The sequence below is a fragment of the Nonomuraea ceibae genome, assembly GCF_019396325.1.
GTDB classification, from domain to species: domain Bacteria; phylum Actinomycetota; class Actinomycetes; order Streptosporangiales; family Streptosporangiaceae; genus Nonomuraea; species Nonomuraea ceibae.
In genome coordinates, this window is the sequence record NZ_JAHKRO010000021.1 from 57,672 (window position 1) to 105,275 (window position 47,604).

Annotated in this window: 42 protein-coding genes and 4 pseudogenes (1 of these 46 cut by a window edge); 26 read left to right on the forward strand and 20 right to left on the reverse strand. The window is 69.3% G+C overall.

The window, feature by feature from the left end; all coding sequences use genetic code 11:
* The 3 genes in view from KME80_RS16550 to KME80_RS16560 are tightly spaced (at most 16 nt apart) and all read right to left on the reverse strand, a layout consistent with a single transcriptional unit that may run on beyond the window.
* On the reverse strand, positions 1–1,091 hold the 5' portion of the coding sequence (locus tag KME80_RS16550; RefSeq protein ID WP_219506090.1) for an acyl-CoA dehydrogenase family protein. Its footprint begins 145 nt before the window's first position; only the first 1,091 of its 1,236 coding nucleotides appear in the window; its start codon is at positions 1,089–1,091; the stop codon falls past the left edge of the window.
* The gene (locus KME80_RS16555; RefSeq protein WP_219506092.1) at positions 1,091–1,993 is read right to left on the reverse strand and encodes an enoyl-CoA hydratase; all 903 of its coding nucleotides are present in this window, start codon (positions 1,991–1,993) and stop codon (positions 1,091–1,093) included. Before KME80_RS16555 ends, KME80_RS16550 begins: the two co-directional genes overlap by 1 nt.
* Positions 1,994–2,009: 16 nt before the next feature.
* On the reverse strand, positions 2,010–3,344 hold the full coding sequence (locus KME80_RS16560) for a flavin monoamine oxidase family protein (protein ID WP_219506102.1): 1,335 nt from the start codon (positions 3,342–3,344) through the stop codon (positions 2,010–2,012).
* Between the two features lie 220 nt (positions 3,345–3,564).
* Here KME80_RS16560 and KME80_RS16565 point away from each other — a divergent pair, with 220 nt between their 5' ends.
* Positions 3,565–4,410, forward strand: a complete 846-nt coding sequence (locus KME80_RS16565; RefSeq protein ID WP_219506104.1) for a mycofactocin-coupled SDR family oxidoreductase — start codon at positions 3,565–3,567, stop codon at positions 4,408–4,410.
* A gap of 30 nt (positions 4,411–4,440) precedes the next feature.
* The gene (locus KME80_RS16570) at positions 4,441–5,883 is read left to right on the forward strand and encodes an amidase (RefSeq protein ID WP_219506106.1); all 1,443 of its coding nucleotides are present in this window, start codon (positions 4,441–4,443) and stop codon (positions 5,881–5,883) included.
* Between the two features lie 30 nt (positions 5,884–5,913).
* Here KME80_RS16570 and KME80_RS16575 read toward each other — a convergent pair whose 3' ends face one another.
* Positions 5,914–6,522 (reverse strand): TetR/AcrR family transcriptional regulator, encoded by a 609-nt coding sequence (locus KME80_RS16575; RefSeq protein WP_219506108.1) that lies wholly within the window; start codon positions 6,520–6,522, stop codon positions 5,914–5,916.
* Positions 6,523–6,662: 140 nt separating this feature from the next.
* Between KME80_RS16575 and KME80_RS16580 the strand changes: the two genes are divergently transcribed.
* Positions 6,663–8,135: an aldehyde dehydrogenase family protein gene (locus KME80_RS16580; RefSeq protein WP_308125792.1), complete on the forward strand. Its 1,473-nt coding sequence runs from the start codon at positions 6,663–6,665 to the stop codon at positions 8,133–8,135.
* Positions 8,136–8,149: 14 nt separating this feature from the next.
* On the opposite strand, the gene KME80_RS16585 is transcribed toward KME80_RS16580, so the two are convergent.
* From KME80_RS16585 to KME80_RS16600, 4 genes are read right to left on the reverse strand one after another with little or no spacing between them, the layout of a single operon-like run.
* Complete coding sequence (locus tag KME80_RS16585; RefSeq protein WP_219506112.1) at positions 8,150–8,593, reverse strand: VOC family protein; 444 nt, start codon at positions 8,591–8,593, stop codon at positions 8,150–8,152.
* Between the two features lie 14 nt (positions 8,594–8,607).
* Complete coding sequence (locus KME80_RS16590) at positions 8,608–9,663, reverse strand: Gfo/Idh/MocA family protein (protein ID WP_219506114.1); 1,056 nt, start codon at positions 9,661–9,663, stop codon at positions 8,608–8,610.
* On the reverse strand, positions 9,660–10,553 hold the full coding sequence (locus tag KME80_RS16595; RefSeq protein WP_219506116.1) for an amidohydrolase family protein: 894 nt from the start codon (positions 10,551–10,553) through the stop codon (positions 9,660–9,662). The genes KME80_RS16590 and KME80_RS16595 overlap by 4 nt, the downstream gene beginning before the upstream one ends.
* A complete protein-coding gene (locus KME80_RS16600; RefSeq protein ID WP_219506118.1) occupies positions 10,553–11,344 on the reverse strand; it encodes an SDR family NAD(P)-dependent oxidoreductase in 792 nt (263 codons plus the stop codon). The genes KME80_RS16595 and KME80_RS16600 overlap by 1 nt, the downstream gene beginning before the upstream one ends.
* Positions 11,345–11,453: 109 nt before the next feature.
* Between KME80_RS16600 and KME80_RS16605 the strand changes: the two genes are divergently transcribed.
* The 5 genes from KME80_RS16605 to KME80_RS16625 all read left to right on the forward strand — a co-directional run bounded on the left by KME80_RS16605 (position 11,454) and on the right by KME80_RS16625 (position 18,000).
* Entirely contained in the window at positions 11,454–12,125 is a 672-nt protein-coding gene (locus KME80_RS16605; RefSeq protein ID WP_219506121.1) for a GntR family transcriptional regulator, read from the forward strand.
* Complete coding sequence (locus KME80_RS16610; RefSeq protein WP_219506123.1) at positions 12,122–13,093, forward strand: C-terminal binding protein; 972 nt, start codon at positions 12,122–12,124, stop codon at positions 13,091–13,093. Before KME80_RS16605 ends, KME80_RS16610 begins: the two co-directional genes overlap by 4 nt.
* Complete coding sequence (locus tag KME80_RS16615) at positions 13,090–13,833, forward strand: SDR family NAD(P)-dependent oxidoreductase (RefSeq protein ID WP_219506125.1); 744 nt, start codon at positions 13,090–13,092, stop codon at positions 13,831–13,833. The genes KME80_RS16610 and KME80_RS16615 overlap by 4 nt, the downstream gene beginning before the upstream one ends.
* 46 nt (positions 13,834–13,879) lie before the next feature.
* Positions 13,880–16,708, forward strand: a complete 2,829-nt coding sequence (locus KME80_RS16620) for an alpha-L-rhamnosidase (protein WP_219506127.1) — start codon at positions 13,880–13,882, stop codon at positions 16,706–16,708.
* A gap of 254 nt (positions 16,709–16,962) precedes the next feature.
* A complete protein-coding gene (locus KME80_RS16625; RefSeq protein WP_219506129.1) occupies positions 16,963–18,000 on the forward strand; it encodes an FAD-dependent oxidoreductase in 1,038 nt (345 codons plus the stop codon).
* A gap of 107 nt (positions 18,001–18,107) precedes the next feature.
* Here the strand turns inward: KME80_RS16625 and KME80_RS16630 are convergent, their stop codons facing one another.
* Positions 18,108–18,791, reverse strand: a complete 684-nt coding sequence (locus KME80_RS16630) for a pentapeptide repeat-containing protein (RefSeq protein ID WP_219506131.1) — start codon at positions 18,789–18,791, stop codon at positions 18,108–18,110.
* A 60-nt stretch (positions 18,792–18,851) separates the two neighbouring features.
* On the reverse strand, positions 18,852–19,367 hold the full coding sequence (locus tag KME80_RS16635; RefSeq protein ID WP_219506132.1) for a TetR/AcrR family transcriptional regulator: 516 nt from the start codon (positions 19,365–19,367) through the stop codon (positions 18,852–18,854).
* Positions 19,368–19,728: 361 nt separating this feature from the next.
* On the opposite strand from KME80_RS16635, the gene KME80_RS16640 reads away from it, so the two are divergent.
* Positions 19,729–20,844, forward strand: a complete 1,116-nt coding sequence (locus KME80_RS16640; RefSeq protein ID WP_308125793.1) for a flavin-containing monooxygenase — start codon at positions 19,729–19,731, stop codon at positions 20,842–20,844.
* 93 nt (positions 20,845–20,937) lie between these two features.
* On the opposite strand, the gene KME80_RS16645 is transcribed toward KME80_RS16640, so the two are convergent.
* From KME80_RS16645 to KME80_RS16655, 3 genes are read right to left on the reverse strand one after another with little or no spacing between them, the layout of a single operon-like run.
* Positions 20,938–21,915 carry an acyl-CoA dehydrogenase family protein gene (locus KME80_RS16645; protein WP_219506134.1) on the reverse strand — a complete coding sequence of 326 codons (978 nt, stop codon included), beginning with the start codon at positions 21,913–21,915 and terminating at the stop codon, positions 20,938–20,940.
* A complete protein-coding gene (locus KME80_RS16650; protein WP_281427020.1) occupies positions 21,912–22,982 on the reverse strand; it encodes an acyl-CoA dehydrogenase family protein in 1,071 nt (356 codons plus the stop codon). Before KME80_RS16650 ends, KME80_RS16645 begins: the two co-directional genes overlap by 4 nt.
* Positions 22,979–23,764 (reverse strand): crotonase/enoyl-CoA hydratase family protein, encoded by a 786-nt coding sequence (locus KME80_RS16655; RefSeq protein ID WP_219506138.1) that lies wholly within the window; start codon positions 23,762–23,764, stop codon positions 22,979–22,981. Before KME80_RS16655 ends, KME80_RS16650 begins: the two co-directional genes overlap by 4 nt.
* 207 nt (positions 23,765–23,971) lie before the next feature.
* Between KME80_RS16655 and KME80_RS16660 the strand changes: the two genes are divergently transcribed.
* Genes KME80_RS16660 through KME80_RS16675 form a run of 4 tightly spaced genes read left to right on the forward strand, consistent with a single transcriptional unit; the run spans position 23,972 to position 27,932 of the window.
* A complete protein-coding gene (locus KME80_RS16660; protein ID WP_219506140.1) occupies positions 23,972–25,114 on the forward strand; it encodes a thiolase family protein in 1,143 nt (380 codons plus the stop codon).
* Entirely contained in the window at positions 25,111–26,256 is a 1,146-nt protein-coding gene (locus KME80_RS16665; RefSeq protein WP_219506142.1) for an acyl-CoA dehydrogenase family protein, read from the forward strand. Before KME80_RS16660 ends, KME80_RS16665 begins: the two co-directional genes overlap by 4 nt.
* A gap of 23 nt (positions 26,257–26,279) precedes the next feature.
* The gene (locus KME80_RS16670; protein WP_219506144.1) at positions 26,280–27,044 is read left to right on the forward strand and encodes an SDR family NAD(P)-dependent oxidoreductase; all 765 of its coding nucleotides are present in this window, start codon (positions 26,280–26,282) and stop codon (positions 27,042–27,044) included.
* Positions 27,045–27,053: 9 nt separating this feature from the next.
* Entirely contained in the window at positions 27,054–27,932 is an 879-nt protein-coding gene (locus tag KME80_RS16675) for a LysR family transcriptional regulator (RefSeq protein WP_219506146.1), read from the forward strand.
* Here the strand turns inward: KME80_RS16675 and KME80_RS16680 are convergent.
* Positions 27,866–28,753: a LysR family transcriptional regulator gene (locus KME80_RS16680; RefSeq protein WP_219506148.1), complete on the reverse strand. Its 888-nt coding sequence runs from the start codon at positions 28,751–28,753 to the stop codon at positions 27,866–27,868. The two genes, KME80_RS16675 and KME80_RS16680, sit on opposite strands and share 67 nt — an antisense overlap.
* A 104-nt stretch (positions 28,754–28,857) precedes the next feature.
* On the opposite strand from KME80_RS16680, the gene KME80_RS16685 reads away from it, so the two are divergent.
* The 6 genes from KME80_RS16685 (at position 28,858) to KME80_RS16710 (ending at position 35,434) form a co-directional block, all read left to right on the forward strand.
* Positions 28,858–29,631: a crotonase/enoyl-CoA hydratase family protein gene (locus KME80_RS16685; protein WP_219506158.1), complete on the forward strand. Its 774-nt coding sequence runs from the start codon at positions 28,858–28,860 to the stop codon at positions 29,629–29,631.
* A 97-nt stretch (positions 29,632–29,728) separates the two neighbouring features.
* Positions 29,729–30,331 carry a TetR/AcrR family transcriptional regulator gene (locus KME80_RS16690; protein WP_219506160.1) on the forward strand — a complete coding sequence of 201 codons (603 nt, stop codon included), beginning with the start codon at positions 29,729–29,731 and terminating at the stop codon, positions 30,329–30,331.
* A 101-nt stretch (positions 30,332–30,432) separates the two neighbouring features.
* Entirely contained in the window at positions 30,433–32,076 is a 1,644-nt protein-coding gene (locus tag KME80_RS16695) for an OmpA family protein (RefSeq protein ID WP_219506162.1), read from the forward strand.
* Positions 32,077–33,402: 1,326 nt separating this feature from the next.
* Positions 33,403–34,299: an alpha/beta fold hydrolase gene (locus KME80_RS16700; RefSeq protein WP_219506164.1), complete on the forward strand. Its 897-nt coding sequence runs from the start codon at positions 33,403–33,405 to the stop codon at positions 34,297–34,299.
* A 128-nt stretch (positions 34,300–34,427) separates the two neighbouring features.
* Complete coding sequence (locus tag KME80_RS16705) at positions 34,428–34,874, forward strand: hypothetical protein (RefSeq protein ID WP_219506167.1); 447 nt, start codon at positions 34,428–34,430, stop codon at positions 34,872–34,874.
* Entirely contained in the window at positions 34,871–35,434 is a 564-nt protein-coding gene (locus KME80_RS16710; RefSeq protein ID WP_219506168.1) for a CGNR zinc finger domain-containing protein, read from the forward strand. Before KME80_RS16705 ends, KME80_RS16710 begins: the two co-directional genes overlap by 4 nt.
* On the opposite strand, the gene KME80_RS53195 is transcribed toward KME80_RS16710, so the two are convergent.
* Entirely contained in the window at positions 35,337–35,918 is a 582-nt protein-coding gene (locus tag KME80_RS53195; protein WP_372455362.1) for a DUF885 family protein, read from the reverse strand. The two genes, KME80_RS16710 and KME80_RS53195, sit on opposite strands and share 98 nt — an antisense overlap.
* Positions 35,919–36,432: 514 nt before the next feature.
* Entirely contained in the window at positions 36,433–37,335 is a 903-nt protein-coding gene (locus KME80_RS16720) for an NAD(P)H-binding protein (protein WP_219506172.1), read from the reverse strand.
* An 86-nt stretch (positions 37,336–37,421) separates the two neighbouring features.
* Here KME80_RS16720 and KME80_RS16725 point away from each other — a divergent pair, with 86 nt between their 5' ends.
* Together KME80_RS16725 and KME80_RS53565 are read left to right on the forward strand one after the other, a co-directional pair.
* Positions 37,422–38,228 carry a TetR/AcrR family transcriptional regulator gene (locus tag KME80_RS16725; RefSeq protein WP_219506181.1) on the forward strand — a complete coding sequence of 269 codons (807 nt, stop codon included), beginning with the start codon at positions 37,422–37,424 and terminating at the stop codon, positions 38,226–38,228.
* A gap of 227 nt (positions 38,229–38,455) precedes the next feature.
* Positions 38,456–38,674 (forward strand): annotated as a pseudogene (locus KME80_RS53565) (IS982 family transposase); the annotation flags it as partial.
* A 103-nt stretch (positions 38,675–38,777) separates the two neighbouring features.
* On the opposite strand, the pseudogene KME80_RS16730 reads toward KME80_RS53565, so the two are convergent.
* Positions 38,778–39,960: pseudogene (locus KME80_RS16730) on the reverse strand (IS256 family transposase); the annotation flags it as partial.
* Positions 39,961–40,081: 121 nt separating this feature from the next.
* Here KME80_RS16730 and KME80_RS53570 point away from each other — a divergent pair.
* Positions 40,082–40,335, forward strand: a pseudogene (locus KME80_RS53570) (IS982 family transposase); the annotation flags it as partial.
* A gap of 67 nt (positions 40,336–40,402) precedes the next feature.
* Here the strand turns inward: KME80_RS53570 and KME80_RS51850 are convergent.
* The gene (locus KME80_RS51850; RefSeq protein ID WP_281427021.1) at positions 40,403–40,525 is read right to left on the reverse strand and encodes a hypothetical protein; all 123 of its coding nucleotides are present in this window, start codon (positions 40,523–40,525) and stop codon (positions 40,403–40,405) included.
* A 431-nt stretch (positions 40,526–40,956) separates the two neighbouring features.
* Here KME80_RS51850 and KME80_RS53200 point away from each other — a divergent pair, with 431 nt between their 5' ends.
* The 4 genes and pseudogenes from KME80_RS53200 to KME80_RS16750 all read left to right on the forward strand — a co-directional run bounded on the left by KME80_RS53200 (position 40,957) and on the right by KME80_RS16750 (position 43,823).
* Complete coding sequence (locus KME80_RS53200; RefSeq protein WP_372455363.1) at positions 40,957–41,412, forward strand: transposase; 456 nt, start codon at positions 40,957–40,959, stop codon at positions 41,410–41,412.
* Between the two features lie 113 nt (positions 41,413–41,525).
* A pseudogene (locus KME80_RS53205) lies at positions 41,526–41,762 on the forward strand (AfsR/SARP family transcriptional regulator); the annotation flags it as partial.
* Positions 41,763–41,825: 63 nt separating this feature from the next.
* Positions 41,826–43,382, forward strand: a complete 1,557-nt coding sequence (locus KME80_RS16745) for an AfsR/SARP family transcriptional regulator (protein WP_246645073.1) — start codon at positions 41,826–41,828, stop codon at positions 43,380–43,382.
* 219 nt (positions 43,383–43,601) lie between these two features.
* The gene (locus KME80_RS16750; protein ID WP_219506185.1) at positions 43,602–43,823 is read left to right on the forward strand and encodes a hypothetical protein; all 222 of its coding nucleotides are present in this window, start codon (positions 43,602–43,604) and stop codon (positions 43,821–43,823) included.
* 238 nt (positions 43,824–44,061) lie between these two features.
* Here the strand turns inward: KME80_RS16750 and KME80_RS16755 are convergent, their stop codons facing one another.
* Both KME80_RS16755 and KME80_RS16760 read right to left on the reverse strand, forming a co-directional pair.
* Positions 44,062–44,343, reverse strand: coding sequence for a hypothetical protein (locus tag KME80_RS16755; RefSeq protein ID WP_219506186.1), 282 nt, complete (start codon positions 44,341–44,343; stop codon positions 44,062–44,064).
* 262 nt (positions 44,344–44,605) lie between these two features.
* Positions 44,606–47,551: a DUF6351 family protein gene (locus KME80_RS16760; RefSeq protein ID WP_219506188.1), complete on the reverse strand. Its 2,946-nt coding sequence runs from the start codon at positions 47,549–47,551 to the stop codon at positions 44,606–44,608.
* Positions 47,552–47,604: the final 53 nt, after the last annotated feature.

Sequence of the window (47,604 nt, forward strand, 5' to 3'; positions counted from 1 at the left end):
TTGGGGGTGCCCAGCGGGTCCACGCCGATCTTGGCGGCCCCTGGGTCGCCCGACCGTACCATCGCGTCGGAACCCAGCAGGTCCAGCGCCAGTTCGGTGATCCGCGCATGGTATTCCGCGGCGTACAGCTTGAGGATCGACGACTCCGGTCCCGGGGTGGCCCCCGCCTGCACCGAGGCCAGGGTCTTGAGGCCGAGGACCCGCAGGATCTCGACCTTCGACCAGCACCAGGCCAGCCGTCGGCGGACGCCGGCATCTGCGTCCAGCCCGCGCGACCGGATCAGCTCGATCAGTCGCTCCAGTTCGACCCGGTATCCCGCGTACAGGGCGCCGGAGGCGGCACCCCGCTCGTAGCCGAGCAGGGTCAACGCCACCTTGGCGCCGTCGCCGCGTGCCCCGACGACATGGCCGGCGTCCGTCCGCGCGTCGGTGAAGAACACCTCACAGAACTCGGCCTCGCCGGTCAGCGTGCGGATGGGCCGGACCTCCACGCCGGGCTGTTCGATCGGGACCAGCAGCAAGGACAGCCCACGGGCCCTGGCGGCGGACGGCTCGGTCCGGGCCAGTACGAAGATCCAGTTGGCGGAGTCGCCGGCCGTCTGCCAGACCTTCTGACCGTTGACGACCCAGGCGTCGTCCACTAGGCGGGCGGACGTGCGCAACGCGAACAGGTCGCTGCCCGCGTCGGGCTCGGAATAGCCCTGGACCCAGCGGTGCTCGCCGGACAGGATGCGGGGAATGAAGTGGCGCTTTTGCTCCTCGGTGCCCCAGCGCAAGATCGTCGGCCCTATCAGCGAGAACCCGAACGGATCGGTCGGCAACGGCAGCAGTGGCACGCCCGCGCGGACGAACTCCTCTTGAAGCGCGCTCTGCTCCAGCGTCGAAAGGCCCGCGCCACCGTACTCTTCGGGCCACGCGACGCCCAGATAGCCGTGCTCGCGCAGCGTCTCCCGCCATCGTGGCGTGAAACGCGCGCGCTCGGCGACGCTGAGCGCGCCGAGGCCGCGCCAGCCCGGCGGCAGGTGCTCGGCGAGGAAGCGCCGCACGCCGCACCGGAACGCCTCGGTACGTGGTGTGCTCGCCAGGTCCATCAGCCTGCCGCCCTGGCCTCGTTCTTGCGGGCCGGCGGAATCGGTCCCGCCTCCCGCCGACCGGGCAGGCCCGCCTCCTCGGTGCCGAGCGGCAGCCCGTCGGGGTTCACCTCGGCCCAGTGGGCATGGTTGAGCGAGTGCAGGGTGAAGCAGGAGGCGAGGGCGTTGGTGAAACCCTGCTGATCGACGGTCTGGTTGACCGACTCCTTGATCAGCAGCGCGGTCACGGTGGGGACGGCAGCCAGCCGTCGCGCGAAGGCGAGCGTGTCGTCCGCCAGACGATCGGGATCGAAGACCTTGCTGACCATGCCGATGCGGTACGCCTCGTCGGCGTCGATGGAGTCGCCGGTCAGCAGCAGTTCCTTCGCCCGCCGGGCGCCTAGTTCCCAGGGGTGGGCGAAGTACTCCAGCCCGCACATGCCGAGCCGTGTGCCGACGACGTCGGCGAAGGTCGTGTCCCGCGCGGCGACGATCAGGTCGCACGCCCACATCAGCATGAGCCCGCCTGCGATCACCGGCCCGTGCACGGACGCGACGGTGATCTTGCGGAGGTTGCGCCAGCGCTTGGTGTTCTCGAAGTAGTAGTGCCATTCCTGGAGCATCCGGCGTTCCGCGCCGGCGCGCGTCCCGCCGTCGCGCGTGTAGGTGGGGTGCTGCCCGGGGCCCGGGGCGCGTTCGGCATGGTCCTCCGCCGAGCCGAGGTCGTGGCCGGCGGAGAACGCGGGCCCCGCACCGCGCAGCACGACGACGCGGACGGTGTCGTCGGCCTCCGCGCGCCTGAAGGCCTCGTCCAGTTCGACCAGCAGGCCTCGATTCTGGGCGTTGCGTTGGCGGGGGCGGTTCAGGGTGATGACGGCGATCCGGCCGTCGTTCTCGGTGGCGTAGGTCAGGAAACGGCTCATGAGGGGGGCCTTTCGCTTAGAGGGCGGCCTGGACCTCGGCGGCGGCCCGCTCACCGGAGCGGACAGCGCCGTCCATGTAGTTCATCCAGATCTCGGAAGTCTCGGCCCCGGCCCAATGGACGAGCCCGCACGGCTCGCGCAACGCGGCGCCGTATCGGGTCCAGGCGCCCGGGGGCAGGTTGGAGCCGTAACAGCCGCGGGTCCACTCCTCCTGTGACCAGTTCACCTCGGTGTAGTGGCGGGGGAGCGCGGCCTGCGGGCCGAACGACGCGGCGAGGCAGCCCAGGATGATCCGGCGGCGCGCGATGCTGTCCAGGGCGCCGAGTCGGCGGGCCTCGTCGCCCTCGACGAAGCCGACGAGGACGCCCATCGGTCGGTCCGGCGGCGAGTTGTCGAACGTGACCGACACGGGGCCGTCGTCGGTCAGTGAGCGCCCGTTCAACCCGCGCTCCCGCCAGAACGGCCGGTCGTAGACGGCATGCGCCTTGATCGTCACGCCCGGCGCGGCACGCTGGTGGAGCTGCGCGCGGGCCACGGGCAGCGCTGGCGTGAAGGCGATCCGGTCGGCGAGCGCGATCGGGACGGCGACGACGGCGCGCCGGGCTGTGACGTTCCGGACGGGCGCGTCACGCGCAGCGGGCCCGGCCACCCGGAGGGTGACGCCGCGGGTGTCCTGTTCGATAGCCCGGACCGGTTGCCCGAGGCGGATGGTGTCTGCTCCCAGCTCATCGGCGATCCGATCGGCCAGGGTCTGGGCGCCGCCGAGGAAGCGCCGTTCCTGGGCGTCGCGTACGAGCGCCGTCAGTGACCCCGCCGACCTGATGTAGATCAGCACGTGGAGCAGCGACAGTTCGTCCGGCTCCACTGTGAAGATTCCTGTGGTCAGCAGGCGGAGCAGCGCCAGGGACGCTTGGTCGCGGGTGCGGGACACCAGCCAGCTCCACAGGGTCTGCGCATCCCATCGTGCGGCGCCCTGGGCGGTCCACGGCTCGCCGGCCGGCAGCGATGAGGCCATCCGATCGAGCTCCAGGAGGGCCGCGTCGGCCTCCGGCAGCTCGGTGCGCCCGCGCTCGGCGATGCAGTAGAGGGTCTCGCCCTCGGCGTAGGTAGGGAACGTCTCGGCCCCGAGGTCCTTGGCGAGCGTGGCGACCCGATCCTGACCAGGACCGATCCACTGGCCTCCGTGATCGAGGGTGACGCCGTCCGGGGTCTGTTCGCTCCAGATGCGGCCGCCGACCCTGTCTCGGGCTTCGAGCACAATCACGCTCTGCCCGGCCGCCCGCAGCGCCCGAGCCGCGGTGAGCCCGGCCAGGCCGGCTCCGACGACGGCGACATCCACATCAGGGGGCATGGGCGCTCCAATGTTGGTCACGTGACTAGATTTAGTGCCCATTATTCTGCCGCCGATCGGCCTGTCAAGCTCTGACGGTAACTGCGAAAGGCGTCTGTTGATGCACGTCAAGCCCTTGACAGTGAGATATGGCCGCCCAGAGACTGTGAACACTTGATCGCATGACCAAGTCGAATGACCTGGCCTTTGAGGCCCCTGAGGCTCAGTGAGAGGACACGGCATGGGACGGCTGGACCACAAGGTCGCCTTCATCACCGGCGCGGCTCGAGGGCAGGGACGCGCCCATGCCGTGCGGCTCGCACAGGAAGGCGCCGACATCATCGCCACAGACGTCGGCGCGTCCGGCGCCATCGGCGATGAGGTCGGCAGCGTTCCCTATGCCCTCGGCACCACCGAGGACCTGGCCGAGACGGCTCGCCTGGTGGAGGCGCACGGGCGGAGGGCCGTCCACGCGGCCGCCGACGTGCGCGACCTGGCCGCCCTGAAGCGGGCGGTCGAGCAGGGGATGAAGGAGTTCGGCAGGCTCGACATCGTGGTTGCCAACGCCGGCATCTCCAGCCCCGCGTCCAGCCTGGAGATGAGCGAACAGGTCTGGCAAGAGATGATCGACATCAACCTGACCGGCGTCTGGAAGACGCTCAAGGTGTCGGTGCCGCACATCGTCGAAGGGGGACGTGGCGGCGCCGTGGTCATCACCAGCTCCGCCGCGACCGACGGCATCTATGAGAACCTCGCGCACTACAGCGCGGCCAAGGCGGGGCTCGTTCCCCTCATGCGCATTTTGGCCAGAGAACTGGCCCCCCACGGCATCCGAGTCAACACCGTCCACACCGGCACGGTGGTCACGCCCATGATCCTCAACGATGCCACGTACCGTGCATTCCGCCCTGACCTGGACAATCCAACCCGCGCGGACTTCGACGAGGCCGTCCGCGCCGTCAGCAAACTGCCGTTCGGGGCACTCGAGGCCGACGACATCGCGAACGCCGTCCTCTATCTGGTGTCCGACGACGGGCGCGGAGTGACCGGCGCCAGGCACTTCGTGGACGCCGGCGCCAACCTCTGACCCGATCAACCCCCTTGCAAGGAGGACCCCATGTCCGAGGCATATCTGGACGCGACCGCACAGGCCGAACTCGTCCGTACCGGCCAGGCCACCCCCGCCGAGCTGGTCGAACAGGCGATCGGCCGGATCGAGGCGGTGAACCCCGTGATCAATGCCGTGATCGTCCCGCTCTTCGAGAAGGCCAGGGACGAGGCGGCGCGGGTGCCCAGGGACGCCCCGTTCGCGGGCGTGCCTTACGTGCTCAAGGATCTCACCGTGCACTCGAAGGGCGATCCCTACTCAGCGGGCTGCGCCGGCGTGAAGGCCGCCGGATACCGCTCCGACCATGATTCCTATTTCGTGGAGAGGATGCGCGAGGCCGGATTCGTGCTGATCGGCAAGGCCAGCACCTCCGAGATGGGGATGTACGAGTCCACCGAACCTCTGGCCTGGGGCCCGTGCCGCAACCCGTGGAACATCGATCACTCGTGCGGGGGGTCGAGCGGCGGTTCCGCCGCGGCGGTCGCGGCCGGCATGGTGCCGGTGGCGCACGGCAATGACGGCGGCGGGTCGGTGCGCAGCCCGTCCAGTCAGTGCGGGGTGGTGGGGCTGAAGCCGACCCGCGGACGCGTGTCGTCGGGGCCGATGGTGGTCGAGTCCGACACCGTCTGCGGGATGGCCACAGAGGGTCTGATCACGCGCTCGATCCGTGACGCGGCGGGAATGCTCGACGCGGTGAGCGGGCACCGGCCCGGCGACGGCTACTGGGCGCCGCCGCCGCTGCGCCCGTTAGCCGCGGAGGTGGGCGCCGATCCCGGGCGGCTGCGCATCGGCGTGCTCGCCGTCGATCCGACCGGTCAGATCACGATCGACCCCGAGTCGGTGGCGGCGACCCGGGCGGTCGCCGACCGGCTCGCCGACCTCGGACACGACGTGTCCGACGGCTATCCGGAGGTGCTGCGCGAGGGCATGTGGCCGATGGAGTGGTTCAAGTGCGTCGGCGTCGTGATCGCCCGTGAGTTCGACTGGCTCGGCGAGCAGATCGGGCGGCCCATTGTCGAGGCCGACGTCGAACCGGCCACCTGGGCCTACATCGAGCAGGGCCGTAAGGTCAGCGCCATCACCTACGCTGCCGGGATCGATGCCCTGCGCACCCAGGCGCGAGAGATCGAGCGATGGTGGGAGGAGGACGGCTGGGACCTGCTAGTGACCCCGACGATCCCGGTCCCTACTCCCAAGATCGGGCAGCTCGGCGCCGACGCCGACGACCCCTCGGCGTCGGTCGCGATGTGGATCCTGCAGAACACCGTGCTGTTCAACGTGTCGGGTCAGCCCGCGATCTCGTTGCCGCTCCATCAGCGATCCGACGGCATGCCTCAAGGCGTGCAGCTCGCCGCCGCCTACGGGCGCGAGGACCTGCTGCTCCGGGTCGGCGCACAGCTCGAGACCGCGATGCCGTGGGCGGACCGCCGCCCTCCGCACGGCGCGCGATGACCTTGACCGGACGGCGCGCCGGCCGCCCGGTCAGCCCGCCCTCCTCTGCGGAAGGGCGAGCATGACCATGGCCTCGGCCAGCAGGTCCACCTGTCGCTGGCAGGCCGGCCGGTCGCGGGAAGCCGCATACTCCAGCGTCATCCCGTCGAACCGGTGCAGGATGAACCGGACGATCTCCTCCACCGTGATCGCGGGTTCCCTGCCTTCCGCCTTGACCGCCAGCCGCAGATTGTCGGTCAGCAGGACCCGGCCGAACGGATCCCAGATCGAGTAGACCTCCTCGGGGGCGCCGCCCCGGCGGATCCGGGTCATGCCGGCCTCGGTGAGTGCCATTTGGAGGCCGATGTTCTGCTGGTACCAGCCCCACATCGCGGCGATGCCCTCGCGGATCGTCGACTCGATGCCGAGGCTCGGATCCACCCGGGCGAACGAATCCACGAGCAGGCCTGCCCCCCGTTCCATCACCAGATGGATCAGTTCGTCCTTGTTGCGAAAGCAGTAGTGGATGGCGCCCAGAGGCGCGCCGGCGCGCTCGGCGACCTTGCGGGTGGTCGTCCCGGCCACCCCTTCGGTCGCCATGATCTCCACGGCTGCATCGATGATCTGCCGGCGGCGCTCCTCCGCTGCGACGTAGGCCACTGCACCCCCAGAGCCGGACAAATTCAGGTCAGTTGAACAGCTTCAGTGTAGGCGCTCGGGCGCGGCCGAGCCGGCCCGGTGCCTCCGAATTCTGCCAGATGTCCAGGTCACATGACCACACCGGGCCAGGGAGGCTCACCGTGTACACCTTCACCAGCCACTACATCGACGGTCGCTGGACGGCGGCGGGCAAGGAGCGGATCGCCGTGTTCGACCCGGCGACCGAGGAGAGGATCGGCGAGGTCCCGGCCGGAACGTCCGCCGACGCCGACGCGGCCGTGGCCGCGGCCACCCGAGCCTTTCCCGCATGGTCGGCACTGCCGCATGCCGAGCGGGCGGCACTGCTGGAACGGCTCACCGATCTGCTGATCAACCGGCGGGAGCGGCTGGCCGCGGCTCTCGTGGCGGAGGTGGGCTCACCGGCATCGTTCACCGCCGCCGTCCAGGTCGGTCTTCCGCTGGTCACCTTCGGCAGCCAGCCCGGACTGCTCGGTGCGGTCGCCTGGCGATCGGAAGTCGGGCACTCGGTCGTCGTGCGCGAGGCAGCAGGCGTGGTCGTGGCGATCACACCGTGGAACTACCCACTGCACCAGATCGCCGCGAAGGTGGCGCCCGCCCTCGCCGTCGGGTGCACCGTCGTGCTCAAGCCGAGCGAGGTCGCGCCGGTGAACGCGTTCCTGCTGGCCGAAGCCATCGAGGAGGCCGGGTTCCCGCCCGGGGTGTTCAATCTGGTGTGCGGCACGGGCACCCAGGTCGGCGAGCGGCTGGTTGCGCATCCCGGCGTGGATGTCGTCAGCTTCACCGGCTCGACCGCTGCAGGGAGGCGGATCGGCGCACTCGCCGCCGCCACCGTGAAACAGGTGCACCTGGAACTGGGCGGAAAATCGCCCAGCGTGCTCCTACACGACGCCGACCTGCCGACCGCTGTCGCCGATGGCCTGGCCAAGGCCTTCGTCAACAGCGGGCAGACCTGTACGGCCCTGTCGCGGATGATCGTGCCGCGCAGCAGGCTGGCCGAAGCCGAAGAGATCGCCGCCGCGGCCGTCGTCAACCACCGGCTGGTCGACCCGGCCGCGGAGACCGAGGGCCTGCGCCCGGTCGTGCTCGCCGACAGGCTCGGGCATATCGCGTTCACGTTCGCCCTCGGGCCGTTGGTCTCCGCCGCTCAGCGCGAGCGAGTTACCCGATATGTACGTGAGGGACTCCGGGAGGGAGCGCGGCTGGTGGCCGGCGGGCCGGAGAGACCGGAGGAGTTCGAACGGGGTCACTACGTGCGGCCCACGGTGTTCTCGGACACCGCGCCCGACATGACGATCGTGCGGGAGGAGATCTTCGGGCCGGTGCTCTGCCTCCAGGCCTACGAGGGTGAGGACGAGGCCGTCGCACTGGCGAACGGAACCCCGTACGGCCTGTGCGCCGCCGTGTGGTCGGCCGACACCGATCGCGCCACCGCCGTCGCCGGCCGCCTGCGCGCCGGTCAGGTGGAGATCAACGGCGCCCGGTTCAACCCGTTCGCGCCGTTCGGCGGCTACAAGCAATCAGGCCACGGCCGAGAGCTGGGGCTCTGGGGCCTGGAGACGTTCCTCCAGACCAAGAGCCTCCAACTGCCGTAGCTCTGTCCGCGGCGTCAGAGAATTTCCATCAGTTCGAGTGTGATTCCCTGCGGGTCGCGGAAGTAGGCAACCCGACGGCCGGTGTTGGGACCGGATGTGATCGGCACAGGCGCGTCGCTGCGCGGCGTGGCGCCCAGCTCGGCCAGCCGGGCGTAGTCGGCGTCCAGATCGTCGGTGGCCAGGCAGAGATGTGCCGTGCCGGGATTTTTGGTTTCGGTGTCCACGGGCTCGCCCACCGGGTTGACGTATTCGATCAGCTCCAGCAGCCCTTCGGAGCCGGGGATGCGGAAGATCGCGATGTCGAGCCGGGCGGCCGGATAGCCGACCTGGGCCGCGGTGTACGGCTGCTCGAACACGCGCCGCACCACCGGTTCCGTTTCGAAGAGCTGCTGGTAGAAGCCGGCCGCCGCGTTGACGTCGGCGACGGTGAATCCTGTGTGCAAGAAGCCTGTGAGCATGTCCTGTCCCTGTTTCAGAGCCGTTGCGGGTCGACGATGGTGTTTTCGCGGGCCGAGCGGTACATCGCCGCGACGAACTGCACGGCGCCCAGGCCGATGGCGGCCGGGGAGCCGTTGCTGCCCCGTCCGAGTGCGAGGTCCACGAGGTTGTGGACCGGCGCGTGTTCGGGATTGCGTTCGGACGCGGGGAGCTGGGGCAGTTCGGTGACGCCCGAGGCGTGGTGCACGCTCGCTGTTCCCTGGTTGACGTCGAGCAGGATGTGCCCGTTGCGGCCGAAGATTTCGAAACGCACGATCTCCTCGTGGACCGGCAGTACCGCGCCGGTCGAGCTCATCGTCCCGATCGCACCGCCGTCGAAGCGGATCGCGATGCTGTCGGCCAGGTCCACGGCCAGCTCGAAGTCGGCGCTGAAGGCGGCGACGCCTCGCGGGCGCAATCCGGTCAGCCACAGCAGCAGGGCGGCGGCGTGGGTGACCTGCGTCTGCCCCTGCCCGCCTCCCGAGAGCGCGGGATCGCTGTAGGTGCGCGAACCCGGGGCGTTGACGGTGTAGCCGAAAGCGTCGCGGTACGGTTCCGGGTCGCCCCGGTACAGCTCGCGCACCGTGGACGCGTACAGGACCGACACGTGCTCGATGGGCCCGATCGTCCCTGCGGCGATGGTCTCGCGCAGCGCCAGCACGTGGCCGTTGTAGTGCCACGGGTAGTCGACCAGCAACTCCGCCCCGCGCTCGCGGGCCAGCGCCACCAGTTCGTGGGCGTGCGCCGGCTCGATGGTCATGGGCTTTTCCAGCAGGACGTGCACGCCCCGGTCGAGGACCAGCCGGGCCACCGGATGGTGTGCGGCGTGCGGCACCGCGATGACCACGGCGTCCACGTCGGCCTCGTTCAGCAGCTCCGCTGTGCTGGTGAAGGTGGCGTCCACGCCGAACGCGGCGGCCGCCGCCGACAGTCGTGCCGGATCGGTGTCGGCCAGTGCGACGATCTCCGCGTCCGGTCGTGCGGTGAGCGCGGGGAGGTGCGCGTACGTGGACCACCAGCCGCAGCCGATCACGGCGATTCTGGCCTTCACGCCGCCACCTCCTCGGGCGCGAGCCTGAAGACGCGTTCCGCGTTGCCGTGGAAGAGCGCGTGCTGGTCGGCCTCGGGGAAATCGGAGATGATTTCCGCGTAGGCGTGCACGACGTCGCCGTAGGAGCTGTACAGCCGGTCCACCGGCCAGTTCGAACCGAAGAAGGCGCGCTCGACGCCGAAGATCTCGATGCATTCGAGCACCCACGGGCGTAGCGAGGAGATCGTCCATCGGTGGTCGGCCTGCCCCAGGCCGGAGATCTTCACGACCACGTTGTTCGCGCGGGCCAGATCGCGCATCGCCGTGCGCCACCGTTCGAAGTAGGCCTGGTCGCGCCGGCGCGGATATCCGGCGTGGTCGACGCAGAGCGTGATCGAGGGGTGGCGCTCGGCCAGCCGCCTGGCATCGTGCATCTCCTCCAAGGCCGGGTCGTCACAGCACACGAGATCGTGTCGTGCCAGCTCGGCGTAGCCCAGTTCCCAGGCTGGGTCGGTCAGGTAGCCGTCATGGCGCAGGTCCCGGATGCCGCGCAGGTTGGCGAACGCGGCGTGCCGGTCGAGTGTGTGTGCCACATCGGGCCGGGAGAGATCGGCATGGGCGACGATCCCGTGGGGGACGCCGAGCCGGTGGGCGAAGTCCTGCAGCCAGCGCGTCTCCTCCACCGGATCGTCGCTGCCGATGGCGGCCTGGACATGCACGACCTTCGCGACGTTGTGGAAACGCGTCTCGGCGAGGAAGTCGTCTGCCCAGTAGCGTTGAGCGCGGATGGCGTCGTCGGGGCCGGTCAGTTCGTCCAGGGGCGCCTCGGGCTCCAGCCAGCTGTAGCGCAGCTTCGGATGCCGCAGGTCGTGGAAGTGGACGTGGGTGTCGACCAGCGGGATGGCGGCCATCACCGCACCCCCGGCACCGTGCCCAGGCGCGCGCCGCCGTCCACGTCGAGCGTCACCCCGGTCAGGAAGCCGGCCTGGTCGGAAAGAAAGAACAGCACGGCGTCGGCGACGTCGTCCTCCGTGGCGTTGCGGCCGAGGGGGTTGGTCCGCGCCGCCGCGCGCACGATCTCGTCGGGCGACTTCCCGGCGTGGCTGACCTTCCAGTCGAGGACCTCACGGCCCATGCCTGTGGTGGGGCAGCCGACAGGGCAGACGCAGTTGGCGGTGACACCGTCCGGCGCCAGCTCTGCGGCCACCGACTCGGTCACCCCGATCAAGCCGAATTTGGAGGCCGTGTAGGGCACCTGACCGGGGAAGCCGCGCCGTCCGCAGTCCGAGCCGATGGTCACGATGCGCCCCCGGCCGCTGGCCCGCAGCGGTGCGGCGGCGGCCCGGATGGTGATGAACGCGCCCTTGAGATTGACGTCGACCGTCCGGTCCCAGTCGGCCTCGCTGGTTTCTTCCAGTGTCCCGATGTGGAACACCCCCGCCGACACGACGAGCGTGTCGAGCCCGCCGAAGGCCGTCTGGGCCTCGTGGACGACGCGGGCCATGTCGGAGGCCGAACGCACGTCGGCGGCCAGGCCCAGCGCCCCGTCTCCCAGTTCGGCGGCGGTCGCCCGGGCACTGCCGGCGTCGATGTCCGCGACGGCGACGCGGGCGCCGCTGTCGTGGAGCCGGTGCGCGATCAGCCGTCCGAAGCCCGATCCGCCGCCGGTGATGAGCGCCTTGCGCTCGCTTGCGATCCGCATCTCACTCCGTTCTCACTTGCCTTCAGACAAATGCTATAGCGTCTAGCAGGATGTTGCTATACGCTAGATGCTATAGCGTTTCTCTCCTGAAGGGCACGAGAGCGTAGCGATGACACTGAACCCACTTTCCGTCGGAAGCCTGGCCGACCAGGTCGCCGCCAGCATCCGCGACGCGATCCACGACGGCCGTTACGCGCCGGGCGCCCGCCTGGTGGAGCGAGCCCTGGCCGCGGAGCTGGGCGTGAGCCACATCCCCGTTCGCGAGGCGCTGTCCCGGCTTGCCGAAGAGGGCCTGATCGAGCGCACCCCGCGCCGGGGATCCAGAGTCGCCACCCTGACCGCCCGGGAGCTGGACGAGCTGTCCACGCTCCGCGTGGTGCTGGAGCAGTTCGTCATCTCCCGCGTCCGGCAGCGGCTGACGGCGCAGACCGAGCGGGAACTACGCGCGATGGTCCAGGAGATGCGCCGGGAGGCCCGGGCCGGCAACTTCCGTCACGTCTTCGACCTCGATCAGCACTTCCACGAACGCCTGTGGGAGCTGGCCGATCACCAGATGCTCAACGAGTTGGTCACGCAGCTCCGCAGCCGCATCGGTGCCTTCCTGCGCGCCGCCACCGCCGCGCTGCCCCCCGACAGGCTCGAGCAGCACGCCGCGACGCACGATGCGCTGCTCGACGCGATCCTCGACGAGGACCCCGAGGCCGGCCGCACCGAAATAGCCCGCCACATCGAGGTCGCCGTCCAGCGCATCCGGGCGTCATTGCCCGAGGAGCAGCCATGAGCGACCTGGTCGTCATCACCGACGCCGACCTGCCGGGCACCGAGCGGATCCTGGAGCTCCTGCACGCCGCCGGGCTGCGGGCCACACTCGCCCGCTGCAGGACCGAGGCCGACGTGGCCGAGGCCGCAGCCGGGGCGTCCGCCCTCATGGTGCAGTGGGCGCCCGTCACCGGCGAGGCCCTCGACCGGCTGCCCGACTGCCGCTTCATCGTCCGGCTCGGCGTCGGCTACGACATGATCGATGTCAGCGCGGCCACCGCCCGCGGCATCGCGGTCGCCAACAACCCCGACTACTGCGTCGAGGAGGTGGCGGCCCACACGATCGCGTTGATCATGGCGGCCGGGCGGCGCCTGTTCGAGCTGGACCGCGCGGTGCGGCATGGGCGCTGGTCGGCAGCAGAGGACGCACCGGCCGCACTGCGACCTTCCCGGACCACGCTGGGCGTCGTCGGGTTCGGCCGCATCGGCTCCCGTACTGCCGCACACGCCGCCGCCCTGGGCTTCCGCGTCGTCGTGTCCGACCCGTACGTTCCCGGCCACGTCATCGAGTCCGCCGGGCACCAGGCGGCTACGCTGGCGGAGACCCTGGGCGCGGCCGACGTGCTCAGCCTGCACCTCCCGCTGACCGGCGGCACCCGCCACCTTCTGGATCGCCCGGCGCTGGCCCGGCTGCCACGCGGCGCGCTGGTCGTCAACACCTGCCGCGGCGGGCTCGTCGACGAGGCGGCGCTCGCCGACGCGATCAAGCGCGGGCACCTCGCCGGCGCCGCCCTCGACGTGTTCGAGGCCGAGCCGCTGCCCGGTGACAGCCCTCTGCGCGACCTGCCGGGCGTCATCCTCAGCCCGCACGCCGCCTGGTACTCCCCGCACTCCCCGGCCGAGCTGGGCGAGTCGACGGCCCGCAAGGTCGTGGACTTCCTCGCCGGCCGTCCCGTCCCGTCGATTGTCAACCCGGAGTACGCCCGATGAGACCCACCGTCCTGGTCACCGGAGGCAGCGGCGGCATCGGCGCCGCGACCTGCCTCCTGCTCGCCGGACGCGGGCATGACGTCTGGCTGACCTACGCCGGCGACGCCGACGGAGCCCGCCGTACCGCTGCGGACTGCCGCGCGCTGGGAGCCGAGGCGGAGGTCTCGCAGCTCGACCAGCGTGACCCGGCCGCGATCGAGCTGCTCCTGCGCCGGGTGGAGCAGGAATGGGGGAGACTCAACGTCCTCGTCAACAACGCCGGCACCTGCCCGTACACCGAGTGGGAAGCCATCACGGTGGAGGAGTGGGACTCCGTCATGGAGACCAACGCCCGCGGCACCTTCCTGACCATCCGCGCGGCGATGCCGCTCATGCGCGCGACCGGCGGTGACCGGTCCATCGTCAACGTGGCGTCGCTGGCCGGCCAGATCGGCGGCCTCAGCACCAGCGCCCATTACGCCGCGAGCAAGGCCGCCGTGCTCGCGCTCACCCGCTCCTTCGCCCGCCGTCTCGCTCCGGAGGGGATCCGGGTGAACGCCGTGTCACCCGGCCCCGTCGCCACCGGCCTGATCTTTCCGCTCGGGGACGCGGCCCGCGGGAAGCTGGCGGGATCCGTGCCGCTGGGACGGCTCGGCCGCGCCGAGGAGGTGGCGCACGCGATCGCCCTGCTGGCGACCTCCGCTGCCGGATTCACCACCGGGGCGACCTACGACGTCAACGGCGGGCTCCGTATGGAGTGACCCGCCACACCCCCCGATCCTGCAACATCGACGAACGGAGAAACAGATGACGGAGACCCAGCGAATGCGCGGTACGAGGCTGCGCTGTCAGCACCTGTTCGACCCGCTCGGCCTGGACGAGTCGGCCCCGGTGCTCGGATGGGAGCCCGAGGGACCCGGCGAGCAACGCCTGACGGGTTACCAGATCCTGGTCGCCAGCACACCGCAGCGGCTGAGCCCGGAGCGGGCCGACCTGTGGGACTCCGGCCGTGTCGTAGGCGACACGGTCAACGGTGTCCCCTACGAGGGCCAGCCGCTGCGCTCGCGCCAACGCTGCTGGTGGACGGTCCGCCTGTGGGGCCGCGATGGTGAGCCGGGCCCGTACGCTGCGCCCGCCACGTTCGAGATGGGACTGCTCGAGCCGTCGGACTGGGGCGCGGCCGAGTGGATCGCGGGCGACGCCGGCGTCTCCTCGCCGCTGCTGCGCGCCGACGTCCACGTGCCCGGCCTGGTGCGCCGCGCCCGTGCGTACGTGGCGGCGCTGGGCCTGTACGAGCTGCGACTGAACGGCGCCCGCGTCGGCGACCGGGTCCTCGACCCCGCCCCCACGACCTATGACCACGACCCGCAATTGCGCGATGGTGACGGCAACCCCGCCCGCATCCCCAGCCCGCGCGTCCACTCAATCACCTACGACGTCACCGCCCAGGTGAACGCCGGCGCCAACGCGGTCGGGCTCGTTCTCGGCCACGGCTGGTACAGCGCGGAGGCCGACGGAGGCGGCGATCCGTTCCCGCGCACACCATGGGGCGAGCGCCCCGCCGCGCTGGCCCGGATCGAGATCGAGACGGTGGACGGACAGCACCTGGTGCTGGTCAGCGACGGCACCTGGCGCACGACCCCCGGACCCGTCACCTACAACGACTACTCCCATGGCGAGCACCACGACGCCCGCCACGAGGCCGACGGCTGGGACCGCGCCGGTTTCGCGGCGGCGGGCTGGTCCGCAGCCACGCCGGTCGACGCGCCTGCCGGACGGGTCCGGGCACAGCTCGTGGAACCCGCCAGAGTGATCGAGACGCTGTCACCCGTGGCGACGTCGCAGCTCGCGGACGGCAGGCGGATCGTGGACTTCGGCCAGCACATCTCCGGCTGGACCGCGATCCGCGTGAGCGGCCCCGCCGGCGCGCGGGTGGAACTGCGGCACGCCGGCGAGGTGGACGCGGACGGGAACCTGGACGACGACGCCAACATGAACTCCTGGCTCGCCGCCCGGCAGACCGACATCTACACGCTCAAGGGCGAAGGCGAGGAGATCTGGGAGCCCCGGTTCACCCTGCACGGATTCCGCCACGTCGAGGTCGCGACGTCCGAGCCCGGCGTGCAGGTGCACGAGCTCAGGGCCCGCGTCGTCCACTCCGACCTGGAACGTACAGGATTCTTCGAGTGCTCCGACGAGCTGCTGAACCGGATTCACCGCAACGTGCTGTGGACCTTTCGCGCCAGCTTCCAGGGCTTCCCGCAGGACGCCGCCGACCGCGCCGAGCGCGTCGGGTGGGTCGGCGATCCCGGCTGGTCGATCGAGGACTACCTGTACGGTTTCGAGGCGCGCGCGTTCTGGCTGAAGTGGCTGGAAGACCTGGCCGACACCCAGCTGCCCGACGGCCGCTTTCCGACCATCTGCCCTCTGCAGTGGCGTGGCGAGGTCAACATGCAGGCGCCGGAGGAGCACGACCTGGCGTCCCTGGAGAAGGAACGCGAGCAACTGCCCGACGACTGGTCCACCGTCGTCCACTGGCCGTACGCGCCACTGCCCGACTTCGCGATGACCTCATACCCAAGCATCGCCTGGACCCTGTACGAGTTCTACGGCGATCGCTCGATCCTGGAGCGGCACTATCCGGGCATGCGCCGGGGGGTCGAGTTCCTGCGCACCCGCGCCAAGGACCTCATCCTCAGCGAGGGCCTCGGCGATCACATGGAGCCGCAACCCGACGGCACTTCCCTGCTCAGCCCGAAGAACACACCGGTCGAGCTGACCTCCACCGCGTGGTTTCATGCGGTGACCCGGATGGTCGCCCGTGCCGCGGCGGTGGTCGGTGAGGACGATGACGCGCGCATGTACCAGGAGGTGGCCGAGTCGATCAAACGCGCCTACAACGACCGTTTCCTCGACGCCGCGACCGGCCGCTACGCTACCGGCTCCCAGACGGCTCAGGCGATGTCGCTGTGGCTCGGGCTGGTGCCTGAGGAGCATCGGGAGCGTGTGGGCCGGGTCCTCGTGGAACGGATCGAGAGCGACGGCGGTCATCTGGCGACGGGCACCATGGGCACCGCGGCGCTGCAGAACGTGCTGGGGGAGATCGGCGCCGCCGACGTCATGCTCGGCATCGCGGTCAAGACGAGCTACCCGAGCTGGGGGCAGCAGGTCGAGCGTGGCGCCACCACCATCTGGGAGACCTGGGGAGGGGATGCCGGCTTCAGCCGGAACATGAAGCTCATGGCCATGATCGAGAAGTTTCTCTTCAACGACGTGGCCGGGCTCGCTCCGGCGGCACCCGGGTGGCGGCGCATCAGGGTGCGTCCGGCGCTCACGCACCGGCTCACTCGTGCCGGCGCTCGCCTGCGCACCGCGCGCGGCGAGGCGGCCGTCGCGTGGGAATCCAGCGGAGACGTCCTCCGCCTCGAGGTGCAGGTGCCGGCCACGAGCGAGGCCGAGGTCTGGCTGCCCGTGACGGGCGCGGGGGAGTTGACCGGGGACGGCCGGACCCTGTGGCGCTCCGGCCACGACGGCGGGCTGCCGCCCGGTGTCCGGGGGATCAAGCGCGAAGGTGAGCATCTCGTGATCGAGGTCGGCGGCGGTACCCACCGCCTCACGCTCACCGGACGCGGCTGAGCCAGTCCCCGGAAGAGGTCCTGATGAACAGACGGCCCTCGGCTCCGTTCTGGGAGGGAGCGGGGAGGCCGATGTCTTGCCCGACATCGCCGCCAGGACAACCCCGCCCCGGCCGGGCAGGAGATCGAGCGCGATGGACGGCCTGTGGCCAGGAGCACGACGAGGTGCCGGCCCGGCGATCCTGACGGTCATGGACGGTTCACGCCCATGATCTGCGTAGATGCTGATTGTGTGCGCAAGGTGAGGAAGGAAAGATGAGAGTTCTGATCTGTGGTGCGGGCATCGCCGGGCTGGCCCTGGCCGTGCTGCTGGAGCGCGACGGGCACGAGGTGGTCGTGGTCGAGCGCGCCCCGGCCCCTCATGGAGCCGGGTACATGCTCGACTGCCAAGGCCCTGGGTTCGACGCCGCCGAGAGCATGGGATTGCTGCCCGAGCTGCGCGCGCGGGCCTTTACCCTGTCGGAGCTCGTCTATCACGACGACGAGGGCGCGGTGACCGGGCGGTTCGCCGACGATCGGCCGGGTTCCGACAAGATTCTGTCGCTGATGCGGGGTGAGCTGGAAGACGTGCTCTACCGGTCGTTGCAGACTCAGGTCCGCTTCGGCCGCACCGTGCGCTCCTATGCTGACCTCGGTGGCGGCGTCGCCGTGACGCTGAGCGATGGCGAGGTGGAGCGCGCCGACTTGCTGGTGGGCGCCGACGGCATCCACTCGCAGATCCGGGCGCTGGCCTTCGGCACGGCCGGGCACACGTTTCTCGACCTGGGCTTCCACACCGCGGCCTATGTCTTCGACGACCTCGAAACCGCCCGCGTCCTGGGCAACGACCTGCACATGCTGGAGGCTCCCGGCCAGCAGGTCGGTGCCTATCCCGCGCGCGGCGGCCGGGTCGCGGCCTTGTTCACCCACCGCACCGCACCGGGCGCGCCGCTGCCCGCCGACCCGCGTGCCGAATTGCACGAGGTGTATGGCAAGCGCGGCTGGCTGGTTCCGAAACTGCTGGACAACTGCCCGGCGCGGCCGTACTACGACCGCGTCGCCCAGATCGACATGCCCTCCTGGAGCCACGGCCGGGTGACACTGGTGGGCGACGCCTGCCAGGCGATGTCGCTGCTCACCGGGCAGGGCGCGGGCATGGCGCTGGCCGCGGCCCACTCCCTGGCCGACGCGCTCCGCCTGGGCGGAGACTTGGAGGCGGCGCTGGCCCATTACGAGCGGAGCCTCAAGCCGGTGGTCACGCGCGTGCAGGCCGAGGGACGGGCGGCGGCCGAGGAGTACATCCCGGCGGGCTGAGGCGCACAGGACCTCGAGGGACTTCTCGCGCGTCCTGCGACCCGATCCCTCATGATCGCGAAGTGTCGCCGGAACACGAGGGTGCGGCGGCGCTCCCGGAGGTTGCTCTATTCCTCGATGGTGATTCCCATAGCCCTGGCCAGGGTGGCAATCAGTCCCTGAGCGTCGCGGCTCTTGATGACCGCGCCCTTGCAGCTGGTGACGCCGCCGATGCCCAGCAACACGCAGTCTGAGACGTGCGTGCCGTCCATTTGCGCCTGGGAGAACTGAGCTCCGCTCAGATCGCAGCGTTCACACCGGACACCGCGCAGGTCGGCGTTCTGGAAATTGGCTTCTGGCATGAGGCAGTCGCGGAAGACAGTGTTCTTGAACGTCGAGAATCGGAATCCGGTCAGGTCGGCGCGGCAGTCGGCGAAGAGCACATCGCGGAACGTACTTGCCGACCAGCTCATGCCGGTCAACCGGCTCGCTGATGCCAGGACGCGATGCATGCCCGACGCCCTAGCCGTCATGTTGGACAGGTCGCAGCGCTCCAGTTCCACGTCTGCGAACCCGGCCTGGCGCACATGGGTGTCGGCGAAGCTGGTGACGACGAAACGGCAGCCTTCGTGGTCGGTCGCGTCCGCTTGGCGGTTGGCCAGATTGCTACCGTTGAATTCCAGCCTGCGGTGGGTGCCGTCGTCCTGCAGGTCGTGTTCGGGCAGTCGCGCCGTGGCCAGCGGCCAGGGCAGTTTCGGAGCGGTCGGCGCTTTGAGCCGTTTCGGTCGTGGATGAGACGGTTGGGAAGACATCGAGCGGCAGCCTGATCCAGCCCGCCGTCCCGGAGAGGACTGGTCACGGTGTGTTGCCGGTCACAGAGGTCCCTCCGTCGTTGACGACCAGCACGAGAAGGCCGCCACCGAGTTCGGCGATGCGCCGACGTCCTGGGGCTTGGCATGGGTCATGGTCTCTTCCCATGCGCGCGCGGCAGACCGGCTCGGTGTGCCGTTCGAGACGCTGCTGGAGGAAGTCAAGTCGGCGGTGGTGGGCCGCTGCCGTGCCCGCTGAGCGTGAGCAGGTTGCCGAGGTGGCGGTGGTCGTGGCTGCCTGACGGGTCGCGGGGATGACCGGGACGGTGGCCAACGTGACCGGAGCTCGACGGTGGCGGGGTCGGTCATGACCTCGCGCAGGTCGGCCATGAGGTCGCCGTTGTCGGGATGCTCCAGGTCCGTGGTTCTGGAGCCGAGGACGGCGTGGAGGAACAGCCGGGCCTTGAAGGGCCAGCGGCGGTAGATGGTGTCCTTGCCGACGCCGGCCCGGGCGGCGACGGCTTCCCTGCTGAGCTTGGCGTAGCCGACCTCGAGGGCCAGGTCGAGGGCGGCCTGCATGACCGTTTCGGCCCGGCCGTCGGAACGGCGGCGGCCGTCGCCCGGCCTATCGCCCGAGGGCGAAGAAGCATGAACGTACTGAACGCCCTGCGCTCCGCCATCCGGGGCCGGGTCCTGCTGCCCGGGATCCGCTGACGACATCGCTGGGCGCGGGCTGGCCGGTCAGGCCTGCACCCAGCGGCATGGTGCCCGGGCGGTGAGAAGGAGTGGCACTCCTCCAGATGTGGGGCCGCATGCGGGGATCGACACACCAGAAGAGGTGTGTGTTGACGCATTTTGGTACCTGAATGTTCTATTTGAAACGTGAGCGTTCCATTATGCTCGGCCATGACTCCTGAACCGCTCTCGAGAGGAGAACGGCGTGCAAGCGCGAGAACTGGCCAAAGTCCTGGTGATCGGTGGCGGTCAGGCAGGCCTGGCGACGGCCTACACCCTGCGTGAGAACGGGTTCCGCCCGGTGATCCTGGAGTCCGGGCCGGAGGCGGCCGGCTCGTGGCCGCGCTACTACGACAGCCTGCGGGTGTTCACGCCGGCGCGAATCAACGGCCTGCCCGGCCTGCCCTTCCCCGGGCATCCCGATCACTTCCCGGTCCGTGACGAGGTCGCCGACTACCTGAGAACGTACGCGGCCCGCCTCGACTGTGAGATCCTGACCGGCCGGCGCGTGGTGTCGGTGACCGCCACCGAACACGGGTATCTAGCCGAGACCCAGGATGGGGAGCGGCACGAGGCGGCCTTCGTGGTCGCGGCCAGCGGCTCGTTCGACAAGCCGTACCGGCCCGCCCTGCCGGGCCTGGAGGGATACACCGGCACGATCCTCCACGCGGCCGACTACCGCAGCCCGGAGCCCTTCGAGGGACAGCGCGTGGTCATTGTCGGCGCAGCCAACTCAGCCGTGCAGATCGGCGTCGAGCTGGCCCGTCACGCCCGGGTCACACTCGCCACCCGCGAGCCCGTGCGCTTCTTCACCACCAAGCCGACGCCGGGAGACTCCTTCGTCTGGACCCTGTTCGCCAGGCTCGGGCGGCTGCCGACCAGCCTGGCATTCCCCCAGCACAACGTGTCCAACGGGGTGAACGGAGTGATCGAGTGCGGTGGATACCGAACCGCGATCGACGCCGGCCGCCCGGACCGCCGTGAGTTGTTCACACGGGCGGAGGGGACCCGGCTGCACTGGCCTGACGCGCCAGCCGAGCATGTCGACACCGTCATCCTGGCCACGGGCTACCGCTGGGCGATGGACTATTTGCGCCCGCTCGGCGCGCTGGACCCCGAGGGGGTGCCCCGGCAGCGGGGCGGGATGTCCACAAGCCATCCCGGCCTGGCCGTCGTCGGACTGACGGGACAGTACTCGCTGCTGTCCGGATCGTTGATCGGCGCGGGCGCCGACGCCTACCACGTCGCCCGCCGATTGCGGAGACAGGCGGCGGCGTGGCTCGCCTCTACCCCGAAGCAGAGCCTCTCCGTGACGCGGTAGAGCTGAGGCGGCGCAACCGGGGTGGGCCTCCGGCGCTGCCTCGCCGGAGGTGACCTGGTCCGCTGTAGTGGCCGGCACCGTCTGCCGGCCCCGTCAGACAGGGGCGATGAGCGCCCAAAGTTCGCCGCCGGCGGTCACGGCCGCTGTGGTGAGGCGTTCGTCCCACTCGTGAAGCGAACCGTAATCCGCCCGCCAGCCCAGGATCGCGAGCGTCAGGGTATGCAGGCTGTGCTCAGCGGTCGTGCCCATCGCCCCGTGCACCTGGTGGGCGTTGCGGACGACCGTCGTCGCCGCGTGGCCGGCGCACGATCGTGCCACGGCGACGGAGAGGGGGGTCAGGCCCTCGCGAACACAGGCGTCCGCCGCGGCTCTGGCCAGGGATGTCTCGGCCGCTATGTCGGCGATCAGGTGCTGGACGGGCTGGAAGCGGGCCAGCGGCCGACCGAACTGCGTCCTTGTCGTCGCGTGGGTGACGCACAGGCGGAGTACGGACTCCATCGCGCCCGTCATCTGCAGAGCGCGTGCCAAGGCCCCGCGCAGGACGAACTCCTCCGCCAGGTGGCAGGCGACCGGGACGCCGCGCGTCGCGGCCAGGTCCGCGGCGACGTCGTCGCGCGGCTCGCCGGCCAGGTTCGTCCCTCGAGTCACATGCACGGACGCCGGATCGAGATCGGCCACCAGCCATCCGTCGCCGGTCTGCCACAGTGCCACGATCCGCCCGGCGTCGCGGGCCCAGGGCACGCCGCGGGCCGTACCGGCGGGCTCCAGGACGCACGCCGTACGAAGGATGTCGTCCGACGGCAGACCGGCCTCCGTGAGCAGCCACCCCGCCAGCAGATCGTTCTCGGCCAGGGGAAGGGCGAGACCGCGCGCAGCCGCGGCGCGCAGCAACACCGCGGCCTCGGTCCAGGTGGCGCCGCTTCCGCCGCTGTGCTCCGGGGTCGTCAGCCGGGTGAGGCCACAGGAGGAGAGCGTGTCCCACAGCGCGCGGTCCAGCACGCCGTGCGGGGTGGGGCCACGGTCGGCGAACACCGACGTCATCAGGTCCAGCAGCACCGGGTCGATTGTCATGCGCGCAGCCCCAGTCCCCGCGCGATCACGCCGCGCAGGATCTCGCCGCTGCCGCCGCGCAGCGTGAATCCGGGACGTCTCAGCAATGCGGTGCGCAGCAGCGGCGAGGCCGCACCCACGTGATCGGCGAGCTCCGCGATGTCGCCCTCCAGCGTCGTGCCGAGCACCTTGACGAGGGCGGCCTCGGTGTCCGCCGGCCTGCCGGCCTGAAGCGACGACGCGACACCGTGCGACAGGTGGCGGAGCGCCGCCAGACGAGCGATGTGGCGGCCCAAGTCAGGGTGCCGGGGAAGCTCGCCCCGGCCGGTCGCCGCGGCCGTCTCCGCCAGCAGGGGCAGGGTCGACAGGAAGCGTTCGGGGCCGCTGCGCTCGTACCCCAGCTCGGACGTCACCTGTCGCCATCCGTCGCCGATCCGGCCGAGCACCCGCGTGTCGGGGACGAAGACATCCGCCAGCACGACCTCGTTGAAGTGGTGCTCGCCGCCCATCGAGACGATCGGGCGGATCGTCACACCAGGCGTGCGCAGGTCCACGATGAACTGGCTGAGGCCGGCGTGGCGGTCGGCTCCGGCCTGCGGTGACGTGCGCGCCAGGACGATGAACCCGTGTGCCCGGTGCGCGCCAGTCGTCCAGACCTTGGTGCCGGTCAGCAGCCAGCCGCCGTCGGCGCGGTCCGCACGGGTGCGGACGCTCGCCAGGTCCGACCCCGAGTCCGGCTCGCTCATGCCGATGGCGAAGAAGCACTCCCCACGGGCGATCGGGGGGAGGAACGCGTGTCGCTGCTCGTCCGTGCCGAAGGCCAGCAGGGACGGGGCGACCTGCCGGTCGGCGATCCAGTGCGCGGCCACGGGAGCCCCGGCGGCGAGCAGTTCCTCGGTGACAGCCCAGCGTTCCAGGAAGGTGCGGCCGGCGCCACCGTACTGACGCGGGATGGTCATGCCGACCCAGTGGTGCCGCGCGAGGTCACGTGTGAAGTCCTCGTCCCAGCCGCCGTGCCAGGCGTCGACGGCCGGGACGAAGCGGCGGGACCGCAAGAACGCGCGAACCTTTGCGCGTAGGTCCTTCATGAGGGCCTTCTCCTGGCGAAGGCGGCGACGGCCTCGCGGTGTTCGTCGGTGTGGTGCGCCACGGCCTGCATCGCCGCCGACAGCTCCAGCAGGCTCTCGAGCCCTTGCCGCTCGGCCTCGCGCAGCAGGCGCTTGGCCATGCGCACGGCTTGCGGCGGGTGGGCGGCCACCTGCGCGGCCAGGGCATGCGCCTCGGCGAGCAAGTCGCCGTCGTCGACGATGCGCGAGACCAACCCCCATTCCAGCGCGGTCACCGCGTCGATCCGATCTCCGGTCAGCATCATCTCGGCGGCGCGGGCCGCGCCGACGGCACGTGGCAGCAGCCATGCACCGCCGTCGCCCGGGATCAGGCCGAGCGTGACGAAACCCGCTGAGAAGAAGGCCGTTTCGGAGGCGAGGCGCAGGTCGCACAGCAGGGCGAGGTCACAGCCTGCGCCGACCGCCGGGCCGTTCACCGCTGCGATCAGCGGCACCTCGCAGTTGTACAGGGCGCGGGTCAGGCGCTGGATGCCATACCGGTAACCGTCACGCTGCCGGAACGGCGGCCCGGCGAAGTAGCCGTTTCCGGCGGCCATGTCGGTGATGTCGCCGCCGGTGGAGAAGGCGGAGCCGGCCCCGGTCAGGACGATGGCGCGGACGGAGTCGTCGGCGTTCACCGCGTCGGTGAGACGCACGAACGCGTCCACGACCGTGGCTCCCGAGATGGGATTGCGCCGCTCGGGCAGATTCAAGGTCCACGTTGCCACGTGCCCGGAATGCTGCACCACGACCGGATCTCTCACGGTCCCTCCTGGAGTCGTCCGTACGAAGGCCTCCATACCAATCACGAAAGGCGGCGGCCGCGCCAAGACGTGCCATCGATCGCTCGTATAGCCGTTTCCTATGTGCCCGGCCATAGGAAACGGCTATACGAGCGATCATGAACCGGCCTTTGACCGGCCCTCCGCGCCTCCCGTTCACTGATGGCCAGCCGAAGCGAGGAGACATCGATGAGGGACGCCGTGATCGTGGACGCCGTCCGCACCCCGATCGGGAAGCGGAACGGGGCGCTGGCCGCTGTCCATCCCGCCGACCTGTCCGCCCATGTTCTGAATACGCTGGCCGACCGCAATGCATTCGAGCCCGGCGAGATCGACGACGTGATCTGGGGCTGCGTCAGCCAGGTCGGCGACCAGACCGGCGACATTGCGAGGACCGCCCTGCTGGCGGCGGGATGGCCGGACTCCGTGCCCGGCGTCACCGTGGACCGCCGCTGCGGTTCGAGCCAGCAGGCGGTACATTTCGCCGCGGCAGGCGTCGTGGCAGGACACTACGACTTCGTGGTCGCCGGCGGGGTCGAGTCGATGAGCCGGGTGCCGATGGGGTCGGCGGCACGCGACGGCAGCCCGTTCCCCGACAGCGTGCTCGCACGTTATGGCGTCCCCGGCTTCGGACAGGGCACCGGCGCGGAGCTGATGGCCGAGCGCTGGGGCCTGTCCCGCCGGCGACTGGACGAGTACGCCGCCCGCTCCCACGCCCGTGCTGCCGAAGCCGTCGACACGGGTGCCCTGGACGGGCAGCTCGCGCCCGTCGCCGGCCTTCAGACCGACCAGGGCATCCGCCGCGACACCTCGACCGGCACACTCGCGAACCTGAGGACCGCGTTCCGCCAGGATGGTGTCGTCACGGCCGGGAACGCCTCGCAGATCTCCGACGGAGCGGCCGCCTTGCTGATCACATCCGGTGCGACCGCCAGGGCCCGCGGCCTGAAGCCCCTCGCCCGCGTCCACACCGCCGTGCTCGCCGCCGACGATCCTGTCGTCATGCTCAGCGCGCCCATCGCCGCGACTGCCAAGGCGCTGAAACGCTCCGGCCTGGGCATCGACGAGATCGGCGCGTACGAGGTGAACGAGGCGTTCGCGCCCGTACCGCTTGCCTGGCAGGCCGAGACCGGCGCCGCCGACGACCGGCTGAACCCCCTGGGGGGCGCCATCGCCACCGGCCATCCCCTGGGAGCGAGCGGCGCCGTGCTGATGACGCGGCTGGCCCACCACATGCGCGATCGCGGGCTGCGCTATGGGCTTCAAACCATGTGCGAAGGCGGCGGCATGGCCAACGCGACCATTCTCGAACTTCTTGAAGGCGCCCCATGAGACGCACCCTCTTCACCGGCGAGCACGACACCTTCCGCGCCACTGCGCGTGACTTCCTCGCCAAGCACGTCGTGCCGTACTTCCCCGCGTGGGAGCAGGCCGGGCTCGTCCCCAGGGAGATCTTCACCAAGGTCGGCGACCTCGGCGTGCTCGGCATGCAGATCCCCGCGAGACACGGTGGTGCGGGCACGCGCAGCTTCCTCTACCCGGCGATCTGGGCCGAGGAGACGGCCCGCGCGCACGTCAACCTGGGCGGGCTCGGTGTGCACCTGAACGTCGTCATCCCCTACTTCGTCTCCTACAGCACCGAGGAACAGGCCGGCCGCTGGCTGCCAGGGCTCGGCACGGGCGCGCTGATGGCCTCGATCGCGATGACCGAGCCCGGAACCGGCTCGGACCTCGCGGGCATGGCCACCACCGCCGTCCGCGACGGCGACGACTGGATACTGAACGGCGCGAAGACCTTCATCACCGGCGGCGTCCACGCCGACCTCGTCATCGTCGTCGCGCGCACCGGAGAAGGCGGAGATCGCAGGGACGGCCTGTCCTTGCTGGTCGTCGAACGGGACATGCCCGGCTTCACCCGTGGCCGCAACCTGGACAAACTGGGCCTGCGCACCCAGGACACCGCCGAGCTGTTCTTCGAAGACGTCCGTGTCCCCGCAGGGAACCTGCTGGGAGAGGAAGGGCAGGCGTTCAGGTACTTGACCGGTAACCTGCCGCAGGAACGCCTCGCCATCGCCGTCGGCGCGCAGGCCGCTGCCGAGGCAGCGCTCGACACGACGCTGGCGTACGTCCGCGACCGGCAGGTGTTCGGCAAGAGCGTCGCCTCCTTCCAGAACACCAGGTTCGAGCTCGCCGCCTGCGCCACCCGCCTGGAAGCAGGCCGCGCGCTGGTGGATCGCGCCCTGGTAGCGCACGACGCCGGGGAGTTGTCGATCGCCGACGCCGCCAAGGTGAAGGTCTTTTGCACCGAGTTGCAGGGCGAGGTCGTGGACCGTTGCCTGCAACTGCACGGTGGCTACGGCTACATGCGTGAGTACCCGATAGCCCGGCTGTACGCCGACGCCCGGGTCAGCCGCATCTACGGCGGCACCACAGAGGTTTTGAAGACCATCATCGCGAAGTCACTCGGAATCTGAGCGGCCCGGCTGAAAGGCGACCCATGCGTTTGGAAGGCATCACCACGGCTGTCACCGGCGGGGCCAGGGGACTCGGCCTGGCCACGGCCCGCGTGCTGGCCGAGGCAGGCTGCACGGTGACGATCATCGATCTGCCTGACTCCGGAGGCGAGAGCGTTGCGAAAGAGCTGGGTGATGCGGCAGTTTTCGTGCCCGCGGACGTGACGGACGCCGGCCAGTTCGCTGCGGCGCTCGACGTCGCCGAGGACCGCGGCGGCCTGCGCGGGCTCGTTCACTGTGCCGGGGCGGGCCGGAAGATCCGGCTGCTGGACCGCGATGGGAAGCCTGGATCGGTTGAGGACTTCGAGTGGACCGTCCGGCTCAACCTGACCGGCTCCTTCAACGCGCTGCGGCTGGGCGCGGAGCGGATTGCGCGGCGAGATCCCGTGGAGGGCGAGCGCGGCGCGATCGTCCTGACCGCTTCCGTCGCCGCCTACGAGGGGCAGATCGGGCAGATCGCCTATACCGCGGCGAAGGCGGGGATCGTCGGCATGACCATCACCGCCGCCCGCGACCTGGCCAGCCGTGGCATCCGCGTCTGCACCATCGCTCCCGGCATCATGGACACCCGCCTGCTCGCCCGCATGCGCGAGGACGTTCGGGCTGCGCTGCACGCCAGTGTGCCGCACCCGTCGCGGCTCGGGCACGCCGCCGAGTTCGGGTCCCTGGCCCGGCAGATCCTGGAGAACGGCTACCTCAACGGCGAGACGATCCGGTTGGACGGCGCCATACGGATGGCGCCCCGCTAGCTTGGCGACATGGATCTGCACCAGGTCGAGTACTTTCTCGCGGTCGTCGACCATCGCGGCGTCAACGCGGCGGCCGCGGCACTCGGAGTCGCGCAGCCGACGGTCTCGCAGGCGCTGCGTAAGCTGGAGCGCGAGCTCGGCGTGCCGCTCTTCCACCGGATCGGCCGCGGTGTCGTGCTGACATCGGCGGGGCATGCGCTGATCGGCCCGGCGCGCCGCATCCTGCGCAACGTTGTGGCGGCGCAGGGCACGCTGGCGGACGCGGCCGGACGGCCCCGCGGCCGGCTGGACATCGTCGCCATCCCCACCTTCGCCGCCGATCCGGTCGCCCGCCTGCTCGCCACGTTCCGCCACGACCACCCCGAAGTCCTCATCCGGATCGACGACCTGCGCGACGAGAGCGCCGTCACGTCGCTGCTGCGGGAGGGGCACGGGGAGATCGTTATCTGTCACCTGCCGCTCGCGGAGGCGTCCGGCCTTCAGGTGCTGGAACTGGGCGTGCAGGAGTGGTGGGTGGCCTACCCGCCGGGATCGGCGGTGCCGCCGGACGATCCACTCCCGCTCACCGCTCTGCCCGACCTGCCGCTGGTGACCGTGCCGCGTGGCGGGTCTCAGGCGGGGGAGATCGAGCAGGCCCTCGCGGAGGCGGGCTGCGCGGTCCGTACGGCGACCGTGGTGCAGAGCCGGGAGGCCCGGTTGCCGTTCGTCCTGGCCGGCGTGGGCGGCACGTTCCTGGAGCGGTCGCTGGCCGAGACGTCCCGGGTGCGTGGCGCGCAGGTGCGGGCGGTGACGCCGCCGATCCGCCGGGCGTACGGGCTGGTCTACGACGAGGCCGGGCTGTCCCCGGCGGGGCGGGACTTCGTGGAGCTGGCCCGTTCAGCCGGATGATCGCCGGCGACCCGCAGGAAGGCCGACGCCGCCGGAGACAGGGGACCGGCCCGGAACACGAGCCCGATTCGGCGGTGGATCGGCGGGTCCGTGGAGCGGACGACCACGCCGTCGATGCCGCTCTCCGCGAACGCCCGGGGCAGGAACGCGGCGCCCACTCCATGCCGGACGAGCTCCCAGATGGCCTGCCGATGCGCGCACTCCATCACGACCCGACCGGCGGGGGGAGTGCCGGGCTCGACCACGAAGGGCAGCTCGGCGACCGCCTCCAGCGGGACTGGGTCCGGCAGACCGGCGGCCAACGACGGCGGCAATACCAGCGCCGTCTCCTGGGTCAGCAGCTCCACGCACCGCAGCGTCTCACTTTGGACCGGAAGTTCGGTCAGGCCGACCTCCGCCTCCCCGGCACGGACCCTCGCGGCCACGGACGTCACCTTTTCACAAGCCTGGACGGTGACCAGCAGGCCGGGATGCTCATGGCGCAGCGCGGCGGTCAGTTCGGGCAGCGGGTCGACAGCCAGCGCGGCCAGCGCGGCGATCTCCAGCCGCCCGGCGGCCAGGTCTCGTACGTCCCGCACCCGATCACGGGCGTGTTCGACATCGGCCAGGAGCCGCCGAGCTGGGACGGCGAACGCGGCGCCGTCCTGAGTCAGCACGAGACCACGGCTCGTCCGTTCGAACAACTCCACGCCGAGCCGCCGCTCCAGCACGCGGATCGCCTGCGACAGCGACGGTTGTGCGATGTACAGCGCCTGTGCGGCCCTGGTCACCCCGCCGTGATCGATGACGGCGATGAAGTACTCGATCAGGCGGAGGTCCACGCCGCACAGGATAGTGGCCTGGCCTGCGACCATAGGAAACGGTGATCGGTCCGGTCGGCAGCCGGTCTTTGCTCGCGCACGGACGGCGGTGGTGGACTCGCCCCATGACATCTGAGCGCGAAGAACTGCTGGTCGACCTCGCTGACAACGTCCTGGTGATCACGATCAACCGGCCGCACGCCAGGAACGCGATCACCCAGGCGGTCGCCGAGGACATTGCTGCGGCTCTGGACCTCCTGGACTCGCGCGACGATCTGTCCGTCGGCGTCATCACCGGTGCCGGGGGAGCCTTCTGCTCGGGGATGGACCTGAAGGCGTTCGCCCGTGGTGAGCGCCCGAGGGTCGAAGGCCGGGGTTTCGCGGGCCTGACGGAGGCGCCCCCGCGGAAGCCGCTGATCGCGGCCGTCGAGGGCCCGGCGGTGGCGGGCGGCTGGGAGATCGTACTGGCCTGTGACATGGTCGTGGCCGCGCGAACGGCCCGTTTCGGTCTGCCGGAGGTGAAACGCGGCCTGGTGGCCACCGCCGGTGGCCTGCTCCGCCTGCCGAACCGCGTCTCGGAGCAACTCGCCATGGAGTTCGCGCTGACCGGCGACCTGCTGCTCGCCGAACGCGCTTACCAGATCGGACTGGTGAATCGCCTGAGTGAGGAGGGCGAGGCACTGCGGACGGCTCTGGACCTCGCCGCGACGATCTCAGCCAACGGTCCTTTGGCGGTCGAGGCGAGCAAACGCGTGATCCGCCAGCACACCCGGTGGCCGGAAGAGGAACGCTTCGCTCGCCAGCGCCTCATCACCGACCCGGTCATCGCCTCCGCGGACGCTGCGGAGGGTGCCCGTGCTTTCGCCGAGAAACGCCCTCCGCGCTGGACGGGACGCTGACCCTATCCAGCCGGGAGCGGTCCAGGCTCCGCGGATGGGGCCCGCCGGGCCGTCCGCGCCAAAAACGTACGTACGTTCAAATGCTAGATTGGCGCCCATGAGTCAACGTGAGGATCTTCTGGCCGCAGCCCGCGCCTGCCTGGCTGACAAGGGCTTCCACCGCACTACTGCGCGCGACATCGCCGCCGCCTCCGGAGCGCATCTGGCCTCCATCGGCTATCACTTCGGTTCCAAGGACGCATTGATGACGTTGGCGGCACTGGAAGCGCAGGACGAGTGGGGAGACGTGATCTCTGCGGTCGTTCAGGCTGCCGGCGTGTCCGTTCCCTCTGAGCGGCTCCGGATCGCGCTGGAGGAGTTCCTGACCGCGCTGCCCCGTCAGCGCGAACCGCTCCTGGTCAGCGTGCAGGCCTACGCCCAGGCGCCCTACAACGATGAGATCCGCCGGTCGCTGACCTTGGCGGGCGAGCAGGCCCGCGCGGAGCTGGCCGCCCTTGTCATCGGCCCGCCGACCGACCCTGACCTCGGCGAGGATACGGCCACGGACATGGAGACCGCAGAGAACGGCGGCCTGGGGGCCGTGGTGCACGCGCTGCTCGTCGGCCTGTCGATGCAGTGCTTGCTCGACCCGGGCTCTCTCCCTTCGGCCGACCAGGTGACCCGGGCATTGCGCGCGCTGGGAGGCGATCGCGAGAGCTAGCGATCACGTGCCAATGCCGGCTCCTGCTCACCCGAAGGCAGGGCGCGGACGGGCACGACACCCCGCCAGCTTCGGGCTTCCCCTTCATGGAGTTATCTGCAATGAGTGATGAGACCTATGCTGCAGCCAGGGGTCGACGCCCGCTCATGGGGGCGTCGGTCGCGTGGCTACTGGCGCTGATGACGGCCTGCGGCATGCCGGAGCAACCCTTGACCGACTCCGCTCCCCGTGAGAAGGCGACGTCGCCCACTCCGGCTGAGCCGCCGCCCTCCTCCTCCATCTCGTCGCCGCCGCCGCACACAGCCACCGCTGTCGTCAGCCCTTCCTATAGCGATCCGTACTCCGACAACCGCGAACCCCTCGCCAGTGCCATCGCCACCCATCCCGAAGACGGCCAGCGCTCCGTGAAGGTCGACCTCGTCGGGCTCAACCGGACCGGTGACCATGTCGCGATCCAGGTTCGTCTCACCGAAACGCGCGAGCGTTCCATGTATGTATGGCACCACATCGACGACCGCATGGGAGGCGGCAGGGACAGGGACGACATGGCCTCGGGCCTCGGCATCATCGACGTGGCCGCCAGCCGCCTGCTGATGCCGTCCTCCACACCCGACGGAGGTTGCGTGTGTACCGTCGAGGACGACTTCGAGAGCCCATGGCTCCAGCCGGGCAAGCCCCGCACCTTCTTCGCGCTGGTGCCGGCTCCCTCCGGAGGTGCCACCTCCGCGACCGTGTACACCCCGCTCGCTCCGCCGTTCATCAACGTTCCCATCAGCGACGAGCCTCCGCAGCCGCCACCCAACCAGCAGATTCCGGACCCGGCCACCGCTCAGCTCACTCCGCTTTCCTATCCCATGGAGCTGCCCTCGGCCAGCTTGGACAACAGCTCGGAGACCACCACCGACGATGAACAGGTCCGCATCAATCTCTCCTCCGACGTGCTGTTCAAGGTGAACAAGGCGGACCTGTCTGCGGACGCCCGTACGGTACTGGAGCGCACAGCGGGCCAGATCGACGCCTCAGACGCGGCCGAGGTCACCATCGAGGGGCACGCGGACTCGACCGGCACCGACGCCATCAACCAGCCACTGTCCGAACGTCGTGCCGACTCCGTGCGCAAGCGGCTGTCCTCGCTCGTCACCCGGGATGGGGTGAGATTCAGCGCCAAGGGCTACGGTTCCACCAAACCGATCTACCCCAACGACGACGAGAGCGGCCGACGCAAGAACCGCCGGGTGACCGTCACCTTCGACCGGCCCGAGTCGCGTCCCGCGCCTGCCCCGAGCAGGACGCCGAACGCCATCGAGTCGGGACGTCCCGGGGGCAGCAGCACCACGAACGTCGAGGGACAGCCGTTCACCGTCGAGGTCGACCCCATCCGCGCGATCGGGGAAGGGGTGGGCCTCATGGTTCTCAGAACCACCAACAACGGCATCAAGCAGACCTGGCTGCATGACCTCAGCGACCGCCCGTCGAGCCTGCCCGGCCGAGGCGGCAGGGGCGCCGCCTCCAACGTCGACGTGGTCGATCCCGGCAGCAAGACCCTCCACGGCGCTGTCATCGTCTACACCCGGCAGGGTGCGTCCCTCTCCTGCCTGTGCACGCCCAGCTCCTACAACGCCAAGCACCTCGCGCAGGAAACCAAGGAGTTCTGGACCCTCGTCAGCCTGCCCCAGGACGCCACAAGCGTGCGAGTACGCGTAGCGGACTTCCCGCCGCTGGCCGGTGTGCCGGTGATCAGATAAGACTGGCTGGCCCCCAACGGCGATGTAGGGGGCCGGGATCGACGTGATTGAGGACGCGTACGCCATGTGAAGGGTAACGCCGGCGACGTTGGCTGTGCCGCCAAGCTGAGAGGACGGTCCACCGACCAACGTCCGTCGGCAGGCCCGCTCGCCATGACTCCGGGCATCGGGTCCCGCTCACCACCGTTTCCGGTGCAGGACCTCATCGCGCCTGGATGCGCCGGGCGGGCCTGACGTCAGTGCCGAGGGTGAAGGCCAGCGGAATGAACGCGGCCAGCATGATTTCCTGGTACGGCACGCGCACCTGGGCCAGTTTCCGTGCGGCGCCAACGGGAACACCGGCTCGCCTACACGGTGGCCTGTTGCCGCCGCACATACCCGTGGGCAGCGCCCGTTCCCCACACACCGCTCGCGACCTGCGACTGGTCGCTCCAAGAGTTGAACCGGCGGCCCCGCCTTGTCCTTGGCAACCGCACTCCGGTCCAAGCAGGGCGAACATGGCTGACACAGGCGTCTTCCAGAGGACTCCCAACCACCGCTGGAAGGCAGCGCGGGTCGAGTGGCAGGGCTCTGCCATTTGGTCGTCCCGTCCAGCACCTTGTCGATGATGGTGGAGGTGGTCCGCTTGGAGACGTCGGCGCTGTTGATCTCGGAGAGTTCGGAGATCTCGCCGGTGGTCGGCCCTATGGCGACCAGCGAGACGACCATCGGTGCATGCCGGACAACCGCCGCTGCCGCTTGCGCACGATCTTCGGCTCGAAGGTGCCGTCCCATCACGGGGCACGGTGATCTCGTCCGGATCGACGTCCGTGATGAGGGTTTGGACCGACTGTCGTTGCCGCTGTTGCCCTCGTCTCGCCGCCCTTGCTCGCGTTTGTCGTGGCCGAGATGGTCGATGATCTCGCCCTTCAGCGCGGGCTCCAGCGCCAGTTCGGTCAGCCAGCCCAGGAGCCCGTTCTCTCCGAGCAGCTCCACGCTCCCGTGAGGGCCTGATCGAACAGCCGGGCCACCAACTGCCGGCACCGAAGCCAATGCGAAGCGTAGTGGAGAAGTTACGCCGGCCGCTGCCTCAATCCAAAGAACTGCAGGCCAGGCAGGGATTCAGTGGATTCTGCTCCGTTGCTTCCGGTAGCTCTTGATCTGGCCTGCCCACGGCGCTGCCACACCCTCTTGTGGATTGAGGCGAGCCTGATCGCCACGGATGCGAACTGGTCGCCGGTGTTGTCGCGGTCCGTCATAGAGGTCGTGCTGCTGAGCCATACCAGTAACCGTTTAAAGGCTCTGATAGGGTTACTATGTGGGCGATGTGGGATGGAGGAACCTGCCGTGAAACTCGCAGCTAAGACGAGGCATCGTTACCGGGAGCTGGAGGGCTTGCGGGTGCACTACAGGGAGGCGGGGACACCGTCGCCAACGGCGGTGGTGTTGCTGCACGGTTCCCCCAGCTCGTCGTACTCGTTTCGTGACGTGCTTCCGGTTCTGGGCGAGGTCGCGTACACGGTGGCGCCCGATCTTCCGGGATTCGGGTTCTCCGACGCGCCAGGGCTGCATGAGTTTGAGTACACGTTCGAGCGCCTGTCCCAGGTGATTGATGCCCTGCTCGAAGACCTTGGGGTGGAGAGGTATGTGCTGTTCGTGACGGACTACAGCACGCCTGTGGGCTACTACATGGCCACCCGTCACCCGGAACGAGTGCTGGGCCTGGTGGTGCAGAACGGCAACGTGCACGAGGCGGGATTGAATGAGGCGTGGGATGCGTCTCGCCGGTTCTGGGCCGAGCCGACCGAGGAGAACAAGGCGGCCCTGCCGGAGTGGCTGAACTTCGACGGCACCCGTGACACCTACCTCACGGGGCTGCGGGAGGAGTTGCGGGAGTTGCATCCACGTGAATCGTGGCACCTCGACTGGGAGCGTCTCTCGAGGCCGGGCAACATCGAGGTGCACTTCCAGCTCTTCTACGACTACCGCAAGCACGTGGCACGCTTCGGCGAAATCGCGAAGTACCATGCCGAGTATCAGCCTGCGTGCCTGGTGCTGTGGGGCCGGCACGACACCTTCTTCGACATCGCCGAAGTGCTCGCCTACCACCGGGCGATGACCCGGTTGGAGGCGCACATCTACGACGCCGGGCACTTCCTGCTGGAGACCCACGCCGCCGAGGTCGCCGATCTTATGGTCACCTTTGTCGGTGACGCCTTCGATCGCGCGGGGGTGGCCGTGTGAGCTTGCCAGAGTGGACTGTCAGACCGCTGACGGCGGACACCTGGGAGGACTTTGAGGTCGTGATGGGCGCACGCGGCGGGGCGGGCGGCTGTTGGTGCATGCACTGGCGGTTGAGCATTGGAGAGTGGATGGAGAACAAGGGCGACGGTAATCGAGTCGCCATGCGCGGCCTTGCCGAAGGTGAGACGCCACCGGGAGTTGTGGGATATCTCGATGCCGAGCCGGTGGCCTGGTGTGCTGTCGGTAGTCGCTCAGACTTCCCCCGTATGCAGCGCTCAGCGCTGCTGAAGCCGGTTGATGGCGAGCCTGTGGTTTCCCTCGTGTGCCTCTTCATCAAGAAGGGTCACCGGGGCCGCGGCCTGTCTGCGGGGTGGATAGCCGCAGTGTGCGACTACCTCGCCGAGACCTCGCAGACACGAATCGTCGAGGCGTATCCAGTCGAGCCGCCTGCCGGGCATAGGGCGGGGGCAGACACGGCGATGACCGGCATCGCAAGCACCTTCACTGAGGCCGGGTTTACCGAGGTCGCTCGGCCCAGGCACAACCGGCCCATTATGCGCTACAAACTGCAATGACCGCCGCCACCGCCTGGGGTGAAGACCACTTCATCGCCGGGGATGTTGCGCTCGACTTCGCGAATACTGTCTACCGTCGTTGGCCTGAACTCGGCACAGATCTGTACACCAGCACCGACGTACTCGGCACCTGGCTCGACCGGGCACACCTCCTGCCGGCCAGTAGCGGCGCGAGTCGCGTTATCACCGACCGCGACCTGGAAAACGCACGCGCTTTGCGCAGGCTCCTCTGGCAGGTCTTCGACGCGCAGAAGGACGGCCAAACGATCCCTGCAGGGGCCTTCGCAGGGCTGCTCGGTATCGCCAGCCACGGGAGCGCTCACGTCGCCGTGAGCCCCGACGGCTCCATGACCTCATCGAACACCGACGGAGCGCTCGCAATCCTGGCGCTGCGGGCCATTACGCTCGTTCTCAACCCACCCCCGCAGGGTATTCGAGCTTGTGATCGGTGTGGCTGGTTCTTCATCGATTCTTCCCGCGGCCGACGTCGCCGCTGGTGCAGTATGAAGATCTGCGGCAACCAGGCCAAAGCTGCCCGCTACCGTTCCACCCACTCCTGATCACGAAGTCTGGTGCCTGTGCCAGACTCGGCTCTGAAGTCTGCGGTCGTACTTGGAGGCGTGCCCGCTTCCGGCCGTGGGACGGTGCCCACTCTGAGATGATCTCTTCCAGCGTTCCCAGCGGAACGAGGCCGCTGGCCAGCACTTTGTCAGGAAACACGCGAATGTCGAAGGCGGCGCACAGCGCCGTCTTCGCTCGGTGACGCAGGTCCTGAATGCGCAGCCGGCCGATCATGTACGCGACTGCCTGCCTGGCCAGGAGATGTAGCGGTCGATCTCGGCGTCGATGTTGGCCGGGGGAGACGGGACTGGTGGCCAGCATGAAGTCAACCGCCCAGTCCCTGGACCGGTCTTGGTGGTGCATGCCGGTGTCCACCACGAGGCGGCAGGCCCGCCAGGCTTCGAACGACAGCATGCCCAGCCGGGTCACGTCCTCGTGTAGAGACCCGCCTCGTCGGCCCGGCCGCTCTGATACAGCCCCCAGCCGTCGCCGTGCGCGGTGACGTACCCGAAGCGGCGGAAGTCAGGCAGGTACTACAAGGTCTGACCGATGCTCCGTTGCAGGTGATGGCCGAGGGCTCTCGTGGAAGGCCAGCGCCTTGTGCTCGCAGACGTCCTGGAGCCGGGCTCGAAGGTGTTCTCCTCGGTCCCGAATTGTAGCGAGAGGATGTGCCGCAACCCCTTGATCCCCTTATCGGGGTCGGAGATGCCAGTACCCGCCCGCCGATCGCGGCGAACTCCTCGCGCAGGGCGGCGATCACATCAAGACCGGTCTGGTGAATCTCTTCCACGGGCGGGTCGGTCGTGGCGTGCGACTGGGCAGCGGCCAGATAGCCTTCTGCGCCGCCCGGGACGTGACAGACACCAGTCGACTGCCAGCAGGTCCACGCGGCCGTTGCGGTTCAGCGCCGGTACGTCGGTCATCGCGTCCAGCGTCCGCTGCAGCCCGGGCCGGACCTTCTCCGCCCGGCGGGCGCGGGCGGGCGGACGCGGCGTGGTTAAAGGCGGAAGGCGTCGAGGTGGTCGGCCAGCCATTCGGCGTAGCCGCGCGGCGGGCGGCCCAGCAGGCGGGCCACGGTGTGGTCCGGCTCCATCGGACTGGCGAGGAAGTCGGCGCCCACGGAGCGGCCCAGTACGATCATCTCCTCGGAGACGCCGGCCTGGCGGTCGAGCTCGGTGGCCTGTTCGGGGGACAGTTCCTCGAACGGGATCTGTCGGCCGAGCGCCTGCCCGATGAGCCGGATCTGCTCGAGCGGGCTGATCGGCGGCCCGTACGCCGTCACGACCTGCCCGGCGTGCCGGTCGTCGGCGAGCAACGTCACCGCCACGGCGGCGAGGTCGTGCTCGTGGATGAGGGGATAGCGCGCGTCGGCGTAGGGCTCGCGGATGACTTCCCCGCGTTTGATGGCTTCCGCCCAGTTCACCCCGGTGTACGAGTAGTCGTCGTGGAAGGTCTGGTGGGCCATCACGGGGGAGGGGCGCAGGTGCGTCCATCGCGCTCCAGAGCGCTCGGCCACCACCTCGATGGCCAGCCACGACCATGCCTCGGGCTCGTATTGGATCTCGAACTCGGGGCCGTGCGATGACAGCACCACGATGTGCTCCATGCCGCCCTTGCGCGCCAGGGTGACCAGTTCGTACGCCGTCTCGGGCACCGCTCCGGACAGGAATAGCCGCTGGATGCCGTCAAACGCTGCCGCGGACTCCGCCGGGCGGGCGACGTCTCCCACGATCACCTCGACGCCGTCCGGCCAGCCGCTCGCCTCGGACGGCGGCGTCAGCACCCGCGTCGGTTCGCCCGCTGCGGCCAGCTGGGCGGCGATGGCGTGTCCGACGGGGCCGGCCGTCGGCACGTGGCCTGGCATGTCGCGGTCTTTCACGATGGTCAGCAGTGTGGTCATGACCTGCCCTCCTATTATCGTATGGCATAAGGAAATAGCTTCCGTAGGCTATACGGGAGTGGAACGGGCGGCAAGCGAGGAGATCCATGGCAACCGGGCACAGCGGCGGCGCTGATCCCAAGCGAACGCTGGCCCTCCTGTGGCGCGGTCGCGCCGCCACGGGACCGGCCGACGGCAGGCCGCCTAAAGGCCGCAGGCCGACGGTCGGCATCGACCAGATCATCCAGGCCGCCATCGACGTCGCCGACGCCGGCGGGCTGAGTGTCGTGTCAATGGCGCGCGTCGGCGAGCGGGTGGGGGTCAGGGCGATGACCCTTTACACGCACGTCCCCGGCAAGGCCGAACTGATCGACCTCATGGTCGACACGGTGATGACCGAACGCGACCTCTCCGTCCCCGTCGGCCAGACCGGCTGGCGGGCGCGGGTCGAGCACTACGCCGCCCAGACCAGGGCCGCCCACCTGCGCCACCCCTGGCTGCGGGAGGTCTCCACCGCCCGGCCGCCGCTCGGCCCGGGCATGATGGGCGAGTACGAATACCTGCTGTCCGCCCTGCGCGGCGCCCGCCTTCCGGCATCGGAGATGTTCGCCGCGGCCGAGACGATCATCACCTACGTCGTGGCCGCCGCCCGTCGGGAGGCCGAGGACCTGCAAGCGGAGCAGGCGACCGGTCAGACCTGGGACGCGTGGTGGGGCGAACGCCAGCACCTGTGGGAGGAATACTTCGACCCCGACGCATATCCCACCATGAGCCAGGTCTGGCTCGGTGGCGGCTTCGAAGAGGCCGGAGAGGCGGACCAGTCGGCCGAGGAGCCGTACGTGTACGGGCTGCGGCGGCTGTTGGACGGCATCGAAGCGGCGGCGCGCTCATCGCCGCATGGCACCGAGCATTGAACCCGTGCTCGGACGGCCCGCGAATGCCTAGACGGAGATCGTTCCAGATGGGAGCCGGCCGGACCTGCCGTACTGTCCCTGGCGGCGGGCCCGCCCCATCGAGGCCGCCGGGCTGCCCGAGGACGTCGCCGTCGCCAAGGGCGGTCACGCGGGGCAGACGTACATCGACGGTGGGCTATCGATGGAGGTCTCCGTGCAGGTACGACGAGGGTGCCGAGGAGCGATGTGTGACGAACGACCTCAACACCCTTCTGACCGCACCGTATGCGAGGATCGACGACTGGCTGGGCGAATCACCCCGGTTAGGACGACCACCCCAGCTGACTTTGGCGGTGGCTCAGGTCCTACTCGGCGTGCAGTCTCAGGCCCGCTGGCTACGCTACGTACCCGTACATCTGCCCGGCGCCTTTCCGTACTGCCCGGCCAGTCCGGGGTCACGTCCACGGACGTGGTGTATGAATCGACCTCCGAGTGATCCTGTTTCTGCAGGTTAAGCGGTAAGCGTCTGCGGGAGTTGGTTCGGGGTCGGTGTGTCGCTTGTGAGCAGCCGGACGCGGGTTTGGCCAGGATGTCCAGGCCCATGTAGCGTCGGGCTTCGATCCATTCGTCGGTCTGCTCGGCCAGCACCGCGCCGACCAGCCGGATGATGGCGGCCCGGTCGGGGAAGATGCCGACCACGTCGGTGCGGCGGCGGATCTCTTTGTTCAGTCGTTCCTGCGGGTTATTCGACCAGATCTGCCGCCAGGTCTCACGCGGGAAGGCGGCGAAGGCCAGCAGGTCCTCGCGGGCGGCGTCCAGATGCTCACAAGCGGCCGGGTACTTGGCCTCCAGCGCTTCGATGACCCAGGCGTGCTGGCTGCGCACCTGCTCGGCGGTGGGCTGGTCGAAGATGGTACGCACCAGGGTGGCCACCCACGGCTGCGCCGACTTGGGTACGCAGGTGAGCAGATTGCGCAGGTAGTGGGTGCGGCAGCGCTGCCAGCACGCGCCCGGCAGAGCGGCGCCGATGGCCTCGACCAGGCCGCGGTGGGCGTCGGAGATGACCAGCTGGACGCCGGACAGGCCCCGGGCGACCAGGCCACGCAGGAACGCCAGCCACCCGGCACCGTCCTCGGCCGAGGTGACCTCCAGGCCGAGGACCTCGCGCTGGCCGTTGGCGTTGACGCCGGTGGCCACCAACACGTGCACGTTGATCGTGCGACCACCCTCACGCACCTTCTGGGTCAAGGCATCCAGCCAGACGAAGGTGTACGGGCCGGCGTCCAGCGCGCGGGTGCGGAACGCCTCGACCTGCTCATCCAGACACTTGGCCATCTGCGAGACCTGGCTCTTGGAGATGTGCTTGATGCCAAGCTGCTCGACCAGCTTGTCCACCCGCCGGGTGGAAACGCCGAGCAGGTAGGACGTGGCGACCACGCTGATCAGCGCCTGCTCGGCCCGTCGGCGTCGCTCCAGCAGCCAGTCCGGATAGTAGGAGCCGGACCGCAGCTTCGGAATCGCGAGCTCGATGGGTTCCTGCGCGGGTGTCCCACTCGCGCGCCCGGTAGCCGTTGCGGGAGTTGGTCCGCTCGTCGCTGCGCTGGCCGTAGGCGGCCCCGCATAGGTTGTCGGCCTCGGCCGACATCAACGCTTCGGCCATGGTCTTCACCATGGATCGCAACATGTCAGGGCCGTCGGTCTCGATCTGCTTCGCGAGCCACTGCGCGGGCGTCACACTGTTGTCTGCGGCCATCGACTGGTTCTCCTTCGATCTTGATCTAGCTACTCGAAGGATCACTCGATGGCCGTCTTCGTTTCACGACGCCACGCCTGTGACCAGGCCAAACTCGTACACCACTCCCGTGGACGCAACCCAGTCCGGCTACAACAAGCGCCTGCACAATGCCTTCTCCCTGCTCAAACGAGCGATCCGGGCGTTGGCCCACGTCACCGACCTGTGGGATGACCCGGTCTGGGTGGCTGGCCCCACCCCGGTCGAGTGCGGTCGCTGCCGCCCCACCTCCCGCCGTTCCGAGCTGGCGGGGTGGGCAGGCTACGGCCACAGCCGCTCACGCTCGCGCTGGTTCTGGGGCCTGCGCCTGCACTGATCTGCACCCCGGCCGGACTGCGGGGAGCTGGCTAGTAAAGGTATTGGCGCGCGCTGGTTAACGGCACCCCGAGCTAGATGACGGCTGTCAGCCTGCCCACACGATCGAGAAGACGTGCACTGTCTTGGCCGCGTCGTCGACGACGTAGGAGACGAGCCCTGCCGCGCCGAACGCCTGCTCACGGAAGCGGGCATCGTCGGGGTCGGGCACGCCGCGGCGTGTGGGTCGGCGCCGATGGTGAGCAGCTCATCCACGAGGGCTTGCCACGCGTGCGCAGGCAGCCCGGGATCTGTGCGGAGGCGGCGGCGAGAGCGTCTATGAGCACTACCGGCGCTGGGCAGCCGACGGCACCTTCGACGCCCTGCTCAAACACGTGCAGGTGCACGATGACGCCGTCGGCCGCTTGGACTGGACGGTCAGCGTGGACTCCACCATCGTGCGCGCCCACCAGCACGCGGCCGGCGCACGTAAAAGGGGGAACCGGACAGGACGAATCAGGCACTCGGCAGATCCCGCGGCGGACTGACCAGCAAGCTGCACCTGGCCACCGACGGGCGCGGCCTGCCCTTGTCCGTGCTCATCACCGCCGGCAACGTCAACGACTGCACCGTCTTCACCGTCTTCCCGAGGTCCTGCAGCAGATCACCGTCGCCCGGCCAGGAAGCGGGCGTCCCCGGACACGGCCCGATCGCGTCATCGCCGACAAGGCCTACAGCTCCCGCGCCATCCGCAGCCACCTGCGATCCCGACACATCAAGGCCACCATTCCCGAACGCACCGACCAGCAGGCCGGACGGCAACGACGAGGCAGACACGGCGGACGCCCGCCTGCCTTCGACCAGGCCGCCTACCGCCGCCGCAAACATCGTCGAACGCTGCTTCAACAAGCTCAAGCAAATGGCGCGCCCTCGCCACCCGCTACGACAAACTCTCCCGCAACTACCGAGCCGCCATCACCTTGGTCAGCACTCTGTTATGGATCAACGCTGATCTACCGGACACCGCCAAGGCAGATGGCCAGCAGATTCTCACGGCAGCTGGTTTGCCTAAATAGCTGCGAAGGTTCTCCGCGGGGGCTCCTTGCAGCCTTGACCTGATCCCAATGACGTTGGCGTGGCGCAGTCGAAACGACGTTTGGACTCATGGCCATCGGCACGGCCACTCGCCCGCCGAAGTCAATTCAGTAGCTCATTTGAAAGGCTCACCCGCTATGCGCTTTCGTGTGCTCGGCCCGGTGCGGGCGACGATCAACGGCAGATCTCTCGATCTCGGGCCGCCTAAGCAGCGGTGCGTACTCGCAGCGCTCCTGGTAGAGCCCGGGCGCATGGTAGCTGTAGAGACACTAATCGAGCGGGTCTGGGGAACGGGCCCTCCCAACAGGGTACGGAGCACGCTCTACAGCTACGTTAACCGTATCCGCGCGCTGCTACGTTCCGCTGGTGCCGACCCTGGGCAGCTTAGCCGCCTCAGCGGCGGCTACTCGTTACGCGTGCCGCCTCACCATGTGGACATGCACGTGTTCACAGGACTTGTGACTCAAGCTCGTACGGCTCCTCGCGAGGAATCCGCAGCAGAGTTGTTGCAAGAAGCGCTCGATTTGTGGGAGGCCGAAGCGCTGTCCGGGCTACACGGAAGGTGGGCGCAAAGCGTCCGAGTCCAGTTGCACGAGGAGAGGCTGACGGCAACACTTTTGCGCAACGAGATCCGACTCCGGCAGGGGCAAGCACCGGAACTCCTGCCTGAGCTGCGGGCATTGGCGATCAGCCATCCGCTCGATGAGCGGGTGGCGGCTCAGCTGATTACTGTCCTGTATGAGTGCGGTCAGCAGGCGGAGGCATTGCGCCTCTACGGCCATGTCCGGACTGAGCTCGCGACCGAGCTCGGTGTGGATCCGGGGCCTGATCTGAGGCGGCTTCACCAGATGATCCTCAAGGGAGAACCCGTTGTCGCATCCCTGGTGCCCTCGCTGGCGCCCATGCCTCGGCCCCGCCAGCTCCCTGCGCCTCCCGCATACTTCGTGGGGCGTACAGCGGAACTCGCCGCACTGGACAGGATGGCGCAGCCTGCCAGCACGATCGCGATCTCCGCGCTGGGCGGTATGGGTAAGACTTGGCTCGCGCTGCACTGGGCGCACTTGCGGCTCGACCGCTTCCCTGACGGGCAGTTGTATGTGGATCTGCACGGCTTCGGTCTCGAGGGTGAACCCGCTAAGCCTGACGCGGTAGTGCGGGGGTTCTTGGAGGCGCTGGGTGTCGAGGCGGCGAGGGTACCCCGCGAGCCAGAGGCGCAACTGGGGCTCTTTAGGTCGCTGGTCGCTGATCGGCGGATGCTCATCATGCTTGATGATGTGCGGGACACAGCACAGGTCGCCCCGTTGCTACGTGGAAGCTCGGAAGGCGTCGTGATTACGGTCAGCCGCATCAGACTCGCTGGCTTAATTGCCAGACACGGGGCACGTTCGTTGGAACTGGACACGTTCGGTCGGGACGAGGGACACCTGCTCCTCACCCGCCTCCTCGGTCCGGCTCGAATTGCCGAGGAGCCCGAAGCAGCGCGAGCATTGCTCGACCACACGGCCGGTCTGCCCCTTGCCGTCGGCATCCTGGGCGCTCGTGCAGCAGACAACCCGGCACTTCCGCTCGCCGCTCTCGTAGGCGAACTGGACGATGAGGCACACCGACTACATGCATTCAATGCCGGGGAGCCCAGTGCGGATCTGAGATCTATGTTCGATTCCTATATGCAAGCGCTGGATGAGCAGACAACCCAGATATTCACCCTGTTCGGACAGATCCCTCCCGGCCGGGACATGCGTACGTTCGCTGTGGCCCACTTGGCCAACCTATCCACGGCGCAAGCTCGGACGTCACTGCGGATCTTGGAAGCCGCCTACTTGGTCCAGCAGCATCGGCCCGATCGCTACCGTATGCACGATCTGGTCCGCCTGTATGCAGTCGATCGTGGCCAGACTTCATATGGAGGCCACGCGCCGGGACGCTGTGATGCCTGCTCTGCCTGCGCGTCACGGTCGAGGCCGCCCAACGACTCTGAACCGGGCCCAGCTTGACGGAGACCTCAGTGGTTGATGACGAAGGCTTCGAGGGGTGGGAGCTGAACCAGCCTCGAGCTCCTTGGCAGGAGGTGCCCGTTGGCCAAGTGCAAGCGAGCGATGTTGAGCCAGACCACCCACTCGGCGTTGGCCGGTTCGTTGCCGGCGCGTTATGGCCCTCGGCTTGACCAGTTCGGTCGCATAGCGACTGAACTGTGAACCCATCAGGGTGTTGTCGTGCGCATCGCCGACTGGGGCTTTGGACGCGTCGATACTGGCTTCGCCGCAGGTCAACAGTTGGATGGCGCCAGGACGGTGATGTCTGAAATCGATGAATCGACCAGTTCAGCCCTCCATTCAAGATTTCCTCAAGCATCTGTCCCATGCTGCTCTGAAAGTGTGTGGTTCGAAAAGACGGCAACGACCGTTCAGCAGCGAAGTCGTGGAGATGACGTATGAAGACTCGAGGAAAAGTGGCGGCAGTCATTCTGCTCACTGTTGCGGGATTGCTCGTCGGCTCCGGGTCGGCTGGTGCGTGGCCCAGGGTCCTCAAGACATACCCGTACACAGGTGCGGGAGCGCGGGCCTGTCAGATAGACCTCAAATCCGCGCCCAGCGGCTACTGGTGCGGAACCCTTGTGAATCCCCGACGGTACGCACTCATGACCGATCAGTAGCGCTGAAACCTGCCACGGCGTCATGTGGGAGGTGACCGCAGGCGCCTGACAGATCGCGCTCCCGTCGCCATTCCATGTCCGTCCCTGCGGATCGCCCTCGCTGGTCTGCCCTGTGAGGCTGCCACGCCGGCGCAGGTCGAGCCGATGGTGCGGGTGGAGTAGCCCTTGTCGCCGATCACCACATCCGGCCGGATGCGCGGGCGGTCACCGGCCGGGCGGCGGATTCGGAGCTTGGCCGGCACGTCGTTGAAGGCGGTGCAGTCGACGACGTTGCCGCCGGTCAGGTGCAGGACCAGCGGCAACCCGCAAGATTTGGACTAGCAGGTGCAGTTCGGTGCTCGGCCCGCCTCTGGATGGTCCGAGCGCCTGCCGCCCTTGCGATTGCTTCATATCGGTCGTCCCGCCGCCGTCCCCCTTTTACGGGCCCCGGCGGCGTGCTGGTGAGCGCGGGCGATAGTGGAGTCGATGCTGATGGTGAACTCGACCTGGCCGATCGAGTCGTCCTTGGCCTGCACTCGCCTTGCGTTCCATGTAGCCCCGCTCGGGACACGCCCGCCGGTGCCGTCAGAAGCGATGCCAGGTGTTCTTCGTGCGCTGCTGGGACACGCCGGGCCTGGTGTAGTCGCACACGCCTCGGGGGAAGATCGTGCGCAGCCGTTCCCACTGCTCGTTCGTCCACTGCACCCCGTAGCCGTCGCGCTTCGGCTCAGTCAGTCGGCACGTGATGATGTCGGCGGTGACGTCCTCTCCCGCCACCTCGCGGGGGAAGGACGCGGTCGGGTAGAGCCGCTCACAATAGCTCGCCGGATCGCGCTCGAGTGTCTCGGCCACGAACCGTGGCTGCTCGTCGCGGGTGTTGCACCCCTCGACCAGGGTGCCCGGTCGGGCGGCGGTGATCCGTGCGATCGGCTTGCCGCCGGGGCGGAGGCCGGCGAGGTTCGTCAGCCAGTGGTCCATCTGGGTCACCGCGTGCCGCACCAGCGGGCTCTCGGTGCTGAACAAGCCGTATCGGGCGTCCTCGAGCAGGCTGACGTGGTTGGCCGTCGTGCCGTTGGCCTCCTTCAGCCGTTCCCGCAGGGAGAACGTGTGGTAGCGGACGTGGATGTCGCCCCAGGACACGTCGTCCCAGTAGGAGCGGTAGTCGATGATCGGCGTCCTGGCCAGCCCACGACCGCCGCTGATCACCCGCCCGGTGCGGTAAGCGATCTTGGTGGCCTTCGGGTCGGCCTCCGTCCGCCGCGGCACGACGTTCGCGTCGGCGTCGAGGCCGCCGACGCGGGCGTTGAGGTCGAGGAACTGCTCCGGCGTGATGGCGCCGTCCTTCAGGGCGCCGAGCCCGTACTGGATGCCGACGTTGTCCAGCGGTCTGCGGGCGAAGCCGGTGGCCGGGTCGGCGCCGTAAACGTTGATCATGTGGTCGTAGACGCCGCAGCGGACGCCTGCCGGGTTGGAGACCGGGTTGTAACGATGCTGCTCGGGGACCATGCCGCAGTCGAGTCGCGGGTCGATCCGGTTGGCGCCCCGCGACATGGCGGACACCATGGCCGCGGTCGCGAAGCCGGAGGCTCTGCGCTTCTGCTCCTCCGTCCACGCAACGGTCGCGCCGGCGGTGAAGTAGGTGTCGAGCAGCCGCGCGTCGGTGAGGAAGTTGACCGTGCCGACGCCGACCTCAGGGAACGAGCAGCCGACGACGATGCCGTCGAAGACGCCCGGGTAGTTGTCGGCGATCTGGTGGGCCTGGTACGACCCGCCCGAGCAGCCGTAGCCGATCGTGTGCTCGACCGGCCCGTGCTTCTCGACGAACAGTTCCTTGGCCATCATCGCCGTCTCGGCCGCTGTGACGTCGTTGCAGTTGTTGCCGAAGACGTTCAGCGAGGACGACATCAGCGCAAACCCGCGGCCCAGCATGAACGCGTCGGTGACAGTGCCGGTGCCGGTGCCCGATCGATACCAGCCGCCGGCGCAGCCGCCGCCGAGGGTGAACACGGCCCGGCCGTTCCAGCCGGCGGGACGCGTCGTGGGTGACGGCGCGGGCTCGGCCAGCGGGTCGTGCAGCATGCTCATCTGGACCACCGCGCGGTTGGCCGTGGCCGTCTCCATCCGGACGATGAACTTGACCGTGACACCGAGTGAGTTCGTCGTGGTGGCCAGGTCGGAGGGGTAGGCGGTGGCGCCGGCCGGCCAGCGTTTGTAGGCGTTGGCGGTGGTCCGGTAGAAGTAGTCGGCCCGGGGGGCGATCGTGCAGTTCGCGTCGAGCGGCTCGCCGAGCCTGCCGCCGATCACCGGGATCGCGAACGCCGCGGTCTCGCAGGCGAACGGCTGCTGGTGCAGGCCGGAGAACACCGGGCCCTGGGCGGGGTGGTTGACGAGCGTGATCGAGGCGCGCGGCCCGCCGGGTGTCCGGCCGGCGACCTCGACCGTGTTCTCGCCCTCGCGCAGCCCGGTCACCAGCCCGAGGAGTTCGCTGGTCTCGGCCCCGGTCCGGAAGGCTGGTGTGACGTCGGCCTGACCGTTCACCGTCACGCGGAGGCTCTCGCGCGGGACGGGGCGGGGCAGCTCGATCCGGAGCAGCGCGTCGCCTCCGCTCACCATGTCCGGCCGGCCGGAGACCGTGGAGATCCGCAGCTCGTCCGGCTCCGGCCCGTCCGGCCCGGCGGTCACGGTGATCGTGACGGTCGCGGTCGAGCGCTCGGCGTCGTCGCCGACCTGGTAGGTGAACGTGTCGATGCCGACGTACCCTCGGCCGGGTTTGTAGCGGAACGACCCGTCCGGGGACGTCGTCAGGCTGCCGTGGGCAGGCGCGGACCAGGCCGTCACCGCGGGCGTGACGCCGTCGGGAAAGATGTCGTTGCCGAGCACGCCGGGTGCGTCGGCCACCAGTTCGGTCCCCGCCGTGACGGCGCGGAAGTCGTCGGTGGCAGTGGGCCGCGGGGTGGGCGGTCCCTCGCCGGGCGCCCTGACCACCAACTCGTACAGGCGGGCAGCGTTCGTGCTGTGCCGCGACTTCTCCGTGATCACCAGGCGGAGCGTGTCGGTCACCAGGTCGGTGCTGAAGGTGACCACCGGGTCGGTGTTGTCGGCCGCGGTGCCGATCGTCACCCAGCCGTCATCGGTTCGGGCCTCGACGGTGAAGTCCACCAGGACCGTGTCGGCGAACGGGCTGGGCCAGCCGGAACCGCTGTAGACGCCGACCGTTCCGACCCGGGTTCCGGCCGGGAACGTGATCGTCAGTGTGGGGGTGGCGTCCGCCGTCGACGACATCCAGCGGGAGGACTCCGCGCACAGGCCGTCGACGGCGTTCTTCGCGCCGTAACTCGAGCTGAAGGTCGAGGACGCCGTGACGGTCGCCCCCATCGCCCGATGGCCGGCGCATTCGAGGTCTGAGGTTTGTGCGGAGTGCTGGACGGTGGTCCGGGCGGACAACGGCGGGGCGGTCAGCTGGCCCGCTGCCAGCAGGACGGTGGTCAGCAGCGCGACCACTGCGGACCTCAGGCGCGTCCTCGAGGACACGACGCCTCCTCGTCTCGGGGGTGGGGGTGGGGGGTGAGGGGGCCGCCGGCTGC

Coding starts and splice junctions, on each gene's coding strand:
- KME80_RS16555 (WP_219506092.1), bottom strand. CDS start 1,993: ATGAGCCGTTTCCTGACCTACGCCACCGAGAACGACGGCCGGATCGCC.
- KME80_RS16720 (WP_219506172.1), bottom strand. CDS start 37,335: ATGACCACACTGCTGACCATCGTGAAAGACCGCGACATGCCAGGCCAC.
- KME80_RS16695 (WP_219506162.1), top strand. CDS start 30,433: ATGAGTGATGAGACCTATGCTGCAGCCAGGGGTCGACGCCCGCTCATG.
- KME80_RS16615 (WP_219506125.1), top strand. CDS start 13,090: ATGAGACCCACCGTCCTGGTCACCGGAGGCAGCGGCGGCATCGGCGCC.
- KME80_RS16670 (WP_219506144.1), top strand. CDS start 26,280: ATGCGTTTGGAAGGCATCACCACGGCTGTCACCGGCGGGGCCAGGGGA.
- KME80_RS16630 (WP_219506131.1), bottom strand. CDS start 18,791: ATGTCTTCCCAACCGTCTCATCCACGACCGAAACGGCTCAAAGCGCCG.
- KME80_RS16705 (WP_219506167.1), top strand. CDS start 34,428: ATGGAGAACAAGGGCGACGGTAATCGAGTCGCCATGCGCGGCCTTGCC.
- KME80_RS16625 (WP_219506129.1), top strand. CDS start 16,963: ATGAGAGTTCTGATCTGTGGTGCGGGCATCGCCGGGCTGGCCCTGGCC.
- KME80_RS16635 (WP_219506132.1), bottom strand. CDS start 19,367: ATGCAGGCCGCCCTCGACCTGGCCCTCGAGGTCGGCTACGCCAAGCTC.
- KME80_RS16665 (WP_219506142.1), top strand. CDS start 25,111: ATGAGACGCACCCTCTTCACCGGCGAGCACGACACCTTCCGCGCCACT.
- KME80_RS16595 (WP_219506116.1), bottom strand. CDS start 10,553: ATGGCCGCCATCCCGCTGGTCGACACCCACGTCCACTTCCACGACCTG.
- KME80_RS16650 (WP_281427020.1), bottom strand. CDS start 22,982: ATGAAGGACCTACGCGCAAAGGTTCGCGCGTTCTTGCGGTCCCGCCGC.
- KME80_RS16610 (WP_219506123.1), top strand. CDS start 12,122: ATGAGCGACCTGGTCGTCATCACCGACGCCGACCTGCCGGGCACCGAG.
- KME80_RS16690 (WP_219506160.1), top strand. CDS start 29,729: ATGAGTCAACGTGAGGATCTTCTGGCCGCAGCCCGCGCCTGCCTGGCT.
- KME80_RS16645 (WP_219506134.1), bottom strand. CDS start 21,915: ATGACAATCGACCCGGTGCTGCTGGACCTGATGACGTCGGTGTTCGCC.
- KME80_RS16565 (WP_219506104.1), top strand. CDS start 3,565: ATGGGACGGCTGGACCACAAGGTCGCCTTCATCACCGGCGCGGCTCGA.
- KME80_RS16675 (WP_219506146.1), top strand. CDS start 27,054: ATGGATCTGCACCAGGTCGAGTACTTTCTCGCGGTCGTCGACCATCGC.
- KME80_RS16685 (WP_219506158.1), top strand. CDS start 28,858: ATGACATCTGAGCGCGAAGAACTGCTGGTCGACCTCGCTGACAACGTC.
- KME80_RS16745 (WP_246645073.1), top strand. CDS start 41,826: ATGCACGTGTTCACAGGACTTGTGACTCAAGCTCGTACGGCTCCTCGC.
- KME80_RS16710 (WP_219506168.1), top strand. CDS start 34,871: ATGACCGCCGCCACCGCCTGGGGTGAAGACCACTTCATCGCCGGGGAT.
- KME80_RS16605 (WP_219506121.1), top strand. CDS start 11,454: ATGACACTGAACCCACTTTCCGTCGGAAGCCTGGCCGACCAGGTCGCC.
- KME80_RS16570 (WP_219506106.1), top strand. CDS start 4,441: ATGTCCGAGGCATATCTGGACGCGACCGCACAGGCCGAACTCGTCCGT.
- KME80_RS16725 (WP_219506181.1), top strand. CDS start 37,422: ATGGCAACCGGGCACAGCGGCGGCGCTGATCCCAAGCGAACGCTGGCC.
- KME80_RS16620 (WP_219506127.1), top strand. CDS start 13,880: ATGACGGAGACCCAGCGAATGCGCGGTACGAGGCTGCGCTGTCAGCAC.
- KME80_RS16560 (WP_219506102.1), bottom strand. CDS start 3,344: ATGCCCCCTGATGTGGATGTCGCCGTCGTCGGAGCCGGCCTGGCCGGG.
- KME80_RS16600 (WP_219506118.1), bottom strand. CDS start 11,344: ATGCGGATCGCAAGCGAGCGCAAGGCGCTCATCACCGGCGGCGGATCG.
- KME80_RS16660 (WP_219506140.1), top strand. CDS start 23,972: ATGAGGGACGCCGTGATCGTGGACGCCGTCCGCACCCCGATCGGGAAG.
- KME80_RS16585 (WP_219506112.1), bottom strand. CDS start 8,593: ATGCTCACAGGCTTCTTGCACACAGGATTCACCGTCGCCGACGTCAAC.